Genomic DNA, 40,507 nt, shown 5'->3' on the forward strand with positions numbered 1-40,507 from the left:
CGGCGTCATTAGAAGAAACAGCTGCGAGTATGGAAGAGTTAACTGCGACGGTTAAACAGAACGCGGATAACGCACGTCAAGCCAGTGAATTAGCGGTAAGTGCTTCACGTACGGCAACCAAAGGTGGCGAAATCACCGTTGGTGTGATTGACACGATGACGGCAATTTCTAACAGTTCCCAAAAAATTAGCGCCATTATTAGTGTTATTGACGGTATCGCATTCCAAACCAACATTCTTGCATTGAATGCGGCGGTAGAAGCTGCGCGTGCCGGTGAACAAGGTCGTGGATTCTCTGTGGTTGCAGGTGAAGTTCGTGCGTTAGCACAACGTAGTGCAGAGGCAGCGAAAGAAATTAAAGGATTAATCGATGAGTCTGTTGGGCGTGTAAATCAAGGCTCTCAGCTGGTTAATGAAGCAGGGCAAACCATGGATGAATTAGTGGCAGCGGTTAATCAGGTCACTGAATTAATGGGGAACATTGCTTCTGCATCGAATGAGCAGAGCCGTGGTATTGAACAAGTCGCTATTGCGGTTAGCCAAATGGATTCTGTTACACAGCAAAACGCCGCGTTGGTCGAGCAATCAACCAGTGCAACCGCAGCACTTGAAGATCAAGCGAATAACTTGGTCGATACTGTCGCGTTTTTCGAGTTACCTGAGCAATCTACTCGCATTAGACGGTGATAGACAGCTACGTCATGAGCGTGAAGCATGACGTTGCAATATAGATAACGATAGTTAGGCAGCCATTTTCGGCTGCCTCGCCGGTTTTTATTGAATAGGACGACAAGTACGATGCTATTAGTACCACAGATAGAACCTTTGACTGATGACGAATTTGGTCGGGTTTGTCGATTTATTCATAAAAAGTCTGGAATAGTCCTTACGATGAATAAGAAAAATATGGTCTATAACCGCTTATTAAAGCGCTTACGTGACTGTAATATCGACAATTTTTCTGACTACCTGCGAATGCTAGAACGAGAACCATTAAATGCGGAATGGCAAGCATTCGTCAATGCACTGACCACAAATTTAACGGCTTTCTTTCGTGAGCCTCATCATTTTGCGACATTAACTGACTTTTTAAAAAGTCGCCGCAATAGCAATGTCAATATTTGGTGTGCGGCCTCCTCAACGGGAGAAGAGCCTTATTCCATCGCCATGACAATCAGCGATGTTTTGGGCGCTAATGCAGTCAATAGCAAGGTTGTTGCAAGTGATATTGATACGGAAGTATTAGAAAAAGCGAAGCAAGGGATCTATCGAGTCGAAGAGCTGAAAACCCTGACGGCTCTGCAACGGCAGCGCTATTTCATGAAAGGTGTTGGGGAGTACGAAGGTTTTGCCCGCGTAAAACCTGCACTTAGCAACATGATTGAGTTTCGTTACTTAAATCTCACTGAGGGCGACTGGCAATTACAGCATCGATTTGATGCGATTTTTTGCCGGAACGTCATGATTTATTTTGACAAGGAAATGCAGATAAAACTGCTAGAGCGCTTTGCGCCATTGCTCAAGCCAGATGGTTTATTGTTTATTGGTCACTCTGAAAATATTTCGCAACTGACTAAGCAGTTTGTGATCAATGGACAGACCGTCTACAGCTTAGCGTCGGCGAGGAGAGGACAATGAAAAAAATAAAAGTATTGTGTGTCGATGACTCTGCTCTGATGCGTCAGTTGATGCGTGAAATTATCAATAGCCACAATGATATGGAGGTGGTCGATACCGCGCCAGATCCGTATGTTGCTCGTGATTTGATTAAGCAACTGGAGCCAGATGTTATCACCCTCGATGTTGAAATGCCGCGAATGGATGGCATTGATTTTTTAGAAAAATTAATGCGCTTGCATCCTATTCCCGTTGTGATGGTTTCTACCTTAACGTCCAAAGGCTCTGAAGTAACACTGAAAGCCCTAGAGCTAGGGGCAGTAGATTTTGTCACCAAACCTCAGATTGGTATTCGCGAAACCATGATGAGTTACCGTGACATGATCGGTGAAAAAATTCGTGCTGCAGCGATGTCTAAAATGTCGCAGCGTAATCGCTTTGCCCGTACGGAGAAAAAAGCATCTGAACCGGCAACACTGGCAAAACCGCTAACACCTTATGTATGCAATAACCGTGTGATAGCGGTAGGTGCTTCAACGGGCGGAACAGAAGCGATTCGTCAATTTTTAGAAATGCTGCCAAGAGAGTGTCCTCCCGTGGTGATCACTCAGCATATGCCAGCAGGCTTTACTCGTTCTTTTGCTGAACGTTTGAACAAATTGTGCGCGCTTACCGTGAAAGAAGCGGAACACAACGAAATTCTCCAAAAAGGCTGTGCGTATATCGCGCCGGGCGACTCGCATATGTTGATTGCTGATAAAGGCAAAGGCTATCAAGTCGTATTAGAACAAAGTGAACCCGTTAACCGTCACCGTCCTTCTGTCGATGTTTTATTTGATTCGGTTGCAAAACATGTCGGGCGTAAATGTATTGGCATTTTGCTAACTGGCATGGGAATGGATGGAGCAAAAGGGTTACTCAATCTGCGCCAACAAGGGGCTTTCACTTATGCCCAGAACGAGAGTAGTTGCGTGGTATTCGGCATGCCTCGTGCAGCAATTGAAATGAACGCAGCGGATGAAGTACTCGACTTGCTAAAAATCGCGCCAAGCGTATTAACAAAACTTTCTACTGTTACCGTGTAGTGGTGGCAGTTTTTTATCATTGTATTTTTGAAGGAGTGGTTATGGCCGCTAAAGATCTGAGTTTTCTGGTTGTCGATGACTTTTCTACTATGCGTCGCATCGTCCGTAACTTATTAAAAGAACTTGGTTTTAACAAAATTGAAGAAGCGGAAGATGGTGTTGATGCCCTCGAAAAAATCCGTGCTGGGAGTATCGACTTTGTTGTTGCTGACTGGAACATGCCAAACATGGATGGTTTAGAACTGCTGAAAACCATTCGTGGTGATGATGCACTCAAACATATCCCTGTGTTAATGGTAACGGCAGAAGCGAAGAAAGAGAACATCATTGCGGCAGCACAAGCTGGTGCCAGCGGCTATGTTGTGAAACCGTTTACCGCCGCTATCCTCGAAGAAAAATTAAATAAAGTATTTGAAAAAATGGGGCTGCAATAATCGCGGGCGGTAAAGGAGACAGTGATGATTGAACAAGTAACAAGGAATGGCAGCCGTAATGGGACTGGCAATGAAGACTTAAAACACGTCATTACGCGCATTGGTACTCTCATGAGAACCTTACGGGAAAGTATGCGTGAGTTGGGCCTTGAGAAAAGTGTTCAGCAGGCAGTAGCAAGTATTCCAGACGGTAAAGATCGCCTGCGTTATATTGCCCAAATGACAGCCCAAGCGGCAGAAAAAACACTCAACGGCATTGATGTTATCAAGCCGTTGCAAGTGGACATGAACAAAAATGCAATCGCGTTGCAGCAGCAGTGGGAAGAAGCCGCCTCTGGTGAGGTATCATCAGAGTTGCGCGAATCTACGCAAGCCTTTTTAGGTCAAGTTATTCAAGATAGCGAAGTGACTAAAGCTGAATTACTAGAAATCATGATGGCGCAAGACTTCCAAGACTTAACGGGGCAAGTCGTCAAAAAAATGATGGAAGTGGTTGAAGAAGCAGAGAAACAACTATTAGCGTTGCTGATGGAAAATACACCACCAGAAATGCGAGTGAAGACTCAAAGTGAAAGCCTGCTCAATGGTCCTCAGATTAATAAAGAAGGTGTGAATGTGATGGCATCACAGTCGCAAGTGGATGATTTGTTAGATGAATTAGGTTTCTAATTCGTTCGCTCCTTCATGATATTTTGAGCTATAGCATTATTGGCTGAGTTTGCCTTCTTGCTATGGCTCAAATTATTTAGGGTAGTTGTGCATCATTATTTTATTAGCGATTTTTAATCAAAATCCATCGACCAGCAGATCTATCGCACTTTTGATTTTATCTCTTTGGCACTCAATGCAAATAATCTCTTTTCCTAGCATGGATTTAGAGATGGCTGACATCAAATGAGTCATAAGTATAAAGGAATATCAATAATGTCACTTTGTACATCCAAAAGATAAGGATAGTTGGTTAGCTCTTTTTTAGCTTGATAGACACAATATTGCATTAAAGCGCCTTATATTCCTCTGAAAAAATTCCATATCCTTTACTGATCCTATTGAGTTCCTGAAAACCATCTTGGTTATCTGCTTTCCATTTTAACGCCTCAAGTTTTTTAAATTCAGCTAGTAAAGCATTGGATAACACGAGGGAGAAATTCAAATTGGCTTTTCTCGCTTATTCATAAAGTTTAGGGGAGACAGTTACACTCACCGTCTTTTTCATTTTATTGGTTACCGTCATCGCAACTCTTTTTTGATATACATGCTACATTTACTAGGCACCCGAGTACCCGTGTTCAGAAACGGGGAAATGTAGCATATATTTTGAACGAGAAATCAATTTACCTCCCTTTACCGAAAAATTCAGACACTCTATTTTCCTTTTTAAATATCGAAAAATGCTTCAATGGACTTCGTTGGGTAGACAAAGCTGTTTTTTGTACACGAGACAAGAAGAAAGGCGCAATGCAGTTTATGCAGGACATGCAGACATATCGAATGTGTTTATGTTGGTTTACGAAGCGCTTCGCAGAAGGGATGTCATAAATTGCATTTTCGTGCAAATAGCTGGATAGCGTGATGGTGTATGGGGAACAAGATGTACCAATGAGGATGCCCGCGGTAGGCCTGAGTTCCACTCAGACCTGCGCATAGAAACGGGCGATAGAAACTATTTCTTTTTATTCAGCATCGCTTTTAAATCTGCAAACGGGTTATAGGTGGCTTCACCGACATCTTTTTGGGCATCTTCTCCTGCCACGACATTGGTACCGTATTGATCTGCTTCAGTGTATTTAGAGTGTTCATGATCATGGCAGAACAAGCATAATAGTTCCCAATTGCTGCCATCTTCAGGATTATTGGTATGGTCATGATCAATATGATGAACCGTTAACTCTCTTAAATTTGAATAAACGAACTCCCGTGTGCAGCGCCCACATATCCACGGGTAAATTTTTAGTGCTTTCTCACGGTAGCCACTTTCTAAGCGAGCATAGTTCTTGGGGATCAGAGCCATAATAAATATTACCTATTATAAATAGAAGAGTTAGCATTCATACTGTCAATATACTCCATTCTACATCATGGGAATTAGAACGCGTGATTTTTTTAAGTCGTCTCTTTGGCTTCTTCTTTATCTTATTGCGAAGCGCTTCGCAAAGTTGCTGCCATATTGCCCAATAGCCCAAAAACCCCTGCGAAGTATGTCTATTTTCCACCATTGATTTTTTTACACTCTGTCATGCTATAGCGACTATGCGTATAGGCTAATTTTTTGGAAGCTACGTGTCCGACGAAAGTGATGTAGAAAAAACAGAAGAACCCACGCCCCATAAAAAGCAGAAAGCGAAAGACGACGGGCAAATTGTTCGATCCAAAGAATTGAGCTCCCTCATGATGATGCTGGCAGGAGTCAGTTTACTGTGGCTGAGTGGTGGGCATTTAGCAACGCAGCTACGGCAAATTATGCGCCAAGGATTTATTTTTGACGGGCACTACCTGCAAAATACTGGGCTTATGCTTAGCTACCTTGGGCGAGTTGTCAGTGAGGCATTATTTGCACTATTACCCATTATTGGTGGGTTGGCACTCGTGGGAATTTCGGCGTCTTCACTGGTCGGTGGGCTGCTATTCAACAGCAAGCTGATCAAGTTCGATTTAAAAAAGCTAAATCCGATTAAAGGATTAAAACGAATTTTTTCAATGAATGCCTTATCTGAATTATTTAAGGCGATTTTAAAATGTGTCTTTGTGGGGTTAGGAGCATCGATTTTTTTATGGCAAAGCTGGCCATCGTTACTGCACTTGGTGATGGAGCCTCCGACTACAGCACTAGCAAATGCGTTAGAGAAAGTGATTTTTGCAGGGTATTTAATTGTCTTTCTGTTAATTCCCATGGTGGCATTTGATGTGTTTTATCAGTTTCGCTCCCATTTGAAAAAGTTGCGAATGAGTCGCCAAGAAATTAAAGATGAGTTTAAACAGCAAGAAGGTGATCCACATATTAAAGCCAAAATTCGTCAACAACAGCGGGCGATTGCTCGAAATCGAATGATGGCAGATGTCCCAAGTGCAGATGTGATTGTGACTAACCCAACCCACTATGCTGTCGCCCTAAAATATGATGACAAAAAAATGGGGGCGCCAAAAGTTTTAGCGAAAGGGGCGGGCGTAATTGCTCAGCGTATTAAAGAAATAGGCGCAGAACACCGAATTTTACAACTTGAAGCACCACCGCTTGCGCGTGCCTTGTACCGCCATGCGGAAATTGGGCAAAGTATTCCTGTTGCCTTGTATGCAGCAGTAGCAGAAGTTTTAGCATGGGTTTACCAATTGCGCCGTTGGCGTCGTGAGGGCGGCCTGAAACCTAAGAAACCGAAAAATTTACCAGTGCCACCGACGCTGGATTTTGCTGGAGATAACAATCGCGATGGCTAATTTGGCTGCACTATTAAAATTGCCGAAAAATTTACAAGGAACTCAGTGGCAAATCCTCGCAGGACCTGTGTTGATTTTACTGATCTTGTCGATGATGGTTTTGCCATTGCCGGCATTTTTGCTCGACTTATTATTCACCTTTAACATTGCACTTTCTATTATGGTGCTGTTAGTGGCGATGTTTACCAAACGCACACTGGATTTTGCAGCATTTCCTACCATTTTGCTGTTCGCAACGTTGTTACGTCTTTCTTTGAATATTGCCTCAACGCGAATTATTTTACTCGATGGTCATACTGGACCTGATGCGGCGGGACGAGTGGTTGAAGCGTTTGGTCATTTCCTTGTTGGCGGTAACTTTGCCATCGGTATTGTCGTTTTCATTATTTTAGTTTTGATTAACTTCATGGTCATCACCAAAGGTGCGGGACGTATCGCGGAAGTGGGGGCACGTTTTGTTCTTGATGGAATGCCGGGTAAACAGATGGCAATTGATGCTGACTTAAATGCCGGAATTATCAATGACGATGAAGCGAAAAAACGCCGAGCAGAAGTGACCCAAGAGGCTGATTTTTACGGTTCAATGGATGGTGCGAGTAAATTCGTCCGTGGGGATGCCGTCGCCGGTATCATGATCATGGTCATTAACGTCATTGGTGGTCTAATCATTGGTGTGGGTCAGCACCATATGAGCCTTGGTGATGCGACGAGTGCGTATACCTTATTAACTATCGGTGATGGTCTGGTCGCACAAATTCCAGCCTTGATCATTTCGACCGCGGCGGGGGTTATTGTGACTCGCGTGGCAACGGATGAAGATGTTGGTGAGCAGATGGTGACCCAACTGTTCAATAACCCGAGAGTCATGTGGCTCAGTGCTGGGGTATTGGGGCTGATTGGTCTTATTCCGGGTATGCCAAACTTTGTATTCCTACTGTTTACTGCGGCATTGGCTGCATTAGGATGGTATTTGGTTAAGCGCTCTCGTAGCCCTGAAAAAGCCATGGATGACAGTCAAGCTCAGCATTTCCAAGAAGCAAACAAAGTTGTCGAAGCCACATGGGATGATGTACAGCTGGAAGATTTGTTGGCAATGGAAGTCGGTTATCGTTTAATTCCTTTGGTTGATAATGATCAGCAAGGCGAGTTATTAGGTCGTCTGCGTGGACTCCGTAAAAAGTTTGCTCAAGAAGTGGGTTATTTACCGCCAGTGGTACATATTTGCGATAACTTAGAACTTTCTCCATGTGAATACCGAATCCTGATAAAAGGAGCTGAGGTTGGGCGTGGCGAAGCGCAACCTGGACGAAATTTAGCGATAGATCCAGGTAATGCGGCAGGAACACTACAAGGTGATGTGACCAAGGAACCTGCATTTGGCTTGCCTGCGGTATGGATTGATGATGATTTACGCGAACAAGCTCAGATCCAAGGCTATACTGTGGTGTCTGCAAGTACGGCAGTTGCGACGCACTTTAATCAAATCTTACTGCAATATTCAAGCACTCTCTTTGGTCGCCAAGAAGCACAGATGTTGTTTGACCGCGTGAAAAAAGAGATGCCGAAATTGGCAGACGATCTGATTCCAGACACGATTTCACTCACTATTTTGCACCGCGTGTTACAAAACCTCTTAATGGAAGATGTGGTGATCCGTGATATGCGCACCATCATTGAAACTCTGGCTGAAATGGCAGGGGAAAATGGTGAGCAGAAAGACACTGATTACCTGACATCTCAGGTACGTATTGCACTGGGACGAGCGATTACACAGCAATGGTTTGGTAGTGCAGAAGAAATTCAAGTCATTGGTTTGGATGCTAAGTTAGAGCAAATCTTGCTACAAGCCGCGAAGAATGGTGGTGGTTTGGAGCCAAACCTAGCTCAGTTTATTCAGACACAAGCGGAAGAGGCAGTGGCGCATCAAGAAGCCATGGGGGCACCGACGGTGCTGTTAGTGAACCATACATTACGATTAATTCTATCTCGCTTCTTGCGCCGTAGCTTGCCACAGTTAGTGGTTATGTCGAACTTAGAGATGACGGATCACCGTAAAATTAGAATGACATCGATGATCAGTGGCTCATAAACACTCGACTGATTGCGAGTCGATTAGGTATTAATAAGCATCACAATAGGCAGTTTAGTGAGATTAGCGTTATAGCGCTTCACTAACTGCCTATTTTTTTGTTTGTCAGTTTTAGATAAAAGAGACTCAATAAGCATTTAATAAATGTACATTGAATCATAAGGAATGGCTTCAAATCTCGCTAAGGTAAATTTAGAGGCATTGAGGGCAATGACGGTAACTATTTATGATGAATAAATTGATGGTGAACACATTGAAGAAATGACGCAAATAGGCTCAAGAATGAGAAAGATAGGGCGGATAGAGAGTGAAGTTGGAGCAAAGTAAGAAAGACAAAATTTAATCAATCAAAAAGCTCTGATTATTTAATCAGATAAGTCAATAAGGGGCGAGGGAATAAGCTTTGAGGGCATCTAAATAGAAATTTTCTTCCCTAACGCAGGACGTTTAGATTCTAAGCCATCAGCACCGTAAGTTGATTGATTATTATGCTTTTTCACAAAATTTAAGCGCTGTGTATTGAGCTCAATGTGCAGCTGTAGCATTTGGTGATTACGGTAGTTTAAATCCTTTAACATGGTCGTTAAATGTTTAATCGCATCCCAAGTGTGGCTAAGTGCTGGATTACCTTCATACGGCGCGGTGATTTGCGCTTGCTCTTCAAGTTGCAAACGGTGATTTTCAGCATGACCAATAGCAGCAACTAAAAAACGCTTTTGCTCCGTCGTTTCCTGAAATGGGGAAGGAGGAACACGATGGTAACCTAAAAGTAGCTCTTCATTTTTCATCACGATTTCCAGTGACTGCAAATGGCCAAGTTGTTGTTCTAGCAATAATAATAATTCGTCGTTCATAGTCGTTCAGTTTATTTCATTGAAAGCATGCATTCGTGCGCATCACGTAAAATGCCATCAGCAATTTTACCTGCATCCATAGTTAGAGTGCCGTCTTTGATGGCTTGCTTAATTTTTTCAACCTTAGCGACATCAATGTCAGAAGCTTGGGGTTGCAGTAATTTTTTTTGTAATTCACTCGGTGCGAAAGTACTCTCTTTGACCGTCTCGTTAGCGGAGACTTTTTTCTCACGCACTAGCGCAGCGGTTTCCTGTGGGTCACGAGTGGTTACCTGAGTCAAGGCAGAGATTGCAGATGTTTGCTCAATAGCCATAGTATTTTTCCTGTTCCCGATATTTTTGATATAGAGAGTTATCGGCAGAGATTAATGAACCTTTAATATTCGGTTCGATTTCAAATTACCAGTGATGTAAGTTATTTCACTTAATTATCTGAATAAACCCTAATAATTAACTGTGTACTCAACTACTTCAGACGAATTACAAAAATTATACCTGTAATTCGTTGTAAAAACAGAAATTTATCATGCAGTAACTTAATGATTTAACGTAAATTAAGTTAGTTTAGCGCAACGTGCACACTGCCATTCTCTTGCGCTTCACCATTCACCACTTGTCCGTTGATGAGTCGAACTCGAATGTTCTCGCCAATGACGGCATTATTGATAGCTCGACCTTCATATTTCACAGAGAAATTATCCCCTGTGGCGAACACATAGACTGTTTGACCTGCCTTGATTGCCCAAGGGCGTCTGACCATTGAGTTGGTAAATGTCTGTCCTGCTGTGATATTGCGAAGCGCTAATGTCCCGCGAAGTGCCATCTTATCGGTGGATGCACCAGACGGTAATTGATGGATAAGCCCTTTTTTTGTGCCAATATCCACAAACTCAATGGTTTCGCCACGTTGAATATTGCGAGTAGCAACATAGTATTGCCCTGTTACATTGACGGTAAGCTGTAAGTACTGTTTTTTCTTACCACATTGTACTGGCAATGAAACATTACCCATATTACGTCCCCCACTAGGTAAGCCAATTTGTGGTTTATCACAATTTGGCCATTTATCGATGGGGGTTTTTATTTCAATGGAAACGTTATTTTGTTTACCATGAATTTTACGAAAATACTGGTCAATATCCTGAGGAAGAGAGGCTTGTACAGAAAATGAAAATAGATTTAATATACTGATAATTAGAATATATTTAATTGAAAAAAACGTGTTTCTCATTCCGTTCCCTCTCTCATTCCATATCTTTTCATCCTTGAAGTTTACCTATCTCATCAATAATGAATGAGGCAAATAGGTCAATTATTTTGCCTTTATCCCGCCATTAGATTTTTTCTCTGGCAGCTAATATGAGCATCGAATTTTTGTATTTACAGAATCTGCAATTAAAAAATTCTTAATTTTTGCTCGAGCCAATTAAGAATTAACTGAAATCCATTGAGGAAACCATGATTGATAAATTAGATGCCACCTTTGCTTTTCAGCAACGGGCTTTGTCCATAAGAGAAGCAAGGCAGACTGTTTTGGCTTCTAACATTGCTAATGCGGATACGCCAGGCTACCAAGCGCGCGATATTGATTTTAATCGTCAGCTGCAACAAGCGATGGATAAAGGTGTGGTGAAAGGAAAAGGTATTTCTCTGGCTGTAACAGCCAAAGGGCATATCGAAGGTCATGATATGAAACCAGCTGCTTTGGATCTGAAATATCGGGTGCCTTATCAAACTTCAATGGATGGAAACACTGTTGATATGGATGTGGAACGCAGCCAATTTGCTGACAATACATTGAAATATCAAGCCGATCTTACATTCATCAATAGCCAAGTCAAAAGTATGTTGGCCGTTCTACAACAAGGGTAAGGGTTATGGGTCTACTCAGTATTTTTGATATCTCCTCTTCTGCATTAACGGCGCAATCTCAGCGTTTAAACGTGAGCGCCAGTAATATGGCGAACGCGGAAAGTGTGGTGGGTCCTGATGGCGAACCGTACCGCGCAAAGCAAGTCGTTTTCCAAATGGCGCCACAAGGTCGCAACCAAGTTGGTGGTGTTCGTGTGAGTGAGTTAATCGACGATCCTGCTCCTCCGCGTATGGAATATAAACCTGGACACCCTCTGGCAGATGAAAAGGGTTATGTGAAGATGCCTAACGTCGATACCGTGGGTGAAATGATCAACACCATTTCAGCATCGCGTAGCTACCAAGCTAACTTAGAAGTCATGAATACAGCGAAAACATTGCTACAGAAAACCTTAACGCTAGGTCAGTAACGGAGAAGCGAAATGGGGATCTCTGCCTCAATGAATGATTCTTTGGATAACTCGGTAGCAGGACCTGCTGCCGCGGCAAGTAATGTTCCAAAGAAAAGTCAAAGTGATGATATGCGTGACACATTTTTGAAAATGATCGTCACACAGATGCAGAACCAAGACCCAACCAAACCGATGGATAATGCGGATTTAACGGGGCAACTGGCTCAAATCGCGACGCTTGAGAGCATGAATAAACTCAGCGATAGCGTGACCGGAATTTCGCAACAAATCGGGTCTGGGCAATCATTACAAGCAACGCAGCTTGTGGGGAAAGGGGTACTTATCCCGCGTAACGAAATTATTCTCGCCCCACTGAAAAAAGAGAGTAATGGCGAAAATAGCAATGTGGCTAAGCCTGCTAACCCGTTACCTGATGATGTTATTAGCGCGAATAGCCCATCCAACTTTGGGCTGAGTAATTTTGGCGCGACAGACGGTAATGAAGGCGGTGAAGGCACCGAAGAGCCACAAACTGATTATATTTCATCGCCATTTGGCTTCTTCTTACCGAAGATGGCAGATAGCGTTGAAATCACCATTCGAGACAAAAACCGCACCGTTATTCGTACCATCACCTATGACTCAGAAGTCAAACCCGATATCTACGATATGGCATGGGATGGACGTGATAACAACGGCAATGTGGTTGCTGACCCGAAAGGTAAATATTTCTTTGATGTGAAAGCCGTCAGGATGGGGTCTGAAATTGAGGTCACCAAACTCGGCTATACCCGTGTCAATGGTGTCACACCTGGCTCAGATGCACCATTACTGGATGTTGGAATAGGGCAAAGTGTGCCACTCAGCAGCATCTTTAAAGTGTATCCCGCATCTTAATTTTATTCCCCAAACACTTATGGAGAAAATATGTCTTTTTCACAAGCAGTCAGTGGCTTAAATGCAGCATCAGCGGGGCTAGACTCGATTGGTAACAACATTGCCAACTCCGCAACTAACGGTTTTAAAGGGGCGACAACATCATTTGCTGATATGTTTGCTGGCTCCGGTGTTGGGCTAGGTGTTAACGTCGCCGCCGTCACCCAAAACTTCAAAGATGGTCCCATTACCCGTACCGATAGAGCGACAGACGTTGCTATTTCGGGGAACGGTTTTTTCCGTGTTCAAGATCAGAATGGTGATGTTTATTACAGCCGTGATGGTCAATTTCTGCGCGACAAAAGCGGTAACTTAGTGAACAACCAAGGCATGGTGGTGACCGGTTACCCTGCGAGCGTGGATGATAAAGGTAACGTCACTGTACAAAGTGGCGGTGTTCCGGGTGGCATGAATATCCCAACGGATATGATGGATGCGAAACAATCAGATTTAGCAAAACTCACCATCAACCTGAACTCAGAAGATAAAGTTAAAGCAAAAGCGTTTGATCCAAACAACCCAGACGATATCGCAACCTATAACTTCAGTACCACCATGACTGCCTATGACAGCCAAGGTAATACCCATGAAATTTCTGTCTATTTTGTGAAAAAAGACGATAACAAGTGGGAAGTACATGCGAAAGATGCAAGTGAAACCGTCGCGAAAAAACTGGGTGAATTAGAGTTTGACGGTAACGGTAAGTTAATGACCGAAAAAGTTGTCAAAGGTCCAAACCCAGGCGATCCAGATACAACGGTTCAATTACCAACAACATTTGATTTCCCATTCAAAGGTTTAAATGGTGCCAATGATGGAACACTAAAAGTTGATTTGGGTAAAACTCGTCAACAAAAAGTCAGTGAGTCTTCTGTCAGCGCTATCGATGTGAATGGCTACCCAGCGGGTGAATACACCACGTTCAAAATCGAAGATAACGGTTTGATCGTTGCGAACTACTCCAACCAACAAAAACGTGTCGTAGGGCAAATTGCCTTATCCGCATTTGCGAACCCGAATGGTTTAGTTTCTCAAGGCGGTAACGTGTGGGCAGCATCTAACGCGTCCGGTAACCCAATGGACGGCGTCCCCGGCGTGGGTCAGTTCGGTAAATTAACCAGTGGTGCACTGGAGTCGTCAAACGTGGACATGAGCCAAGAGCTGATCAGCATGATTGTTATGCAGCGTAACTATCAGTCCAACGCCCAAACCATTAAGACTCAAGACCAGATGTTACAAACACTGGTTAACTTACGTTAATCCTAGAGGCTGGCGATGGATCATGTCATTTATACCGCAATGGGCGGGGCGCGTCATGCGCTTGAAAACCAAAGTATTGTGTCGAATAACATAGCTAATGTTTCCACCGCGGGTTTTAAAGCTCAGCTGTCGGCAATGCGTGCTGTGCCTATTCATGGTGATACTGAGCAGACGCGTACACTGGTCGTCGCATCAACACCCGGCGCGGATATGAGCCAAGGTCAACTGAACTATACCGGTCGACCAATGGATGTTGCGTTGAATGATAAACACTTCTTGGCTGTTGCATTAGGTGATGGCACAGAAGCGTATACCCGTAACGGTAACATTCAAATTTCGCCAGACGGTGAATTAATGATTGGTGAGCGAGTTTTGCAAGGTGATGGCGGTGCTATTAACGTGCCACCGAATGCGGAATTAACTATCGGTAACGATGGAACCATTACTGCCTTGCTGGCAACGGATCCCCCAACGATGTTGGGGCAGATTGGTCGCCTCAAAGTGGTTGAAGCGCAGGCACAGGATTTAGTGCGTGGTGAAGATGGATTATTCCATTTATCACCGCAGGCGCAAGCGGCGAACGGTAATGGGTTACCCATGAGTGAGCGTGCCATTGTGACTTCTGGGGTGATTGAAGGCAGTAACGTCAATGCCGCAGAAGCCATGGTATCCATGATTGCCAATGCTCGCCATTTTGAAATGCAAATGAAAGTGATCCGCAGCGCAGATGAAAATGCGCAGCGTGCTAATCAACTACTCACTATCAGCTAATTGTTAGTAAGGAATTACTATGATCCGTTCTTTATGGATTGCCAAAACGGGGCTTGATGCTCAACAAACCAACCTTGACGTTATTTCTAACAACTTGGCGAACGTCAGTACTAATGGGTTTAAACGTCAGCGCGCAGTATTCGAAGATTTACTGTATCAAAACATCCGTCAACCGGGTGCGATGAGTTCAGAGCAAACGTCATTACCGTCAGGCTTACAAATGGGTACGGGTGCGCGTCCTGTGGCGACTGTTCGTATTCATAGCCAAGGTAACTTGAATAAAACGGGCACCACGACAGATATCGCGATTAAAGGTCAGGGTTTTTTACACGTTCAGATGCCAGATGGTACTGATGCCTATACTCGTGATGGTGCGTTGCAGCGTAACCAAGATGGTCAGTTAGTGACATCAAGTGGTTATCAAGTCGTACCAGCAATCATGATCCCTGAAAACGCCAACAGCCTGAGCATTGCGCGTGATGGTACGGTCTCTGTGACAGTGTATGGTGATAACCAGCCACAGCAAATCGGTCAAATAACGTTAACCACGTTTATTAACGATGCTGGCTTAGAAAGTATGGGTGAAAACCTGTACATGGAAACCGCAAGTTCTGGCGCACCGAATGAAAGTGCGCCGGGAACTAACGGCGCAGGGCTGCTGTATCAAGGTATGTTAGAAACCTCAAACGTTAACGTTGCCGAAGAGTTGGTGAACATGATCCAAACTCAGCGTGCATATGAAATTAACAGCAAAGCGGTTTCTGCATCTGACCAAATGCTGCAACGTCTGACACAGCTGTAAGTAAGGATGACCGCTTATGGAAAAATCTATAAGCGGTTTTTCGTGATGACAAAGGGTATCCAGTAGCAAAAGAGTAGCATGATGATTGAAAACGGTATTGTTCCTAAGCAGAGAAAAACAGTGTTACAGACCACAAAATCCGTCTGTTTGATCGCCACTGTGGCGGTCACATTAAATGGCTGTGCACATATTAAGCCTCGCCCGCTGGTGGACACGCAAACCAGTGCAGTACCTACTGCACCCACAGCCCCAGCCCCTAATGGTGCCATTTTTCAGAGTGCTCAACCTGCTTACTATGGCTACCAGCCGCTATTTGAAGACAGAAGACCGCGTAATGTCGGGGATATCTTAACGATCAACCTGCAAGAGAACGTCAGCGCGAGTAAAAACTCATCGGCAAATGCAAACCGCAGCGGAAAAACCGGTTTCTTGGCAGCAATTCTGCCTGGGTTTATGCAAGGTTGGTTAGGCGGGAGTAACACTGAGATTGATGTGAAAGGGAACAGCGACTTTAACGGGAAAGGTGGCGCAAACGCTAACAATACCTTTAAAGGCACAATCACTGTGACCGTTGACCAATTATTGGCAAATGGCAATTTGCACGTAGTGGGTGAAAAACGTATTGCGATTAATCAGGGAACAGAATCTATTCGATTCTCTGGCGTGGTGAATCCACGCACGATTGGTGCCGATAACAATGTCAGCTCCACTCAAGTGGCTGATGCTCGGATTGAATACGTTGGTGATGGCTATATCAACGAGTCCCAAACGATGGGGTGGCTACAGCGCTTTTTCTTAAATGTATCCCCTTACTAAGTGAACATCCGTTAGCTAATAGCCGAGAAAATTCAATGAAAAACAAATTATTCGTTCTCATTTCATTTGTTTGCCTTTTCGGGAGCCTGTTTGTTGCTCCTGCCTATAGCGAGCGAATTAAAGATCTGACTACTGTGCAAGGGGTCAGAGATAACCCCTTAATAGGATATGGTTTAGTTGTGGGTTTGGATGGTACGGGTGACCAAACCATGCAGACGCCATTCACCACGCAAAGTTTAAATAACATGCTGTCCCAAATGGGGATTACGGTTCCAGCGGGGACCAACATGCAGTTGAAAAACGTTGCCGCGGTAATGGTGACCGCGAAAATGCCACCATTTGGTCGTTCTGGTCAATCAGTGGATGTGGTGGTTTCTTCGATGGGGAATGCAAAAAGCTTACGCGGCGGAACCTTGTTGATGACCCCGTTAAAAGGGGTTGATGGGCAGATTTACGCCATGGCACAAGGTAACGTGTTGGTTGGTGGTGCGGGGGCAAGTGCCGGCGGTAGCAGTGTCAAAGTTAACCAGTTGAATGGTGGTCGTATTACTGATGGTGCGATGATTGAACGCGAACTCCCAAATAGCTTTGGTCAAAGTGGGGCTATCAACCTGCAACTCAACGAGGACAGTTTTGCTTTAGCGCAAGATATTTCAGATGCGATTAACCGCTTGGGTGGAATGGGATCTGCGCGTGCATTAGATTCCCGTACTGTTCAATTATTAGTGCCAGCAAATAATACAGATCAAGTGCGCTTTTTATCACGAGTACAAGAGCTCAATGTCCGCACACCAATGGCTGAAGCCAAAGTTATTCTGAATTCACGTACAGGCTCTGTAGTCATTAATCGCAGTGTGACATTAGACAGCTGTGCAGTTGCGCACGGCAGTTTAGCGGTGACGGTTGAGCGTCAAACGCAAGTTAACCAACCGGATACTCCATTTGCGGGCGGGCAAACTGTGGTCACGCGTAACACGAATATTGGTGTGAAAGAGCAAGGTGGCGCACTTCAAAAAGTGAATGCCAGTGTTCAGCTTAACCAAGTGATCCAAGCGCTCAATACGTTAGGCGCCACGCCAACAGACCTAATGTCTATCCTGCAAGCGATGGAAAGCGCGGGTTGTTTACGTGCGAAATTGGAGATCATCTAATGAGTGATATGCAGTTATTACAAGGGGCTGCGTATGATGTTCAGTCGTTAACCAGTTTAAAAGGCGAATTAAACAAATCGCCAGAACAAGGGCTGCGTCAAGTGACGCAGCAGCTTGAGGCGACATTTGTGGAAATGATGCTCAAAAGTATGCGCTCTGCTTTACCACAAGACGGCATGTTCTCGAGTGATCAAACGCGCATGATGACCAGCATGTATGACCAACAAATTGCCCAAGACCTCGCTCAAAAAGGACTGGGATTTGGGGAGATGATGTATCAGCAACTGACGCGTGATCAGGCACCCAACTCGCCGGCACAAGGCGCGTTTATGCCACTTAACGAACAAGATTTGCAATCATTGCCACCTTTCGCCCTAGAACAAATGGTGCGACGTTTCGCTCCTGCTATGGGGGATGCGTTAGCCTCGCCATTCCAGAAAATCAAATCCTTGTCACTGAACAGTAGCAATTTCATCAACCAATTAATTGAACCCGCTAAAAACGCCAGTGAAAAAAGTGGCATTTCGCATTTCTTGATTTTGGCACAAGCGGCACTTGAAAGTGGTTGGGGAAAACGTGAAATTTTGACCGCTGATGGAAAAACCAGCCATAACTTATTTGGTATTAAGGCGGGTAAAAATTGGCAAGGTCCCGTCACGAACATCATGACGACGGAAGTCATTAACGGCAAAACCATCAAAATGCGTGATGATTTCCGTGTGTATGCGTCTTATGAAGAGGCGATATCCGACTATATCAGCCTGTTAACGGAAAACCCGCGTTATAAAGATGTAAAACATGCGGCAACCCCTGAAATCGCTGCCCGTCGCCTTCATAAAGCAGGGTATGCAACCGACCCCGGATATTCCGATAAGTTGATCACCTTAATCAACCAAATTCGGGGTGCCGGAAGCCCTGTCAATGCCTCAGCATCACGGGCGATACAGGCTTATAACATTGACTTAAACGATATCTTCTAAAGAGTCTCAATAAATCAAAGTTTGCGCTAAACATTTACGCCAACTTTCCGATAAATGAATAAGTGAAAAAATTTTGAGTGGCTAGCGCTGAGATTGAGTCAGCCAATCAACGCGCTCAGTCCCAAGAATAGGAAAAGCTTATGCTGAACAATGTAATGAATAATGCGCTCAGTGGTGTGAACGCTGCGCAAGGCGGGTTAAGTGTTATCTCTAACAACTTAGCAAACGCTGGCGTAGGTTACTATCACCGCCAAAGTGCTGTTTTCGGGGAGAATCCCGGTACAATGACACCTAATGGTTATTTTGGTAACGGCACGTATTTCAGCCATGTTCGCCGTGAGTTTGATGAGTTCGTCAATGCGCAGTACAGCCAGTCCCGTGCACGTAGCGGCGATTATGAAGCGTATGTGAAAAACTGCAATAAAGTAGATGACTTGCTGACAAATGATATTGAAGACTTGTCCGGTAGCATTGGCAGTTTCTTTACGGCTCTAGACTCTGCGAGCAGCGATGCCAGTGATAAAACGCTGATTGATGTATTTTTAGGGCAATCTAACGCGTTAGTTTCTCAATTCAAAGAAGCTGACAGACAGCTGCAAGAGATGGAACGTGATATCAACCGCCAAATTGAAAATAAGGTGAAAGATATCAACATCTACGCAGAAAAAATTGCGGGATTAAACCAGCAAATCGCACGAGTGCGTTCTGTCAGTGGTTCAGAACCCAATGACTTATTGGACGTGCGTGATCGTTTAGTAAACGAAGTAAACTCAGTGATTGGTGTGAAAGTCATTGAGCAAAATGGCAATTATAACGTGACATTTGCCAACGGATTACCGCTGGTTACGGGCGAAAAAGCGAACCGACTGGAAGCGATACCTTCATCGAAAGATGATAGCCGTTTTAGCATTGGCTTCGTCGGTGCAAATGACCAAGTTCGTGAAATCCCAGATGAAGCTTTTAAAGGTGGAGAACTCAGTGGCGTTTTACGTTCACGTCAAGAAGTGCTCGACCCTGCGTATCAAAAAATCAATAAATTAGCGTTAGTTTTTGCGACTAAGTTTAATGAAATTCACCAAAAAGGGTTTGATTCCAATGGTGAAACGGGCAAAGACTTTTTCGCGATTGGTAAAGGCTCCGTTGTGAGCAACACCTTCAATACGGGTAAAACTGATTTTGATTTGAGCTACAGCGATGTAAGCCAGGTCACAGGTAAAAACTATGAGATGCGTTTCGATGGCGGAAAGTGGAATGTCACTCGCTTGCCTGACGGTGTTGAGGTTAAGGTTGATACCTCCACGCCTGGCTCATTGAAATTTGAAGGTATTGAGCTAAAAATCACGACAAACAACCCGAATCAAGGGGATACCTTCGTCGTTAAACCGATGAATGGCGTGATCAATAATATGCAAACGTTAGTCACAGATTCTGCGCAATTCGCAAAAGCGGGCAGCAAAGATGCCGGTCCTGGTGACAACGAAAACATCAAAGAGTTAGTTAAACTGCAAGATCAAAAACTGATTGATGGTGGTTCGACATTCTCAGACTTCTACGCCACATTGGTTAACGATGTCGGTAGTCGTACTAAGCAAGCGCAAATCGATTCTGAAACCCAAAACAAAATGACTGAAAGTTTCTACCGCCAAGAGCAAGAAATTTCAGGGGTTAACATGAATGAAGAGAGCATTCAGATGCAAAAAATCCAGCAATTCTTTAATGCCAATGCTCAGGTATTGAAGACCGTTGATGATTTATTTAATGCATTAATGCGTGCGTTCTAATTGATTAATAGCCATTGGATTTAATCAGAATTTAATAAGGATTTAAGCGATGCGTTTAAGTACGAATATGATTTTCCACCAACGCCTGCAAGATATGAATAATTCAGAGGCTCGTTGGATGGCGGCAGGTAGCCAACTCGCTTCAGGCAAGCGAGTCAATAAACCTTCGGATGATCCGCAAGCCTCATCCCAAGCTGTGCGTATTAACCAATCTGAAAACCGCAATCAGCAGTATGTCACTAGCCGTGGTTTTGCGAAAACGGGTATGACGCTGCAAATGAGCATTTTGACTCAGATGACGGATGTGACGACGCAGATCGATACCTCCATTATCCAAGCATCTAACCAAGGTGCGCTGAGTGATAAAGATAGAAATACATTAGCGGATCAGATTACTGGCTTAAAGGAGCAGCTGGTTGCGTTAGGCAACTCTACAGATGGTAACGGTCGCTATATTTTTGCAGGTTTTAAATCTGACAAAGCGCCATTTGAAATCGATGCGGATGGTGAAGTGCTGTACCACGGTGGTGACAAGCCAATCACTCAGAACGTAGCCAGTGATCGTGAAATGACCACCTATTTTACCGGTGCCCAAGTGTTTGAAACAGATGGCGCAGGTATGGTGAATGTGTTTAAAGCGCTAAATGAAGGTATTAAAGCGCTACGTATTCCACAAGAGAATGCACCACAGGCGGATTTAGACAAAGCGCAAGCAGGTATGGAGACTGCAAACCGTGGGATCAAAGCGGCATTGGACCAAATCTCCAATATCGAAGCGAAACAAGGTTTACAGTTGCAAGAGATTGATAAACTCGATTTCTTAGCGGATACACGCACAATTCAGAACGAAACCCGTAAGACTGAGTTGTTACAGACTAACTGGACTGGTGCAACGACGGATTACTATAAAGAGAAGGCAATGTTCCAAGCTTCTCAAGATATTTTTAAAGATCTCAACAGTATGTCGTTATTTGGCGGACGTTAATTGATTTTTACCGCACCCTTTGGCAGTGGCATGTGTACAGGGTGCGGATTTTTCATTCTTCTCGTTATGTTCGTGCTATTTCTTCCTCGTTATTTTCTCGCCCAATCTCTTTAGTGTTTTACTTTTAAATATTCATATTCCAATTCATATCTTCGCTTTCCTCTTTAGAGATAACTGAATTTGACCTTTGCTTTTTGTTTTTAATAAAAGGCAGTTGGGCACGTTGATTCATCGTGGCGATTTTCGTTATCACTGACCTGTGAGAGTTCACTGCCGCATAGGCAGCGTAGAAAAAAATAATAGATTGGAGCGCACCATGCAGTACGAAATTATGATTAAGATCCTGTGTATGACCTTAATCTTCAAAGTGACAAAATTATCGGGCTCACTCAAACCCACAAGTTAAATATCAGGGATAACTGCTCAAACGCTTGATGGATCAGGCGTTCTGTATAGCGTGGAAGGATAGAAATAATCAGACCTAACATGCTGATACCAATCGTTAATGTTAGGGGGAAACCGACCACAAACACAGATAGCTGAGGAGTCATTCGGTTAAGAATGCCGAGCGAAAGGTTCAGAATTAAAAACAGTGTGATAAAGGGCAAGGCGAGCATCAACCCATTGATAAAAATCGTATTCGCAAACTGCAAAAAGATCCAAAAACCATCGCGATGGAGTGGCGTAGTTTGAATGGGAAGCAGCTCAAATGAGTTAGTCAGAATATAAATCAGCCATAAATGCCCATCGAATGATAAAAACAGAAGTAATGTGATTAAGTTTAAAATCCGTCCGAGGATAGGCATGTTGGGACCCCCTGTGGGGTCAAAGAACGTCGCGAATGATAAGCCCATTTGCAAACCAATCACTTCCCCTGCGTGTCGCACGGCAGCAAATGCCATTTGCATAGTCAATCCCATGGCGGCGCCGATCACGATTTGTTGAACGGTCACCCACAATCCCATCGCCGAAAATAATGGGATTGTTGTTATAGGCAACTGCGGAGAAATCACTAATACGGTAAAAAAGGCGAGGGCGATGCGAACTTTGCTGATAGCCTGTTTTTCGTTGAAAAATGGGGCTGTTCCGAATAACGCCAAAAAGCGTACAAAAGGATAGAAGCCTTGGCTCAACCACAGGGTTAATGTTTCACTGGTGATGGTTAACATTATTAGCCAATAATAAACGGTAAATTGCTAAATAACGTTCGGATGTAGTCAGTTAGCAAATTAAGCATCCATGGACCTGCGATAATCAAGACAGAAATTACCGATAAAATCTTTGGAATAAATGACAAGGTCATTTCGTTCACTTGGGTTGCCGCTTGAAGCAAGCTAATAATTAAGCCCGCTGCCAGCGCCGCTAACAATAAAGGCGCTGCCAACATTAAGGCAATTTTCATTGCCTCGGTTCCCATTGCCATTACAGATTCTGGTGTCATGTGAGTCCCTAATTAAAAAAGCTCTGAGAAAGAGAACCTAGCAACAATTGCCAGCCATCAACCAACACAAATAACATTAATTTAAATGGCAACGAAACTGTTGCGGGTGGCACCATCATCATACCCAGCGCCATCAATACACTGGCCACCACGAGGTCGATAATTAAAAATGGGATAAAGATAGTGAAACCAATTTGGAACGCTGTTTTTAGTTCACTGGTAATAAACGCGGGAATTAAAATCCGCATAGGAACATCTTTGGCTTCTTGAATATCACCCACTTTGGCGATGCGAGCAAACAGCGCTAAATCGGATTCACGGGTTTGCCCTAGCATAAAGGTGCGCAGTGGTGCGGTGCCTTTTTCCAATGCCGTTTCTAGGCTAATTTTATCTTCGCTAAAGGGTTGATATGCTTCGCGATAAACTTGGTCTGCAACGGGTGACATGACAAAAAATGTCAGGAATAGCGCTAAACCTAATAAGACTTGGTTGGGGGGGGCAGACGGTGTCCCGAGGGCATTACGCAATAACCCTAATACGATGATGATGCGCGTAAAGCTGGTCATCATCAGTAGCATTGCCGGAATAAAACCCAGCAGGGTTAAAAACAGTAAAGTTTGAACCGGCAACGACCAAGACTGACCGCCATCGGCTAATGTATGGCTGATCACCGCAGGTAATGCCGCGGAGGCTGATTGTGGTAAAGCAAGTAACAGGGCGCTGATAATGGCAGCGGGTTTTAACAGTGACATGTGCGCTTCCGGCTACTGTTTTTCAGGTACCGCGGCATTAGCGGCATCCTGTTTTTTCTTGAAAATCGACTGAAACGTTAACGGCTCAGAGGCAAAGTTCACCACGTCGTTTTCCTGTGGTGCAGGGTATTGATGCAGCAAATTCACAGATTGTGATGTGACACCCAGGACTAAATATTCGTCATTCACTTCAACCACAACGACGCGTTCTTTGCCACCTAAGGTACAGCGACCTTTAACATTAATCAGTTGCTGTTTAGCAAGTGGATTGCGTCCAAAACCGAATGTTTTAAACAACCACGCACCTAGCAGGATAAGTAATATTATCCCGCCAAGTGCGCCTGATATCTGCGCTAAGCTATCATTTTGATTGATAGCTTGTGCTGAATTACCCTCGCTGCTCACTGTGCTTGTCAAAAAGGGTTTTTGAGTATGCGCCGAATCAATCTGAGTCGGTTGTGTTTGCGAGGATAGCGCCGTTTCGTCAGACATTTTATCGGCTCAGGCGGCGCATACGTTCAGAAGGCGTAATGATGTCAGTGATACGAATACCGTAATTATCAGAGACTACCACCACTTCGCCTTGCGCAATTAAATAGCCGTTAATCAGAATATCCAAAGGCTCACCCGCTAAGCCATCTAAAGAAACCACAGAACCTTGAGATAGGCTCAACAGTTTTTTGATGGTCATTTTGGTGCGACCCAGTTCTACTGACAGACGGACGGGAATATCCATAATCATGTCAACGTCAGATAACTGATTTAACGGGTTTTGTCCGTCTAAACTATCGAAATTTTGCATACCTGCGGAGGCGGATTCCGCTTGTTTTTGCTGTTCCAGCGCCTCAGCCCACAGATCCTCTTCATTGTGGTTGGTTGATGCATCAAGAGAATTCTTCGCCTCACTCATTGGTACTTTCCTCATCTAGAGTGTTTAAAACAGGATTAATCAAATGTTCCACACGCAGCGCATACTGACCGTTTTGGGTGCCGTATTGACTGGTTAATACTGGCACGCCATCAACATTGACGATAAGACGATCAGGTTTCTCGATAGGGAGTACATCCCCTTTTTGCAGTTGCAGTAAGCGAGAAATACGCAGCGGGATATCAACCAAATTGGCAATCAGTTCAAGTTCTGAACGTTTTACTTGCGTGACTAAATTGGTTACCCACGCTTCATTTTCTTGATGCCCTTGCTCCATTGGTGGGTTGGTTAAACGCTCACGTAATGGCTCAATCATGGCAATCGGAATACAGATACTAAATTCACCGACGGTGTTACCAATTTCAACGAGGAATGGTGTGGTAACCACGATATCGTTCGGGGATGTGGTGATATTGGTGAATTTCACTTGGATTTCGGAACGTACATATTCCACTTCAACATCAGCAATCGGCTTCCATGCATCACGGTAAGCGCCTAATGCTAGTTTCAACATACGGTTAATAATACGTTGTTCGGTGTTGGTAAACTCTTTCCCTTCTGAGCGCACGGGGAATCGCCCATCTCCCCCAAATAGGTTATCGACGGCGATATACACTAACGCAGGTTCGAAAGTGAACAGTGCCGTACCGCGTAGCGGCGGCATATGGATCAAGTTCAGGTTAGTTGGAACTGGCAAGTTACGCGCAAATTCATGATAAGGTTCGATTTTAATCGCGCCAACCGTAATGTCAGGGCTACGGCGCAACATGTTAAATAACCCCATACGGAATTGGCGGGCAAAACGCTCATTAATAATTTCCAAGGATTGCATACGTTCGCGAAATACCCGACGTTGGGTATTCGGGTCATAAGGGCGAACGTTGTCTTTGCCTTGGATATCCGGTGACGGCTGGTCGCTTGATGGCGCGTCATCATTAAGCAGCGCATCAATTTCAGCCTGAGATAAAATATTATCGCTCATGGGTCTTACCGCAGAATAAAAGTAGTAAATAATACGTCGGAAATATCCTGATCAGTGTCCCCTGGGATCAGGGTAGGGGTGAGAGTCCCCTTAATATCTTTCATTAATTGCAACTTACCCTCGTGAGTGCTCATGTTCTTAGCTTGCTGTTCTGACAGCAATAACAGTAAACGGCTACGCACTTCAGGCAGATATTCATGCAGTTGCTTACGCGATTTTTCATTCGCTAGACGTAAGGTAATATGGATGTAAAGCACGCGATCAGCCGCGTTGTTTAACCCAGGAAGGTTAACGGTAAAAGGCTCTAACTCCATAAAGATAGGTTGAGGCATATTTGGGCGTTTTTCTTCCCCGTTGGTTGTATCCAACGCCTCTTGTTTTGTCATCCACCAGCTATAACCACCAAAACCTGCACCGGCTAAGGCGATGAGGGCAAACAGCAGAATTAACCCTTTGTTCGAACGTTTAGATTCATTGCGTGAAGACGACATGTTGCAAAATTCCTGTTGTAAATGCCAAACCCATACGGAGTTTTATACTTTATGATCTCTAGCATTATCCCTAGATTGGGAAGAGTTAAAGGAGTGAAAAACGAAACAAAAAGGCGGTAACTCGACGCTTTAGATCTAAAATTACCACCATTAGATTATTTCTTAGGCAAAGGTGTTAATCCCACCTTGGTGGGTTGGCAATTTAACTCCACTCATGCTGGCATGGGATTCACTGATCCCAACGACACCCATCGAAGGATGAGTGGGTTGAATTTGCCCATCATGCTGGCGTGATTGTTGGTCTGAGCCGGATTGACCACTAAAGCTATCTTGACCAACAGAACCTTGTGCTAAATGAATGCCACTTTCCTGTAAGGCACTTCTTAGCACGGGCATCATACTTTCCATGGCAGCACGAACATGGCTGTGTGGTGAAACGAAGTGCATCACCGCTTGGTTATCTTCAATACGCAAATGCACATTGAGGGAACCTAACTCTTCAGGGTGTAAGCGAATTTGTGCTTGAGAAACCCCTTGGCGAGAGAAAAACAGCATTTGTTGGCTAAGTTGTTGTTGCCAAGCTTCAGTGCCGAATGGTGCCGCCAAATTCATCGTTGGTGTTGGCATCGCAGGCGCTGTTGTTGGAATTGGAGTGGCAGATGGTGTCGCCATAATACCAGCCACATGGGTTACTGAAGGTGTCGCGGTGTTGTTAAATGCGCCACTTTCAGCTTGAACATTGAAAGCCCCTTTAGCGCTGTTTTGCAGATTCAGGGTATTGTCAGCCGCGGCATTGGCGATTTGTGACAGTGATTCTGTACTCGGTGTTTTTTTACCCAGTGACATCGCATCTTGATTCAGATCTTTGGTTGGGATTGCGCGTGGATTATCCAGTGCAAATAGAGCCTGATCACGACGCTCACCCACCTCTTTTTTGCCCATTAAAGGTAGTGTTAGCTCAGACTCTTCACCTGCAAGCTGCAATTGCGCACCGGCTAACGTTTTGTCATCAAAGGGGGTTACGTTGCGCGCGACATCACTTAATTGTTGCAAAGTTTGGGTAAACGGAGTGGCTGATGGTTTATCAGCATTGATTTGAGGATGAGTCGCAGCTTGAATACGTTCATCCATCGCTTGCTTTAACTGATTGACTAACGCTTGTTCGTCACTCTGTTTACCTGTGAGAAGATCTGCTTGCAGTGGTGATTGTGCGTTGAGATCACGACGGAAATTAAGCTGTGCCAACGTATTTTCTGCTTGCTGTTTTTCAATCAGCTGCGCTTCACCAGAAACAGGTTTATCTGTTGCCAATGTTTCAGGAGCAGGTTTATCTGAGGCAACAGTCGTTGCTTCAGATTGTTTTTGCTCACTGATTTGTTGATTCAATGGCGTTTCGTTCGCACTGCCATTGAGTGTTGGCGAATTTTCGCTATTTTTTTCGGGGGATTGCTGGTTTTCAAGCATCGCCTGAAACGGCAGAGCGGGTGCTTGGTTTTCATCAATTTGCTTATCCCGCGGTGATTCTTTGGCGGAATTCGCTGCTGGGGTGACCGGCAGCATATTTGCATTGACGTCCATTTATTGGGTTCTCCGTAAAGTCGCGCGTTGAGCATACTCATCCATTTGTTTTTGCTCTAAGCGATTTTGACGTTGGTTTTGCGTGTGCTCCGCACGTTGGATCAACGTATCGAATGCGTTAACTCGTTGCTGTTTTTCTTGCCAATGACGATTAGCGTCATTCACACGTTGTTCCCAGAGCGTTAACTGTTGCTGCTGTTGTTCAATAGTCAGTTCTAAAGTCACGAGAAATTGCTGGTAGTTCTGCCACTTGTCCGAGTCCATGCCTATGTTCAATGTTTGATTTAATTTCTGCCGATATTCTGACTGATAATTTTCCAACATGTGCAACTGTTCCGCCATTTGGGTATGTGTTTGGCGAACTTGAGCAAGGACTTTAGCCGCTTCCTCCGAAGCTTCTTCTGCTAAGCTCAGTAGGGTTGTTAATGCATGACTATTGGACATCACATTCCTCGTTATTCATTGGGAACAACATGAGCCAGTTGTTCACAAGCGGTTTGATAATCACAACGTTCATCAATATCTTGCTGTAAAAACTTCGACATTCTTGGGTAATACTGAATCGCCGTATCGAGCATAGGATCGCTGCCCATGGCGTAAGCACCGACGTTAATGAGATCTCGGTTACGTTGGTAGCTGGATGTTAATTGTTTAAAGCGTTGGATTTTACGGTAGTGATCCTTCTCTATCAGCTCGGTCATTGCACGGCTAATGGAGGCTTCGATATCAATGGCAGGGTAGTGCCCAGATTCAGCTAAGGAGCGTGACAAGACGATATGCCCATCTAAAATGGCTCGTGCGGAGTCAGCGATAGGATCTTGCTGGTCATCCCCTTCAGTCAGTACGGTATAAAATGCGGTAATCGACCCCCCATTTTTTCCATTCCCTGCGCGTTCGACGAGAGCGGGAAGTTTAGCAAATACCGACGGTGGATAGCCTTTGGTTGCTGGTGGTTCACCGACAGCAAGGGCAATTTCACGCTGTGCCATACTGTAGCGGGTCAGTGAATCCATGATGAGTAGAACGCTTTTGCCTTGGTCGCGAAAATATTCGGCAATACGAGTGGCATAAGATGCCCCTTGCATACGCAATAATGGAGAGACATCCGCAGGGGCAGCGACAACGACGGCACGACGTAAGCCATCAGCCCCTAAAATATTTTCAATAAAATCTTTAACTTCACGCCCACGTTCACCGATAAGCCCGACGACAATAATGTCGGCTTGAGTGAAACGCGCCATCATACCGAGCAACACACTTTTCCCAACGCCAGAACCTGCAAATAGTCCCATACGTTGACCGCGTCCCACCGTTAACAGTGAGTTAATTGCACGGACGCCGACATCGAGAATATCGTGGATGGGGGTACGTTCAAGTGGGTTGATAGACGGGGTGATCAATGGCGCACGTTGTTTGGTTTCCAACGGACCTTTGCCATCAAGCGGCGTACCTTGGGCGTCCAGTACGCGACCCAGTAGTTCATTTCCTAGCGGTAATAGTCGGCTAGTTTGCCCATCATCACCCGATGATTGAGCATAAACTCGAGCCCCGGGGGAAATGCCTTCGAGGTCAGATAACGGCATCAACAACATGCGGTTGCCGTTGAAGCCAACGACTTCACAGACAACTTCGTCGGTTCCACCATTAATAATGCGTTCGATATAACAAGTGGCACCGAGAGGCATTTTAATGCCTTCGGCTTCCATCACAAGTCCCGTTATTTTAGTCAGGCGCCCATAACGGCGCACCATGGGAATGCCTTTCATGCGTGACTCTAAGTCATCCAGTGAGGCAATCCAGCGACCTAATCTTGCGGTCATGACAAGCTCTCCGGTGCATACAGACGGCACAGTTCTTGCCAGCGAGTTGCTACCGTCATATCAATTTCACCATCTTCAGCAACAACGCGGCAGCCACCCATATGCAAGCTTGGGTCGGCCACTAAACGCCAGCCATTAAGATCTAAAAGTGAGCCTAAATGTTGCTCAATTAATGCCACGTGATTCGGGTTAACGTGCAGCTCAGGTTGGCTCGCAAAAATCGGTTTTTGCTGTAATAAATGACTAATTTCTTCTAATAATGCAGTGCCATCACATACGGTGGATTGCCCCAACACTTGCTTTGCCGCAGTCAGTGCAATTTGCAGTAACTTGGTGGTTACTACCGTATCAAAGGTATCCAGTGAATAATGAAACTCAGACAGTAATTTTTGCCATGTTTCAATCACGGGTTGCTGAATTGCGAGAGCTTGCTCACTACCTTGCTGTTCACCCGCGCGCAAACCTTCAGTGAAACCTGCTTGATATCCTTCTTTTTGACCTTTTTCAAAACCTTGTTGGAAGCCTGTTTTTTGAGCATCTTCTTTGATGTTATCCAACAAATTAATTTGTTCGAGCACTTCTTTAGGCTCTAAGCAGGGCACTTTCGGTACGCTTGGCTCAGGAACATCACCTAACGGTGGGATGGCTGATGAGTTCAGATCCCACTGATTAAGCTCCCGTAACTGCCAAGGTTGCCATTGTTGGTTATTTTTAGAGGAATTAGACATACACGTCGTCTCCACCACCGATGGCGATTTCGCCTTTCTCCATTAAGCGACGAACGATCATCAGGATAGCCTTCTGCTCGGTTTCCACTTGTGACATACGTACTGGTGCTCGAGATTCCAAATCGTCGCGGACAATTTCGGCTGCACGCGCTGCCATATTGTTGAGGAAGTGGTCGCGCAGTGCTTGGTTGCTGCCTTTGAGGGCAATAACCAGCGAGTCGGTAGACACGTCTTGCAGGATGCGCTGAATGCTGCGGTTGTCCACTTCGATGAGATTTTCGAACAGGAACATTTCGTCGATAATGCGTTGAGCCAGTTCACCATCGTAATCACGCATAGCATCGATAACGCTTTCTTCTTGCTGATTTTTCATCAGGTTGATAATTTCTGCCGCAGTTCTTATGCCACCCATTTTGCTGCGCTTGAGGTTCTGACCGTCTAGCAGGTTATTCAGAACTTCAGTCAACTCAGCTAATGCAGCCGGTTGAACACCACCGAATGTTGCGATACGCAGCATGATGTCATTACGCTGACGCTCTTCGAATAATTCTAAAACATCGGCAGCTAGGTTGCGTTTTAAGTGAACCAAAATAGTTGCGATGATCTGTGGATGCTCGTCGCGAATAATATCGGCAACCGTTTGTGGTTCCATATAGTTGAGGCTTTCGATACCCGAGGTTGTCTCTTGTTTCTCGAAAATATCTTCCAATAGACTGGCTGCGCGTTCTTCCCCAAGCGCTTTGACCAACACAGAACGCAGATAATCGTTGGTGTTGATATTTAAAGCGGCAAACTGAATTGCCGACTCTTCAAACTCAGTCAAAACTTCAGCCAGTTCGTTGTTCGAGATTTGGCGCATGTTAGACACGGCCATACTCAGCTGCTGAACTTCTTTTGGATTCAGGTGTTTAAAAACTTCCGCCGCCTGATCTTCGCCGAGAGTCATTAACATCACGGCGCTTTTTTCTGTTCCAGTTAAATTCATTGGGATTTTCCTAACCACTGACGGATAACCATTGCCACGACTTGAGGGTCTTTCTCTGCCATTTCACGAATACGCTGGCTTTGAATTTCAGCGCTAACACGTTGGCGAGTGAGACGGCGACGGGTTTTCTCGTCCATATCTTCACTAATTTCTTCTTCCACCACGAACGGCGCTTTGACTTGAGATGCATTAGCAATGGACATTTCAGCATCGATTTGCGCTTGTTGGGTTTTGCGGTATTTCACCCACTGAGGCTTGATACCAAAGCGCCACATAAACCAAGCAATCAACGCGATCAGCACAATTTTGCCGTAATCTAAAGCTTGGCTAATAACTTGTGGACTGCTCAATAACGATGGCTCTTCAATCACTGGCGTATCGTCAGTAAATAAGGAGTTTGTAATATTGATAGAGTCGCCACGTTGTGCGGAATAGCCCATGGCTTCACGCGTTAACGCATCAATTTGTTGCAGCATTTCAGGTGGTAAAGGTTTCATTTCTGGACCTTTTTCACCTTCTTGGGATTGGTAATTGACGATCACCGCAACAGACAATCGGTCTACGACACCAATTTGACGTTGAGTGTGGCTAATTTTGCGATCCACTTCGTAGTTCGTGGTTTCATCACGCTGGGTATTGAGGGTGCCATTACGGGTATTCCCTGCGGTTTTCCCATCGGTGTTTTCTTTATTACCATCGATAGGGGCGCTTGGTGCACTTACTGGTTGGTTAGATAATGCGCCCGGTACACCGCTTGGACCGCCATTACTATTTTGTAGGCTTTCGCTGTTTTGACGTGAACGGACAGCCGCGGCGTCAGGTGTTTGGTTTGGTTTATATTCTTCAGACGTTTGTTCAACTTTCGAGAAATCCATTTGCGCGGTGACTTGTGCATGGATATTGGCACGACCAACTAACGGGGACAGGATATCTTCGATTCGCTCTTTGAGATGGGCTTCCATCTCTTTGGTCATTTTGATTTGTGCGCTGTTTGCAGATTGTTGGCTGTTATCGTTGTTGGTTAGCAAGCGACCCGTTTGGTCAACAATGATTACGTTTGCGGCAGTTAAGCCCGTTACGCTGCTGGATACCATGTGGACGATGGCGCTGATTTGTCCTTCATCCAACATTCTGCCTGGTAATAAACCAACGGTGACCGATGCGGTCGGGAGTTTTTGTTCACGAACAAATAAGGTTGGTTTCGGGATCGCTAAATGCACTCGTGCGCTTTGAACTGGGCTGAGGGATTCAATAGTGCGAGACAATTCCCCTTCGAGGGCTCGTTGGTAGTTAATTTGTTCACTAAATTGGCTGATACCAAATTGTTCTTTATCAAGCAGTTCAAAACCAGTATTACCACCTTTAGGTAATCCTGACTGTGCCAGTTTTAAACGTAATTCATGGACTTTATCGGCAGGCACTAGAATAGCGCTACCGTTATCCGCGATTTGATAAGGGACGTTCATCTGGGTCAGTTGGCTGACGATGTCGCCACCATCTTTTGCACTAAGGTTACTCAGTAGCACTCGATAGTCAGGGCTACGGAACCAGAGGAGCAGGGCGACAATAATAGATATCGCAGCAGCACCGGCAATAATTAATGGTATTTTAGGGTCGGCTTTGATGCTTTCGATCAGTGAGGCAAAACCTTTTTTGGCCTCCCCCGTATCTTTAGATGCGGTACTCATAAATATTCCCTGCTATGCAAACTAAACGGATGAATATACGTTTGGTGAAACAATCTTATTTCCCTCTTCGTAACCTCATTTTTTTACGCTGCTATTATTTATTGTCTTGATGCAATCTAATGACGGAATCAGCCTATAATTTTGGTGTTATTTATCGGCTTCAAGTAAAAAACGGTGTGGTAGGGTAGGCAAACTAAAATTCGTAGTGGCAATTTTTTGCTCAATTATTGATTAATCGAGCTTAACCGAAGAGATCAGAATGACTATTCAAGCTATTGAAGGGGTTGTTTCCCAATTAAATGTTGTGGCGACCCAAGCTGCCTATAACACCAAACCCGTTGTAGAGCCTGTTGGCTTTGCCGATCATTTAGTGGCATCAGTGAACCAAATCAATGAAACCCGCGTGCAATCTGCACAAAAAGTGCAAGATTTCACCCTCGGAAAACCCGATGTTTCATTAAATGACGTGATGGTGGATATGCAAAAATCGAGTTTGAGCCTACAAATGGGTATTCAAGTACGTAACAAGCTAGTATCGGCGTATCAAGAAATTATGTCGATGCCAGTGTAATGTATTTATCTATTTGAATATTATGAATTAACTGCCTTGTCATTGCCTTTATGGGGCAGTGATGGGGCATTTCTATTCAAAATATCAATTTAGTTTACGTTATTTTCTGTCATCCTCGCTCTATCTACACCATGTGTCCATCTTTGATGATGTGTATCCCATTGTCTTGACAATGAATGCAGGGTTAGCGCCCGCGTCCATCTATTTGGGTGCATTTTTTGTTGGTCGAACTCACCTAGTTGTGCTGTATGTATCGCCTTTATTCTAATTCTCAGACTACAATTAGTTAAGATGACTAATTATACGGAGGAATGGAATGAAAACATTTGGTATCGTTCTTTTATTTCTAGGTATCGTTGTGGGTATACTTTCTTTTAACATGGATACAAGTATACCAACCGCTTATGGTGAGATAATCAATGATATAGGATTGGCATTTGATAGAAGAAATTACATTATAGGCAGTGCATGCATTGCATTATTTGGTCTTTGTATCTTCTTATTTAGTAAAAAATAACCAGTATTGACTTAGTGGGGATAAAGCACTCAGCCCATCATGGGGCTGAGTGGATAGATTTTTAGCTTGCCTCTGTTTTATGCTGTTCTTCTAAGGCTATCATGCGTTTTTCTATTGCTGATAATTTTTATTCACATTTCTGAAAATCAGCCATTCTATTATTATCACTTCTTGCTAATTTTAATATAACCATTTCGCATTCAATATGAGGTAAATAGATAATATACTAAATTAGCATTTGTTTTATAAATTCAATAATAGTGAATATTTTATGATTAATGAAATTAATAAAGAATTTGAGAATAGTGACATTAATAAAGAAAGTGATGAGGATACTACAAAAAAAGGCGTGTTCTTTATATTAAATAGTAGTGGAGAAACAATTAACTCTATTGTGGTAAGTCATTATTCTGGGCTAAAAGGAAAGAAATCAACGCAAAAAATTGATAGATTACAAAATTTGGAAATGGCTGATTCTGGTTGTGAATTCATATATAAAGTAATGTCAGGCAGTGATTCTGATTATTGGGATGTAGATTTTAAGACACCAACAGGGAAAATAATATCCTACAGAAAGAATGAATGTAACATCCGATATTGGGACAATGGTGTTGTTATTATTAATGTGATTAAAAACTTCAAATTATATATAAAATTTTCAGAATCAGGTGGCTGTCATAGTTAACTTTTTAATAAAAATTGGAGGCAAATGAACAACGTAACAGAAAAGGCACTTTCAACGGACTACACTGGGTATTTCTATGTGATGAACTGTTCTTTACAGGAACTTAAATCAGTGACTGTTACACATTCTACGGACTATCCTCATGAAATGCGTCATATTACAGCGGATTACAGTAAGATGAAGAATATGAGTACAAGTAAACAGGGATATCCATTTCCATATGAGACAGGTTTTTTATCTCACTTTGATTACTGGACTGTTGAGGTAGAAACAGCATCCGGATACAAATATAAAACTAATGACTATTTTCTTTGTAACCTAACTTACGATGATGATGGATTCGTATATATGGCTATTCTTCCTGATCTATCAGTTCATACTATGTTTTCTTATTCAACCGGATGTGTAAATCACTTAATCAATAAATTTTAAAAATAGGATTCGCTTAATGAAGAAAAAAATAGCGTTACTAACTTGCTTATTAATTTCAAGCTTTTCTATGGCAAATCAAATTAATATAAATAAAGCATTTTCAGACAATTGTAGTACGTATCTAAACAAAGAAAAAAGAATATCAACTATCACGTTAGGTGAACAAGATGTCAATAATAAAAGGGCCTTTTTCACGATAACGCTGCGAGATGGTGATGCCAATACCAAGGAGATATCTGTATTAGAATCAGTTGGCAATGATTATGGTAAGGCAATGTTCCAACTCATGAATACAGCATACCTATCAAACTCAAATATTAAAATAACTGGCTGCTTAACAAATAAAATTAGCGCAGCGTCGATATCCTATAAATAAACGTAATTTATTTTTATCGCCAGAGGGTACTTGGATACCCTCATTATGCGTCAAGGGGCTTTATCCAGTTTTTTGACTAACCAGAGACCACTTTGCTTCATAGCGTAACCAAATAAAACACCCACAATAAGTGATGGAATAGTTAAGCGCCAATTACCTTGCGCTGCAAATGTTGCACAGGCGCCAATAAAGGTTCCTGGAATATAGGCAAGCCATGATTTATGAGCTTGAAAACACATGACAAATGCGATAATCGTGGTGACTAAATAGCCTGAAAAGTTCGGTAAGTCATGAGTGAACTTATCACTGTGAATAATGACCAAACCCCAAGCTACACCACTGAGTGCAGTTAATGCAGTGACAAGCAATCCTTTTATTCCATCTTTAGGATAGGCAAAATACGCTGTACATCCTAAGAATCCCGCCCAACTGATTAGCCCGAAGACATCAGCTACCCATGCCCATAATCCAGAAAGAATCGCGGTCGTTAATGAAAGAGAAAAAAGTAGTTTCACAGTAATGACTTTATGAATAAGTTAAGGTAATGAATTTGAGAAAGCTGAGCATTGTATAGAGTGATGTCAGGTGTTGCAATTGGAGAGTGATTTTTTTGAATTAGGCTATATGAAGCTGACTGCCGCCTTTTGATACTATTTCAGTTTTAATAGTTAATTGCTTAACAGAATTGAACATGATAGAAGGTAAAAACTAAAAAAATATGTTATTAAGCATAACAACAACTTTCATAAAAAATATAATTTATAACATTCAGCTAATTTGGGTAATAAAATGAAATTGGTAATTTTAAATAAGCAAGATTACTCATTACTTGTGGTGCGACAGGCATTATATTGGATGAATGAGGTTAGTGAGTGGGCTATAGAAGATAGAGAAAAGGAATTAGCGGTAACGTTTGTTGATAATAACGATTCGACACTATATAGATTTTACCAGCTACTAAACGATTATTCATTGCGTGAGCAGATTGATATAAAAACTCGTCATGTAAGAAGTTCGATAATTAATAAGGTCTTAGCTAGCTTAGATGAGCGACTATCAAAATGAAGATATTACCCTTTAATTTCGAAAACTTAGATAATGATAAGGTAATAATCAGTAATCTTGCTGGCTATTCATTAGTAATCAGTAAGGATAATCTGCAAAGTATGGTTAAGGAGGAACTGAATGATAACATAGTGTTGAAAAATACGTTAAAGGAAAAATTATTTATTAGTGATCATTCTGAGTTAACTCAAATGATGATAGCTTCTGGGTTAGGTAAAAAATTATCAGCAGAAATGAGGTTTTCACCTATTTTTATGATAGTGCCAACTCTTCGATGTGATCACACTTGCAGATATTGTCAGGTAAGTCGTGCATCAATCACAACTAAAAATGCTGATTTGGCAGAAGAAAAAATTCCTACAATTATCTCATTAATTAAAAAACTTTCTGCTGCACCATATAAGATTGAAATTCAAGGTGGTGAACCATTATTACGTTTTGATCTCATAGAGAGAATTTATCATGAAGCATCTTCCCAACTAGGAAAAAATAATATTGAATTTATTATTACATCTAGTTTATCTTTACTTACAGATGACATGATTAATTGGTCAAAAGACAAGCCTGTTTTGTTTTCAGTTTCATTAGATGGTACTGCGATAGTTCATAATAAAAACCGTATACTTCCAACAAAAGATTCTTATGAACGCGTTATTTCAAATATTAAAAAGCTGCAAAATCAACTGGGTAAAAATCGAGTTTCAACGGTTACAACAGTGACTAAAGCATTGTTGAAACAACCGGAATCATTGTTGGAGGCTCATAAAGAAATTAGTATTTATGACCTGTTTATTCGACCAATAAGCCCGTATGGTTTTGCAGAGAGACAGAATGATTATTCCATTGAGGAATATTTGTGTTTTTATCAGAAATTACTCTCATTAATCATGGACTATAACAGGAAAGATATTCCATTCGTTGAGCACTCGGCTGCAATTCATATTAAGAGGCTACATAATCCTTCATTTTGTGGTTATGCGGATTTAAAATCACCTAGTGGCTTAGTTTTTAATAGCCTATTATTCAATTATGACGGAAAACTGTATGGTAGCGATGAAAGCAGAATGTTGCAAAAAGTCTATCCAGATATTGATTTCTCTATAGGAGATATTGACGGTTTTTCATTTTCACAAAATTCGATTTATCACCAACTGTTATCTGAATCATTTAATATGTTACATGTCGGCTGCGAACAATGTGCTTTTCAGCCTTATTGTGGTGTAGATCCCTGCCAAAATATTAGCTTATTCGGTGAGCCAGTCGGAAATAAAGCTCAGTCACGTTTTTGTCAATATCATAAGGGAATGTTTAAACTACTCGTTTCTAAAATGCATGAAGAAACAGATGAGTCAAGAATATTGAAAAGGTGGTCTCATGCTTGAGGTTCTGCGTAATGACCTTTTTGATTTAAATATCACTCTTCCATCTGGATTCTATCAAATTTATAAAAATAGAATATCGGAGCCGGAGTTTTATTTCGATAATTTATTGGTTATTGAACATGATTTTGATGTTTGTGATTCAGTGGGAACTGTATTCACGTTAGTTGACAAAGAATTATATAATGCGATTGAGTCAGGCGATATTGTCTCCATCGTTCAAAATAAGCTAAGAGTTATTCTTTCTAGAAAAGCGAATCATAACACATTGTTAATCACGGAACGCTGCAATAATTTATGCTTATTTTGCTCGCAGCCACCAAGAAAAGAGAATGATAGTTGGCTTTTAGATATAGGGAAAAAGGCATTAGCTGCATTTAAATTTAATGGAGTTGTAGGTATTAGCGGCGGTGAACCATTACTTTATGGTGATGAATTTATTCATTTTCTTGAGTTTGTAAAAATGAATGCGCCAGAAACAAAGTTGCACGTATTAACAAATGGGCGTCAATTTTCTGATCTCAAATTTGCACAAAAAATAGCGAATGTTACAGAAAACATGGCGATTTCATTTGGAATACCCTTATATTCTGCAATAGCAGAGGTCCATAACAAGCTTGTTGCGAGTGAATATGCATTTGATGAGACAATATTAGGAATGATCAATGCGGGGAATAGTGGGATTAATATTGAGCTACGTTTTATTCCTACACAGTTAAATTACAATGATTTACCTTCTGTTATTGAGTTGGCTGGACGAATCTTTTCTAATATAAATCAAATATCTATTATGAATTTAGAGGCAACGGGATGGGCGCGTAGGAATTGGGATGCATTATATATTGCTCCAGAACGCTATCAAGATGTAATTAAATTATCAATTGAAATGGCTGAAAAATGTTATCTACCAATAGCCTTATTTAATTATCCTTTATGTCATCTCGATGAAGAGGCTTGGTTGTATAGTATTCAGTCCATATCGGATTGGAAAAATTATTATCCAAAAGTATGCAACGATTGCTATATGAAAAAGGAGTGTGGTGGTTATTTCAGTTCTTCTTATGGCAAATATCATCAGGAACCAAGGGCAATAATATGAAAAAATGGAATCTAGCGGCGTTATTACCGGGTTTTTTGGTACTAAATAATCAGGTGTTTGCAGACGTAGCGATTAAATCCAATATTGAAAATGCATTTTCTCCAAATGATTTAATTTTTGCACCACTAAATACAGAAACGCCACTATACATTGCTGGACACCGCAGTCATAGCTCACATCGTAGTCATAGTAGCCATAGCTCTCATCGTTCTTCATCTGGGGGAGGATATTATCGTTCAGCACCAGCATCGCCATCCTACTCAGCACCTGCAACTAGTAATTCTCAAAGAAACAATTCGGGTAATACACGAAATTCGTCATCAAATAATGACTATGACCCAAATATAAGACAGCAATCTACAACGGAACAACAAAGAAAAAGATTAGTAATGCGTGTTCAGTATGCTTTATTTGATAGGGGATATTTTAGCGGACCTATTGATGGCATTATGGGACCAGCGACCCGTAAAGCTATTAATAATTATCGAAGAACTCATGGACTACCACTAACATCTTTCATTGATATGGATTTACTTAATTCATTAGGGATATATGCATCTAATTAGTCGATTAAATTAGCATCAATTTACATTGATGCTAATAAATATGGCGAGAAGAATAAAGATAATTATGGGTTAAGAATTACCAGTCGTAAGCAATACCGGCACCGATAACGGTACTATCGGAATTATTCCAAGAAACAGAACTGCGGACATTTAAATTTTGCTTAATTTGGTATTGAGCGCCTGCTGCAATGGCTTTGCCATTTTTAAAGTTCCCCACCCCTAAGCCTGCACTAAAACGTGTACCTGTAGAATAAGGAATATTGGTCATGGCGGCAACGGAGGCAATACCTGCATTTGCATCGCGAGCTGTTTGGTTGATTTTACTTTCCAGTTGTTCAAATCGAGAATTGATTTGTTTGAACTGTCGTGTGTGCAGAGTGTTTTGCTTATCAAGCTTTTTGATAGCGATATCCTGTTGCTGTATTTCTTCCTTATGCAGCTTATTTGTATCATTAATTAATAAAGTTGCCATCGTTTCATTTTTAGATAATGCATCATCAACGTATTTTTTATTTTTTATTTCACTATCATTGAGTTTTCTTTCTACGTTAGATAAACCATCCTTTACGTTTTGAATAGAATTTATTGTTTCAGCTCTATTTTCACTATTGCTCTTATCCTGATCATTATTTTTTTTGTTTAAATTATTAATAGACATATTTAATGAACCGATTTCATGGTCATGATCTGCTATTTTTCCTTCTAGGTGACTAAAGTGATTTAGTGGAAAACTTGATAGAGGATCATTTGGTATATATGGAAGGTCAAAAGCAGTAGAATCGTAGTGAGTAGGTTTTTTTTCTTTTAATTCAGGTGTTTTCTTTATGAGCGGAGACGTTGTTTCAATAGCGTAAGAGATAACATCAATAACGGGTGTCATGGTATCGGCTATTTCGATATATTTATTAATATTTTCACTGAATTTTTTATTATTTTCGATATCAAGAATATTCCTGTTATCTTCGTGCCGATGCTCTGGATAATCATACGGTGCATTGATAGCGTCTTGATAATTATTAGCAATTGCAAATGATTGGGTGGATAATGATGAGAGTATAGCGACACCTGCTGTACTAAGTAGTTTATTTTTCATAACGAAATATCCATATAACGTAAAAAGAATAAATATCGATTATTAATATCAATCGATGTTTATGATAGGAGGAAG

48 protein-coding genes and 1 pseudogene (1 of these 49 cut by a window edge) are annotated in these 40,507 nt (G+C 42.7%); 28 read left to right on the top strand and 21 right to left on the bottom strand.

Annotation, left to right across the window (positions count from 1 at the left end; translation table 11 throughout):
- The 5 genes from PR795_RS03590 to PR795_RS03610 all read left to right on the top strand — a co-directional run.
- A protein-coding gene (locus tag PR795_RS03590) for a methyl-accepting chemotaxis protein (protein WP_006657493.1) crosses the window boundary here: on the top strand, positions 1-686 show its final stretch. 880 nt of this gene lie to the left of the window's left edge; the window shows 686 of its 1,566 coding nt (coding positions 881-1,566); its start codon lies off the left edge, out of view; it ends in the stop codon at positions 684-686.
- Between the two features lie 111 nt (positions 687-797).
- The gene (locus PR795_RS03595) at positions 798-1,637 is read left to right on the top strand and encodes a chemotaxis protein-glutamate O-methyltransferase (protein WP_006657494.1); all 840 of its coding nucleotides are present in this window, start codon (positions 798-800) and stop codon (positions 1,635-1,637) included.
- A complete protein-coding gene (locus PR795_RS03600) occupies positions 1,634-2,701 on the top strand; it encodes a protein-glutamate methylesterase/protein-glutamine glutaminase (RefSeq protein ID WP_036960557.1) in 1,068 nt (355 codons plus the stop codon). Before PR795_RS03595 ends, PR795_RS03600 begins: the two co-directional genes overlap by 4 nt.
- A gap of 41 nt (positions 2,702-2,742) precedes the next feature.
- The gene (gene cheY / locus PR795_RS03605) at positions 2,743-3,135 is read left to right on the top strand and encodes a chemotaxis response regulator CheY (protein ID WP_004909843.1); all 393 of its coding nucleotides are present in this window, start codon (positions 2,743-2,745) and stop codon (positions 3,133-3,135) included.
- Positions 3,136-3,159: 24 nt separating this feature from the next.
- The gene (locus PR795_RS03610; RefSeq protein WP_272516684.1) at positions 3,160-3,804 is read left to right on the top strand and encodes a protein phosphatase CheZ; all 645 of its coding nucleotides are present in this window, start codon (positions 3,160-3,162) and stop codon (positions 3,802-3,804) included.
- Positions 3,805-3,921: 117 nt separating this feature from the next.
- On the opposite strand, the gene PR795_RS18080 is transcribed toward PR795_RS03610, so the two are convergent.
- From PR795_RS18080 to yajD, 3 genes and pseudogenes are all read right to left on the bottom strand, one after another.
- Positions 3,922-4,038, bottom strand: coding sequence for a hypothetical protein (locus tag PR795_RS18080; RefSeq protein WP_392397797.1), 117 nt, complete (start codon positions 4,036-4,038; stop codon positions 3,922-3,924).
- A gap of 94 nt (positions 4,039-4,132) precedes the next feature.
- Positions 4,133-4,291 (bottom strand): annotated as a pseudogene (locus PR795_RS03620) (type II toxin-antitoxin system CcdA family antitoxin); the annotation flags it as partial.
- Positions 4,292-4,798: 507 nt separating this feature from the next.
- Complete coding sequence (gene yajD / locus PR795_RS03625; RefSeq protein WP_006657500.1) at positions 4,799-5,146, bottom strand: HNH nuclease YajD; 348 nt, start codon at positions 5,144-5,146, stop codon at positions 4,799-4,801.
- Between the two features lie 269 nt (positions 5,147-5,415).
- Between yajD and flhB the strand changes: the two genes are divergently transcribed.
- Both flhB and flhA read left to right on the top strand, forming a co-directional pair.
- Positions 5,416-6,567, top strand: a complete 1,152-nt coding sequence (flhB, locus tag PR795_RS03630; RefSeq protein ID WP_006657502.1) for a flagellar biosynthesis protein FlhB — start codon at positions 5,416-5,418, stop codon at positions 6,565-6,567.
- Positions 6,560-8,656, top strand: a complete 2,097-nt coding sequence (gene flhA, locus PR795_RS03635) for a flagellar biosynthesis protein FlhA (RefSeq protein ID WP_036960566.1) — start codon at positions 6,560-6,562, stop codon at positions 8,654-8,656. The genes flhB and flhA overlap by 8 nt, the downstream gene beginning before the upstream one ends.
- 413 nt (positions 8,657-9,069) lie before the next feature.
- On the opposite strand, the gene PR795_RS03640 is transcribed toward flhA, so the two are convergent.
- The 3 genes from PR795_RS03640 to flgA all read right to left on the bottom strand — a co-directional run bounded on the left by PR795_RS03640 (position 9,070) and on the right by flgA (position 10,741).
- The gene (locus PR795_RS03640) at positions 9,070-9,510 is read right to left on the bottom strand and encodes a flagella synthesis protein FlgN (protein ID WP_006657505.1); all 441 of its coding nucleotides are present in this window, start codon (positions 9,508-9,510) and stop codon (positions 9,070-9,072) included.
- Between the two features lie 11 nt (positions 9,511-9,521).
- A complete protein-coding gene (gene flgM / locus PR795_RS03645) occupies positions 9,522-9,824 on the bottom strand; it encodes a flagellar biosynthesis anti-sigma factor FlgM (protein ID WP_006657506.1) in 303 nt (100 codons plus the stop codon).
- Positions 9,825-10,069: 245 nt separating this feature from the next.
- Positions 10,070-10,741, bottom strand: a complete 672-nt coding sequence (flgA, locus tag PR795_RS03650; RefSeq protein WP_036960568.1) for a flagellar basal body P-ring formation chaperone FlgA — start codon at positions 10,739-10,741, stop codon at positions 10,070-10,072.
- Positions 10,742-10,968: 227 nt separating this feature from the next.
- Between flgA and flgB the strand changes: the two genes are divergently transcribed.
- From flgB to flgL, 11 genes are all read left to right on the top strand, one after another.
- Positions 10,969-11,382 carry a flagellar basal body rod protein FlgB gene (gene flgB / locus PR795_RS03655; protein ID WP_006657508.1) on the top strand — a complete coding sequence of 138 codons (414 nt, stop codon included), beginning with the start codon at positions 10,969-10,971 and terminating at the stop codon, positions 11,380-11,382.
- Between the two features lie 5 nt (positions 11,383-11,387).
- Complete coding sequence (gene flgC, locus PR795_RS03660; RefSeq protein WP_006657509.1) at positions 11,388-11,792, top strand: flagellar basal body rod protein FlgC; 405 nt, start codon at positions 11,388-11,390, stop codon at positions 11,790-11,792.
- A gap of 12 nt (positions 11,793-11,804) precedes the next feature.
- Positions 11,805-12,671 (top strand): flagellar hook assembly protein FlgD, encoded by an 867-nt coding sequence (locus PR795_RS03665; RefSeq protein WP_006657510.1) that lies wholly within the window; start codon positions 11,805-11,807, stop codon positions 12,669-12,671.
- A 30-nt stretch (positions 12,672-12,701) separates the two neighbouring features.
- Complete coding sequence (gene flgE, locus PR795_RS03670; RefSeq protein ID WP_006657511.1) at positions 12,702-13,970, top strand: flagellar hook protein FlgE; 1,269 nt, start codon at positions 12,702-12,704, stop codon at positions 13,968-13,970.
- A gap of 15 nt (positions 13,971-13,985) precedes the next feature.
- Entirely contained in the window at positions 13,986-14,741 is a 756-nt protein-coding gene (locus tag PR795_RS03675) for a flagellar basal body rod protein FlgF (RefSeq protein WP_006657512.1), read from the top strand.
- A 19-nt stretch (positions 14,742-14,760) separates the two neighbouring features.
- Complete coding sequence (flgG, locus tag PR795_RS03680) at positions 14,761-15,543, top strand: flagellar basal-body rod protein FlgG (protein WP_006657513.1); 783 nt, start codon at positions 14,761-14,763, stop codon at positions 15,541-15,543.
- Positions 15,544-15,624: 81 nt separating this feature from the next.
- Positions 15,625-16,359: a flagellar basal body L-ring protein FlgH gene (locus tag PR795_RS03685; RefSeq protein ID WP_036960776.1), complete on the top strand. Its 735-nt coding sequence runs from the start codon at positions 15,625-15,627 to the stop codon at positions 16,357-16,359.
- Between the two features lie 35 nt (positions 16,360-16,394).
- On the top strand, positions 16,395-17,510 hold the full coding sequence (locus PR795_RS03690) for a flagellar basal body P-ring protein FlgI (protein ID WP_006657515.1): 1,116 nt from the start codon (positions 16,395-16,397) through the stop codon (positions 17,508-17,510).
- The gene (gene flgJ, locus PR795_RS03695) at positions 17,510-18,490 is read left to right on the top strand and encodes a flagellar assembly peptidoglycan hydrolase FlgJ (protein WP_006657516.1); all 981 of its coding nucleotides are present in this window, start codon (positions 17,510-17,512) and stop codon (positions 18,488-18,490) included. The genes PR795_RS03690 and flgJ overlap by 1 nt, the downstream gene beginning before the upstream one ends.
- A 140-nt stretch (positions 18,491-18,630) precedes the next feature.
- On the top strand, positions 18,631-20,271 hold the full coding sequence (gene flgK / locus PR795_RS03700; protein WP_181480749.1) for a flagellar hook-associated protein FlgK: 1,641 nt from the start codon (positions 18,631-18,633) through the stop codon (positions 20,269-20,271).
- Positions 20,272-20,320: 49 nt separating this feature from the next.
- On the top strand, positions 20,321-21,256 hold the full coding sequence (flgL, locus tag PR795_RS03705; RefSeq protein WP_006662048.1) for a flagellar hook-associated protein FlgL: 936 nt from the start codon (positions 20,321-20,323) through the stop codon (positions 21,254-21,256).
- Positions 21,257-21,645: 389 nt separating this feature from the next.
- On the opposite strand, the gene fliR is transcribed toward flgL, so the two are convergent.
- The 13 genes from fliR to fliF all read right to left on the bottom strand — a co-directional run bounded on the left by fliR (position 21,646) and on the right by fliF (position 32,649).
- Complete coding sequence (fliR, locus tag PR795_RS03710; RefSeq protein ID WP_006657519.1) at positions 21,646-22,425, bottom strand: flagellar biosynthetic protein FliR; 780 nt, start codon at positions 22,423-22,425, stop codon at positions 21,646-21,648.
- 2 nt (positions 22,426-22,427) lie between these two features.
- The gene (gene fliQ / locus PR795_RS03715; protein ID WP_006657520.1) at positions 22,428-22,697 is read right to left on the bottom strand and encodes a flagellar biosynthesis protein FliQ; all 270 of its coding nucleotides are present in this window, start codon (positions 22,695-22,697) and stop codon (positions 22,428-22,430) included.
- 8 nt (positions 22,698-22,705) lie between these two features.
- Entirely contained in the window at positions 22,706-23,449 is a 744-nt protein-coding gene (fliP, locus tag PR795_RS03720; RefSeq protein ID WP_006657521.1) for a flagellar type III secretion system pore protein FliP, read from the bottom strand.
- A 12-nt stretch (positions 23,450-23,461) separates the two neighbouring features.
- Positions 23,462-23,941, bottom strand: a complete 480-nt coding sequence (gene fliO / locus PR795_RS03725; protein WP_036979135.1) for a flagellar biosynthetic protein FliO — start codon at positions 23,939-23,941, stop codon at positions 23,462-23,464.
- Between the two features lies 1 nt (position 23,942).
- The gene (gene fliN, locus PR795_RS03730) at positions 23,943-24,359 is read right to left on the bottom strand and encodes a flagellar motor switch protein FliN (RefSeq protein WP_006662046.1); all 417 of its coding nucleotides are present in this window, start codon (positions 24,357-24,359) and stop codon (positions 23,943-23,945) included.
- The gene (gene fliM, locus PR795_RS03735) at positions 24,352-25,359 is read right to left on the bottom strand and encodes a flagellar motor switch protein FliM (RefSeq protein ID WP_006657524.1); all 1,008 of its coding nucleotides are present in this window, start codon (positions 25,357-25,359) and stop codon (positions 24,352-24,354) included. Before fliM ends, fliN begins: the two co-directional genes overlap by 8 nt.
- A gap of 5 nt (positions 25,360-25,364) precedes the next feature.
- A complete protein-coding gene (gene fliL / locus PR795_RS03740) occupies positions 25,365-25,850 on the bottom strand; it encodes a flagellar basal body-associated protein FliL (protein WP_006657525.1) in 486 nt (161 codons plus the stop codon).
- Positions 25,851-26,012: 162 nt separating this feature from the next.
- A complete protein-coding gene (locus tag PR795_RS03745; protein ID WP_181480751.1) occupies positions 26,013-27,428 on the bottom strand; it encodes a flagellar hook-length control protein FliK in 1,416 nt (471 codons plus the stop codon).
- Positions 27,429-27,872, bottom strand: coding sequence for a flagellar export protein FliJ (gene fliJ, locus PR795_RS03750; RefSeq protein ID WP_006657527.1), 444 nt, complete (start codon positions 27,870-27,872; stop codon positions 27,429-27,431). It lies immediately after the preceding gene.
- A gap of 11 nt (positions 27,873-27,883) precedes the next feature.
- The gene (gene fliI, locus PR795_RS03755; RefSeq protein WP_006657528.1) at positions 27,884-29,248 is read right to left on the bottom strand and encodes a flagellar protein export ATPase FliI; all 1,365 of its coding nucleotides are present in this window, start codon (positions 29,246-29,248) and stop codon (positions 27,884-27,886) included.
- Positions 29,245-29,976 (bottom strand): flagellar assembly protein FliH, encoded by a 732-nt coding sequence (gene fliH, locus PR795_RS03760; RefSeq protein WP_006662044.1) that lies wholly within the window; start codon positions 29,974-29,976, stop codon positions 29,245-29,247. The genes fliI and fliH overlap by 4 nt, the downstream gene beginning before the upstream one ends.
- Positions 29,969-30,961, bottom strand: coding sequence for a flagellar motor switch protein FliG (gene fliG / locus PR795_RS03765; protein ID WP_006657530.1), 993 nt, complete (start codon positions 30,959-30,961; stop codon positions 29,969-29,971). Before fliG ends, fliH begins: the two co-directional genes overlap by 8 nt.
- A complete protein-coding gene (gene fliF, locus PR795_RS03770; RefSeq protein WP_006662043.1) occupies positions 30,958-32,649 on the bottom strand; it encodes a flagellar basal-body MS-ring/collar protein FliF in 1,692 nt (563 codons plus the stop codon). Before fliF ends, fliG begins: the two co-directional genes overlap by 4 nt.
- A gap of 259 nt (positions 32,650-32,908) precedes the next feature.
- On the opposite strand from fliF, the gene fliE reads away from it, so the two are divergent.
- The 6 genes from fliE to PR795_RS03800 all read left to right on the top strand — a co-directional run bounded on the left by fliE (position 32,909) and on the right by PR795_RS03800 (position 35,230).
- Entirely contained in the window at positions 32,909-33,220 is a 312-nt protein-coding gene (gene fliE / locus PR795_RS03775; protein WP_006657532.1) for a flagellar hook-basal body complex protein FliE, read from the top strand.
- A gap of 61 nt (positions 33,221-33,281) precedes the next feature.
- The gene (locus PR795_RS03780) at positions 33,282-33,488 is read left to right on the top strand and encodes a hypothetical protein (RefSeq protein ID WP_148284719.1); all 207 of its coding nucleotides are present in this window, start codon (positions 33,282-33,284) and stop codon (positions 33,486-33,488) included.
- Between the two features lie 48 nt (positions 33,489-33,536).
- A complete protein-coding gene (locus PR795_RS03785; protein WP_006657533.1) occupies positions 33,537-33,737 on the top strand; it encodes a hypothetical protein in 201 nt (66 codons plus the stop codon).
- 271 nt (positions 33,738-34,008) lie between these two features.
- Positions 34,009-34,422 (top strand): hypothetical protein, encoded by a 414-nt coding sequence (locus PR795_RS03790; protein ID WP_181480754.1) that lies wholly within the window; start codon positions 34,009-34,011, stop codon positions 34,420-34,422.
- A 24-nt stretch (positions 34,423-34,446) separates the two neighbouring features.
- Complete coding sequence (locus PR795_RS03795; protein ID WP_181480755.1) at positions 34,447-34,854, top strand: hypothetical protein; 408 nt, start codon at positions 34,447-34,449, stop codon at positions 34,852-34,854.
- Between the two features lie 16 nt (positions 34,855-34,870).
- Positions 34,871-35,230 (top strand): hypothetical protein, encoded by a 360-nt coding sequence (locus tag PR795_RS03800; RefSeq protein ID WP_006662039.1) that lies wholly within the window; start codon positions 34,871-34,873, stop codon positions 35,228-35,230.
- A gap of 50 nt (positions 35,231-35,280) precedes the next feature.
- Here the strand turns inward: PR795_RS03800 and PR795_RS03805 are convergent, their stop codons facing one another.
- On the bottom strand, positions 35,281-35,745 hold the full coding sequence (locus PR795_RS03805; RefSeq protein ID WP_006657537.1) for a DUF1097 domain-containing protein: 465 nt from the start codon (positions 35,743-35,745) through the stop codon (positions 35,281-35,283).
- Positions 35,746-36,019: 274 nt separating this feature from the next.
- Between PR795_RS03805 and hxsD the strand changes: the two genes are divergently transcribed.
- From hxsD to hxsA, 4 genes are read left to right on the top strand one after another with little or no spacing between them, the layout of a single operon-like run.
- Complete coding sequence (hxsD, locus tag PR795_RS03810) at positions 36,020-36,295, top strand: His-Xaa-Ser system protein HxsD (protein WP_006662037.1); 276 nt, start codon at positions 36,020-36,022, stop codon at positions 36,293-36,295.
- Positions 36,292-37,677: a His-Xaa-Ser system radical SAM maturase HxsB gene (gene hxsB, locus PR795_RS03815; RefSeq protein ID WP_006662036.1), complete on the top strand. Its 1,386-nt coding sequence runs from the start codon at positions 36,292-36,294 to the stop codon at positions 37,675-37,677. Before hxsD ends, hxsB begins: the two co-directional genes overlap by 4 nt.
- Positions 37,670-38,773 carry a His-Xaa-Ser system radical SAM maturase HxsC gene (gene hxsC, locus PR795_RS03820; RefSeq protein WP_006662035.1) on the top strand — a complete coding sequence of 368 codons (1,104 nt, stop codon included), beginning with the start codon at positions 37,670-37,672 and terminating at the stop codon, positions 38,771-38,773. Before hxsB ends, hxsC begins: the two co-directional genes overlap by 8 nt.
- Positions 38,770-39,339 carry a His-Xaa-Ser repeat protein HxsA gene (gene hxsA / locus PR795_RS03825; RefSeq protein ID WP_006662034.1) on the top strand — a complete coding sequence of 190 codons (570 nt, stop codon included), beginning with the start codon at positions 38,770-38,772 and terminating at the stop codon, positions 39,337-39,339. Before hxsC ends, hxsA begins: the two co-directional genes overlap by 4 nt.
- Positions 39,340-39,415: 76 nt before the next feature.
- Here the strand turns inward: hxsA and PR795_RS03830 are convergent, their stop codons facing one another.
- Positions 39,416-40,432: a YadA C-terminal domain-containing protein gene (locus PR795_RS03830; protein ID WP_272516685.1), complete on the bottom strand. Its 1,017-nt coding sequence runs from the start codon at positions 40,430-40,432 to the stop codon at positions 39,416-39,418.
- Positions 40,433-40,507 lie beyond the last annotated feature (75 nt).

Source organism: Providencia sp. PROV209 (assembly GCF_028479485.1).
Lineage (GTDB): Bacteria > Pseudomonadota > Gammaproteobacteria > Enterobacterales > Enterobacteriaceae > Providencia > Providencia alcalifaciens.

Coding starts and splice junctions, on each gene's coding strand:
- PR795_RS03595 (WP_006657494.1), top strand. CDS start 798: ATGCTATTAGTACCACAGATAGAACCTTTGACTGATGACGAATTTGGT.
- PR795_RS03600 (WP_036960557.1), top strand. CDS start 1,634: ATGAAAAAAATAAAAGTATTGTGTGTCGATGACTCTGCTCTGATGCGT.
- cheY (WP_004909843.1), top strand. CDS start 2,743: ATGGCCGCTAAAGATCTGAGTTTTCTGGTTGTCGATGACTTTTCTACT.
- PR795_RS03610 (WP_272516684.1), top strand. CDS start 3,160: ATGATTGAACAAGTAACAAGGAATGGCAGCCGTAATGGGACTGGCAAT.
- PR795_RS18080 (WP_392397797.1), bottom strand. CDS start 4,038: ATGACTCATTTGATGTCAGCCATCTCTAAATCCATGCTAGGAAAAGAG.
- yajD (WP_006657500.1), bottom strand. CDS start 5,146: ATGGCTCTGATCCCCAAGAACTATGCTCGCTTAGAAAGTGGCTACCGT.
- flhA (WP_036960566.1), top strand. CDS start 6,560: ATGGCTAATTTGGCTGCACTATTAAAATTGCCGAAAAATTTACAAGGA.
- PR795_RS03640 (WP_006657505.1), bottom strand. CDS start 9,510: ATGAACGACGAATTATTATTATTGCTAGAACAACAACTTGGCCATTTG.
- flgM (WP_006657506.1), bottom strand. CDS start 9,824: ATGGCTATTGAGCAAACATCTGCAATCTCTGCCTTGACTCAGGTAACC.
- flgA (WP_036960568.1), bottom strand. CDS start 10,741: ATGAGAAACACGTTTTTTTCAATTAAATATATTCTAATTATCAGTATA.
- flgB (WP_006657508.1), top strand. CDS start 10,969: ATGATTGATAAATTAGATGCCACCTTTGCTTTTCAGCAACGGGCTTTG.
- flgC (WP_006657509.1), top strand. CDS start 11,388: ATGGGTCTACTCAGTATTTTTGATATCTCCTCTTCTGCATTAACGGCG.
- PR795_RS03665 (WP_006657510.1), top strand. CDS start 11,805: ATGGGGATCTCTGCCTCAATGAATGATTCTTTGGATAACTCGGTAGCA.
- flgE (WP_006657511.1), top strand. CDS start 12,702: ATGTCTTTTTCACAAGCAGTCAGTGGCTTAAATGCAGCATCAGCGGGG.
- PR795_RS03675 (WP_006657512.1), top strand. CDS start 13,986: ATGGATCATGTCATTTATACCGCAATGGGCGGGGCGCGTCATGCGCTT.
- flgG (WP_006657513.1), top strand. CDS start 14,761: ATGATCCGTTCTTTATGGATTGCCAAAACGGGGCTTGATGCTCAACAA.
- PR795_RS03685 (WP_036960776.1), top strand. CDS start 15,625: ATGATTGAAAACGGTATTGTTCCTAAGCAGAGAAAAACAGTGTTACAG.
- PR795_RS03690 (WP_006657515.1), top strand. CDS start 16,395: ATGAAAAACAAATTATTCGTTCTCATTTCATTTGTTTGCCTTTTCGGG.
- flgJ (WP_006657516.1), top strand. CDS start 17,510: ATGAGTGATATGCAGTTATTACAAGGGGCTGCGTATGATGTTCAGTCG.
- flgK (WP_181480749.1), top strand. CDS start 18,631: ATGCTGAACAATGTAATGAATAATGCGCTCAGTGGTGTGAACGCTGCG.
- flgL (WP_006662048.1), top strand. CDS start 20,321: ATGCGTTTAAGTACGAATATGATTTTCCACCAACGCCTGCAAGATATG.
- fliR (WP_006657519.1), bottom strand. CDS start 22,425: ATGTTAACCATCACCAGTGAAACATTAACCCTGTGGTTGAGCCAAGGC.
- fliQ (WP_006657520.1), bottom strand. CDS start 22,697: ATGACACCAGAATCTGTAATGGCAATGGGAACCGAGGCAATGAAAATT.
- fliP (WP_006657521.1), bottom strand. CDS start 23,449: ATGTCACTGTTAAAACCCGCTGCCATTATCAGCGCCCTGTTACTTGCT.
- fliO (WP_036979135.1), bottom strand. CDS start 23,941: ATGTCTGACGAAACGGCGCTATCCTCGCAAACACAACCGACTCAGATT.
- fliN (WP_006662046.1), bottom strand. CDS start 24,359: ATGAGTGAGGCGAAGAATTCTCTTGATGCATCAACCAACCACAATGAA.
- fliM (WP_006657524.1), bottom strand. CDS start 25,359: ATGAGCGATAATATTTTATCTCAGGCTGAAATTGATGCGCTGCTTAAT.
- fliL (WP_006657525.1), bottom strand. CDS start 25,850: ATGTCGTCTTCACGCAATGAATCTAAACGTTCGAACAAAGGGTTAATT.
- PR795_RS03745 (WP_181480751.1), bottom strand. CDS start 27,428: ATGGACGTCAATGCAAATATGCTGCCGGTCACCCCAGCAGCGAATTCC.
- fliJ (WP_006657527.1), bottom strand. CDS start 27,872: ATGTCCAATAGTCATGCATTAACAACCCTACTGAGCTTAGCAGAAGAA.
- fliI (WP_006657528.1), bottom strand. CDS start 29,248: ATGACCGCAAGATTAGGTCGCTGGATTGCCTCACTGGATGACTTAGAG.
- fliH (WP_006662044.1), bottom strand. CDS start 29,976: ATGTCTAATTCCTCTAAAAATAACCAACAATGGCAACCTTGGCAGTTA.
- fliG (WP_006657530.1), bottom strand. CDS start 30,961: ATGAATTTAACTGGAACAGAAAAAAGCGCCGTGATGTTAATGACTCTC.
- fliF (WP_006662043.1), bottom strand. CDS start 32,649: ATGAGTACCGCATCTAAAGATACGGGGGAGGCCAAAAAAGGTTTTGCC.
- fliE (WP_006657532.1), top strand. CDS start 32,909: ATGACTATTCAAGCTATTGAAGGGGTTGTTTCCCAATTAAATGTTGTG.
- PR795_RS03780 (WP_148284719.1), top strand. CDS start 33,282: ATGGGGCATTTCTATTCAAAATATCAATTTAGTTTACGTTATTTTCTG.
- PR795_RS03785 (WP_006657533.1), top strand. CDS start 33,537: ATGAAAACATTTGGTATCGTTCTTTTATTTCTAGGTATCGTTGTGGGT.
- PR795_RS03790 (WP_181480754.1), top strand. CDS start 34,009: ATGATTAATGAAATTAATAAAGAATTTGAGAATAGTGACATTAATAAA.
- PR795_RS03795 (WP_181480755.1), top strand. CDS start 34,447: ATGAACAACGTAACAGAAAAGGCACTTTCAACGGACTACACTGGGTAT.
- PR795_RS03800 (WP_006662039.1), top strand. CDS start 34,871: ATGAAGAAAAAAATAGCGTTACTAACTTGCTTATTAATTTCAAGCTTT.
- hxsD (WP_006662037.1), top strand. CDS start 36,020: ATGAAATTGGTAATTTTAAATAAGCAAGATTACTCATTACTTGTGGTG.
- hxsB (WP_006662036.1), top strand. CDS start 36,292: ATGAAGATATTACCCTTTAATTTCGAAAACTTAGATAATGATAAGGTA.
- hxsC (WP_006662035.1), top strand. CDS start 37,670: ATGCTTGAGGTTCTGCGTAATGACCTTTTTGATTTAAATATCACTCTT.
- hxsA (WP_006662034.1), top strand. CDS start 38,770: ATGAAAAAATGGAATCTAGCGGCGTTATTACCGGGTTTTTTGGTACTA.
- PR795_RS03830 (WP_272516685.1), bottom strand. CDS start 40,432: ATGAAAAATAAACTACTTAGTACAGCAGGTGTCGCTATACTCTCATCA.